Genomic DNA, 56066 nt, shown 5'->3' on the forward strand with positions numbered 1-56066 from the left:
GCGTACATCCTGCGGCGGGGCCGCCTCGTGCACGGCGGCCCGGCCGCGGACCTGCTGAACGCCGAGCTGTTCGACTCCTACCTCGGCGGGCAGGCGGACTCCTGATGGTCTGCCGCGGCTTGTCGTGAGTGGTAATTAGGGTTCTAACCCTAATTACCACTCACGACGAGCTGCGGCAGACCGGGAAACCCTCCGTCCGGCGTCGCCGCCGTCGCCGCCCTGCTGAGCGCCCCCGCCGCGCAGGCCGCGACCTACCCCGACCCCGGCCACGTGGCCGTCGTCCACGACTCCGACGCCGACGTGCTCGTCTACCACTATTACTACTCGGACGCGACACCCCTGACCGGCAAGCTCGGCATCAACCTCATCGGCTACGACAGCGCCGGCTGGCCCTACGTGTACTGACTCCGTATAACGACCTATACGACGCGTCGAGAAAGTGGACCCCATGCGCCGGTTCCTGTCGTTCCTGCTCGCTCTGCTCGTCGCGACCGGGCTTTGTGCCGCACCGGCATCGGCCGCCCCGGTCGCGACGCCGAAGCACCAGGTCACGTTCGACAAGTACTCGCTCATGCTGGACGGCCGCCGCCAGGTCGTCTGGTCCGGCGAGTTCCACCCGTTCCGGCTGCCGAGTCCGGACCTGTGGCGGGACGTGCTGCAGAAGCTGAAGGCGACCGGCTACACGGCGGTCTCGATCTACTTCGACTGGAACTACCACTCGCCCGCGCCCGGGGTGTACGACTTCACCGGCGTCCGCGACATGGACCGCGTGCTCGACCTCGCCGCCGAAGCCGGGCTGTACGTCATCGCCCGGCCCGGGCCGTACATCAACGCCGAGGTCACCGGCGGCGGCTTCCCGGCGTGGCTGAGCACCCAGGCCGGCCGGGCCCGCAGCGACGCGCCGGACTACCTCGCCGCGGCGGACGAGTGGCTGACCGCGATCGACCGGATCATCGGCCGCCACCAGTACACCGAGGGCCGCGGCCTGGTGATCCTATACCAGATCGAGAACGAGGTGGCCGCCACCGGGACCGCGCAGCGCAACTACATCGCGCATCTCTACGACAAGGTGCGGGCCGACGGGATCACCGTCCCGGTCTTCCACAACGACAAGGGCCGCAACGGCATCTGGGTGCCGCCGGACTCCGGCGTGCCCGGCACCGTCCCGGGCAAGGTCGACCTCTACGCCTTCGACGGCTACCCGGGCGGAACCTGCCGGACGGACGCGACGCCGGGCAACCCGAACGCCGCCCCGGACTGGGGGACCTACGGGCCGGGCGGGGCGAAGGGCGGCGCGAGCGCGTCACCGAACACACCCGGTTTCGTCGCCGAGTTCGGCGGCGGCTGGTTCGACTACTGGGGCAGCAACGGCACCTACCCGTGCACCGCGGTGCGGCAGGGGCCGGGCTACGAGCGCGTCTTCTACGGCACCAACCTGGCGAACGGCCTGACCATCCAGAACTTCTACATGACCTTCGGCGGCACGTCGTGGGGCGGGCTCCCGGCGCCGGTGGTCTACAGCTCCTACGACTACGGCTCGGCGATCGACGAAGGACGTCAGCTGCGGCCGAAGGCCTTGACGATGAAGGAGATCGGTTCGTTCCTGGCCACCGTCCCGGATCTGGCCAAAATGGACCGGGGCGCGCCCGTGACGCCGTCGTCGGCCGCGGTGAAGGTCTACCACAACGTCAACCCGGACACCGGGGTGCACTTCTACCTGCCGGTGCACTCCCCGTCGAACGCGACGACCGACGACAGCTTCACCTTCCCGCTGTCCACATCGGACGGTGACTACACCGTGCCGGTCCGGCTGACCGGCCAGGACGCGAAGTACCTCGTGGCGAACTTCGACGTCGCCGGCCAGCACCTGGTGTACTCGACGTCGGAGCTGATGGCCCAGGCCGCCGGAACCGTGCTGCTGCACGGCCGGCCGGGGCAGAACGGCGAAACGGTGCTGCGGTACGCGACGCGCCCGCGCGTGGACGTCCTCGCCGGCGACGTCACGACGACCTGGTCCGGCAACGACCTGCGCCTGAACTACCGTCACGACGGGCTCGCGCGGGTCCGGATCAGCGGCGGCGGCCGCCCGGCCGTCACGCTGCTGCTCGCCGACGACGCCACCGCGGACACGTTCTGGCCGGTCGGCGGGATGCTCGTGCGCGGGCCGGACCTGGTGCGGACCGCCCACGCGGGGTTCGTGCTGACCGGCGACACGAAGGCGCCGAGGGACCTCGAGGTGTGGGGCGCCCGCGGTCCGCTGCTGTGGTGGAACGGCGCCCCGGTGCCGGTCCGGCCCACCGCGTCCGGCAGCGTGCTGGCGCTGCGGCCGCTACCCGGACCGGCCGACCCGCGCCTGCCCGAGCTCACCGGCTGGCGTTCGGCGCCCGGTTCCCCGGAAACCGAACCGGCGTACGACGACTCGGCGTGGCCCGCCGCGGACCGGACCACGACGAACAGCACCACCCCGCCGCCGGCCGGGCAGCCGGTGTTGACCGCGGACGACTACGGCTTCGGCGTCGGCGACGTCTGGTACCGCGGCCGGTTCACCGGGACGCCGGGGGAGCAGGTCAGCCTTCGCTACGGTGGCGGGGGTGCTGGGCTGCTGCAGGCGTGGCTGGACGGGCAGTACCTGGGCCAGCACGTCGTGCCGTCCGCGCTGGCCGCCCCGCCGACGACCGGCACCGCGGCGTTCACGGTGCCCGAAGGCCTGCGCGGCGACGGCCCGCACGTGCTGTCGGTGATGGTCCGCAACAACGGCCACAACGAGGACGGCGGCGTCAACGACGCGCACAAGGAAGGCCGGGGGCTGATCTCGGCGTCCCTGACCGGGGTGGCGTGGAAACTCCAGGGCGGGACGGCGGATCCGGTGCGCGGCCCGTTGAACAGCGGCGGTCTCGCGGGCGAACGCGCCGGCTGGCACCTGCCCGGCTTCCCGGACCGCGCCTGGGCGCCGGCGGCGGTGCCCGCTCCGGCGGCCGACGCGGGGACGACGTGGTACCGCACGACGTTCTCGCTGCGGGTCCCGCGGGATCAGGACACGTCGGTGGGCCTGACGATCGGCGACCCGGCCAGGCCCCGCTCCGGCGGCCGGTACCGGGTGCTGGTGTTCCTCAACGGCTGGAACCTCGGCCAGTACATCGGGGACGTCGGCCCGCAGCACACGTTCGTGCTGCCGACCGGGATCCTCGACCCGCACGGCCGCAACACCCTGGCCCTCGCGGTGACCAGCGACGGCGGCCCGGGCAACGGCCTCGAGAAGGTGGTCCTGACGGACCTGGGCACGGCCCGCGGCGGAGTCCCCGTGCGCCCGGTCTCGTCCCCACCCTGGCACCCCCACCGGTAACTTCGTGAAGGCCACCTTGAGGAACTTGTACTTCCTGGAGGTGGCCTTCACGAACTACCGCAGGGCCCCGCTCCGGGCGACGATGTGGCCCGCCTTGACGACCAGGTCCCGCGGCGGCCGCGTCACGACGGCGTGGGCCGGGGTCTCCGCGTCGAGGACCACCAGGTCCGCGGACGCGCCCTCGGTGAGGCCGTAGCCGCCGAGGCCGAGGGCGCGGGCGCCGCCGTAGGTGACGGCCTCCAGGGCCAGTTCGATGTCCTCGTCGCGGCGGAAGGTGCTGCGGTAGGCGAGGTGCATCGCCCGGTCGAGGAGGTCGCCGCTGCCGTACGGGCTCCACAGGTCGCGGATGTCGTCGTGCCCGCACGCCACGTTCACCCCGGCGGCGCGCAGCTTCTTCACCGGCGGGACCGGGAAGTCGAAGACCGCCGCCGTGGTGATCGTGATGCCCGCTTCCGCCAGGTCGGCGGCCAGCCGGTCCTGCGTCGCCGCGTCAGCCTGGCCGAGCGCGTAGGCGTGGCTGACCGTCACCCGCCCGGCGAGGCCCGCCGCCCGGGTCCGCTCGATGATCAGCTCCAGCTCGAACACCCCGAGCGAGCCGGGGTCGTGCAGGTGCAGGTCGATCCGCACGCCGTGCCGTTCCGCGAGGCCGAAGACGACGTCGAGGTGCCGGACCGGGTCGCGGTCCAGCCCGGCCGGGTCGATGCCGCCGACCGCGTGCACGCCGAGCTTGATGGCCTCTTCCAGCAGCGCGGCCGTGCCCGGGTTGGTGAGGATGCCGCTCTGCGGGAAGGCGACCTGCTCGACGGTGATCCGCCCGGCCAGCCGCGCGGCGGCGTCGCGGACCACCTCGACGCCAGTGAGCCCAGTGCCGGCGTAGACGTCGGTGTGCGTGCGGACGTGCGTGGTCCCGGCGGCGACCATGGTCTCCAGCAGCGCGCTGATCCGGGCCGGGTCGGGCAGCCCGAGTTCGGCGCGGCGGAGGCGTTCGTCGGCGATTCGGTCGGCCAGCGCGGGCCCGGCCGAGTGCGGCCGCCACGGCCCGCCGTAGAGCGTCTTGTCCAGGTGGCAGTGGGCTTCGACGAGGCCGGGCAGGACGAGCCGGCCGCCGAGCTCGACCACTTCGGCGTCCGCGGCGTCCAGCCCGGGGCCGATCGCGGCGATGACGCCGCCGGAGACGAGCAGGTCGGCCGGGCCGCCGGTTCCCCAGGGACGGCCGTCGCGCAGCAGGAGTCCGGGCATCGTCGCTCCTCACGGTTCGTTCCGAGCTTTGCACACTTCGGTCCGGGCCTCCGGGGGTTTGGTGCCGTCGGCGCTGGGGTAGCAGGTGAGCACTCACGCTGATTCCCGTGGAAGGAAGACCTCGATGAGCGCCCTCGACCTGTCCGCGCTGCTGCTGACCGCCACGACCGCGGAAACCCGCCCGGGAACGCTGCGGGTGACGGTCACGGGCGAAATCGACATGGTGACGCGGCCGCGCCTGGACGAGGAACTCGACCGCGCGGTCGAGGCGGCACCCCGGCGGCTGGTGGTCGACCTGCTGGGCGTGGGTTTCTGCGGCGTGACGGGCGTGGCGTCGCTGGGCCGCCTGCGGGCTCGCTGTGCCGACGCGGGGATCGACCTGGCGTTGAAGCCCTCCGGCGTGGTGCGGCGGGCACTGGACCTCGCCGCGGTCGCCCCGCTGTTCCGGCTGGAGGGCCGGTCGGAGCGGCTCATCGCCCGGTGAACGGCGGCCCGCCGAACGTCCGGGCCTCTTCCTCCGCCGCGGCCAGCTCGCGGTCCGCGGCCGCCGCGTCTCCCGGTCCTCCGCGGCGGACCAGGGCCTCGGCGTGCCGGCGGCGCGAAAACACCACCGCCGGCCAGTGCGCCAGCGCCAGGTTGTGCCGCACCGCGGCCCGCAGGTGCGGCACCGCCCGGTCCAGGTCGCCGGCGGTGAGAGCCGTCGTGCCGAGCGGGTGGTGGACCGAGCCGAAGCAGGCGATGCCCAAGCTGGCCATCGTCGGCAGCTGCCCGAACGGCGTCAGCAGCTCGTGGACCCGGGCCGCCGTCGCACCGTCGTCGAGCAGGTAGGCCGTTTCCGCGGCACCGCACAACGACGTCAGCCAGGTGCTCGACCGCGGCAGCGCCCCCAGGTCTTCGCCGCACAGCCGCGCCAGCGCGCCCGCCGCCGTGCGGCGATCCCCGGCCGAGGCCGCCGCCACGGCCAGGGCCGCGTAGTAGGAGTTGTCGATCGGGCTGAGCGTCGGCGAGTGCATCAGGCCGTCCAGCACCGGCACCAGCTCCCCGAGCCGGCCCTGGAACCACCGGATCGCCACCAGTTGCGCGCCGTACCAGCCGAGTGCGTCGAAGTCGCCCGCCGCCCGGCCGACCTCGGCGCAGGCCTGGGCCCCGGCTTCGGCCTCGCGGAACCGGCCGGCGCGGATGGCCAGCATGACCTTGAGCGCGTCCGCCACGAACCCCGCCGCCAGGTGCTTGCGCTCGGCCAGCAGGTCGTCGAGCTCGCCCAGGCGGCGCTCGGCGTGCCGGTCCCCGGCCAGGAACAGGTCGACGGTGTCCCACAGCACGCTCATCACCAGGTCGGTCCGCCGCCCCGAGCGGCCGCTGACCCCGACCAGCTCCGTCGCGATGGCGTACCGCAGGGCCGTGTGGTCCGGGCCGAGCAGGCAGTGGTGGGCGAGGCTCAGCGCCTCGGCGTGCGCCACCGGGTCGCCCGCCGTCCGCGTCCGCGAAGCCACCGCGAGGACCCGGTCGTGCGTGCCTGCCTCGTAGTCCAGTTCGGCCGCGAGCCGCGCCTGAAGCCGGTGCTCCAGCGGGGAACCGGGAGCCACCCGCTCCAGTGCGTGTCGCAGCCGCGTCAGCAGCGACGCCGCCGCGACCGCCGTCCGGTGCTCGTGCACCCACACCCCGCCCAGGCCGAGGGCCGCCCGGGCGAGTGCCGTGGCGTCCCCGGCCTGCTCGGCCCGGACGTAGGCGGTCTCGAAGTACTCCCGGCTGGTCCGCAGGTCGCCGTCCTCGAGCAGTGCGTGCTCGCCCGCGGTGAGGGCGTCGTGGTCGGGGGCGGTCACCTCCGCGGTCGCCCGGGTGGCGAGCAGCGCCGGGTGGTGGGCGAGCACCTGGCGGTGCACCTGGGTCAGCACCGGTGAGGGCTCCACCCCGGACGCGGTGATCAGCCCGTGCCGGGCCCGGCGGAACGCCGCCAGCGCGTCGCTCTGCCGCCCGGCCCGGTAGAGCGCTGTCATCAGCTGCGCCCACAGTCGTTCGTGACCGGGGAACGCGGCGGTCAGCGCCTCCAGTTCGGCGATCAGCCCGGCGTCCTCGCCGGTCGCGAGATCGGCGTCGATCCGGTCCTGGACGGCGTTGTGGCGCAGCCGGTCGAGCCGCACCCCCTCGGCCGCCAGGGTTTCGATGTCGGCGAACTCCTCGTAGGCGGCGTGCCCGCGCCACAGGGCCAGTGCGGCGGCCAGCCGGTCGCGGGCGGCGGCCGGTTCCCCGGCGGCCAGCATCCGCCGCCCCTCGGCGGCGAGCCGCTCGAACCGCGCGGCGTCGAGGGCCTGCGGCGCGAGGTGCAGGACGTACCCCGGCGGCCGGGTCAGGATCGCTTCCGGGCCGACCGTGCCGCGCAGCCGCGACAGGTACGTCCGCACCGTGCGGTCCGCGTGCGCGGGCGCCTCCGCACCCCACAACGCCCGGCACAGCGCGGGGACGCTGACCACGTGGCCCGCCTCCGCCGTCAGCACCGCCAGCAGGGCCCGCAGGCGCGGGCCCCCGACGTCCCGCGGCTCGCCGTCCAGCCGCACTTCGAACGGTCCCAGCACCCCAAGGCCAACCCCGTCAACCCGGCCAACCCCGTCAACCCCCTCCACCCCGCCCATGCCCGCCCCTCCGCGACGCCGGTATCCAGCGCGCTTCGGCGTACAGGAGCGGGTCGGCCGCCGCGGGATACGTCCGACGCCCGGATAAACCTCCGTCGATGAACTGTCGACGGATTGTCGACGGCCGCTGCGAAGGTCGGCAGGCGCGGACCGGAGAGGTCCGCGGCCACCGGTTCTTCGGGAGGAAGTCCATGAAACGCACGATTCGGGGTCTCGCACCGGTTTTCGCCCTCGCGGCGACGGCGGCGGCAGTGCTGGCGGGTGCGCCGGCGGCAACGGCGGCGCCGGCGCACAGCGCGGCGGTGCTCGAGGTGAAGAGCGCGACGTGGGGCCAATTGCACGTCGGTGACTGCCAGCAGGACAACGGCACCATCGTGATCCGCTCGGACGGTACGGGCGACTGGAGCGCGACCACGCTGACCTACCAGACGCACTCCGGCGACGTCTGGCACTCCAGCTTCGACTTCAAGACCACGGCCGGGACGCAGCTGTTCCACGCCGGCACGTTCGACAGCCCGCGGATGGACGACGGCAACCCGCCGCCGCGCTACCCGTGGAGCAAGCACTTCACTTACGACGCGTCGCTCTTCGGTGCTGTCAACATCTTCAAGACCATTCAGCACTCGAGCTGCTGACACCGGGGTGAGAACCGCCCTGGGTCACGGTCCGCCGGGGCCCAGGGCGGTGCCCACGACCGCCCCGCCGGGGCGGGGTTCCTTCAGTTCGACGAACATCGCGTGCGACGGCGTGCTGCCGACGTTCTCGCCCGCGTGCTCCTGGGCCGCGACCCAGCGCACCGCACCGGCGGGCAGCTCCACGCCGACCTCGCGGCCGCCGGCGGAGATCCGCCTGCTGAACGCGCTCAGCGTGACCATCACCGTGTCGGGGTGCCGGTGCGGCGCGGTCCGGTCGCCGGGGGTGTCCTGGTACTCCAGGACCCGCACCCGCTCGTTCTCGAAGACCACCCGGTACAGCTCGGGATTCGTTTCGGCCGGGTCACCGGTCATGGCCGCCTCCTTCGTGGGACGTGAGTACCATGATGGCATGGAAGTCCCGTATGAGTCCACGGGCCGGAGCCGGCAGAAGGGCCGGACGCGCGCGGCCCTGGTCGCGGCGGCCCACGAACTGCTCGCGAACGGCGTCTCGCCGACGGTCGAGGACGCCGCCGAAGCGGCCGGGATCTCCCGCACCACGGCCTACCGCTACTTCCCGAACCAGCGCGCGCTGCTGCTGGCGGCATACCCGGAAATCTCCGGCGACGCGGGCCTGCTGCCCCCGGACGCGCCCGCCGACCCGGCCGCCCGCCTCGACCTGGTGATGGCGGCGTTCATCGGGTTCACCCTGCGCTGGGAGCCTCAGCTGCGCGCGCAGCTGAGGCTGTCACTGGAGCCCGGCGCGCCGCAGCCGGTGCTGCGGCGCGGCCGGGCGATCCGCTGGATCGAGGAGGCGCTGGCCCCGCTGGCGGACACGCTGGACGTCCACGCCCTGGCGGTGGCCATCCGTTCGGCGACGGGCATCGAGTCCTTGGTGTGGCTCACCGATATCGGCGGCCTCGACCGAGACCGGGCGGCCGAGGTCCTGGCCGGTTCGGCCCGCGCCATCCTGCGCGCGGCCCTCGACGCCTAGTACTACAGGGACACTTGTGGGCGTGACCTGGGGGAACAAGGTCACCGTTTGCCGTGGCTGGTGGTCGTGAGTGGTAATTCGGGTTCTAACCCGAATTACCACTCACGACGAGCTGCGGCAGATCGGCAGGCCGGCGTCCAGGGTTGTCCTGCAGTACTAGCTGATCGGCACCGTCGCGGTGCAGGACGCGGTGCCGTTGTCGAACGTCGCCGCCGCCGAGCCGGCGGACGTGGTCGGCACGGTGGTGGTCGTCGGCATGCTGAAGGTGGTGTTCCCGGTGGTCGCCGCCGACTGCGAGTACACCGTGTGCGTCGTCGATCCGGTGCGGTAGGAAATCCGCAGGGTGACCTTGCCCGCGACGTCGCCGATGTACGGCCCCGACGTGGTGTACCCGCCGAGCATGCGGTAGTCGAACCCGGCGGTCTCGTACCGGAGGGTGAGCGTGCCGCTGAAGCCGGCCGCCTTGCAGAGGGCCGTCCGCTGGATGATCGTCGCCGCCTGCGCCGGGGCCACCAGCACCGTCGCGCCGGCCAGCACTGCCAGCAGACCGGCCTGAACCGCAGTCTTCATCTTGTTCCTCCCACTCGCTTCGCCCGTCATCCTGCCCGGTGTCGCTTCCGTAGCGCTTCCCCTTTATGCGGTGGTGCGGACCAGGTGGACGGGGCAGGCGGCGTGGTGCAGGAGGGCCTGGCCGGTCGAGCCGAGCAGCAGGCCGGGGAAGCCGCCGCGGCCGCGGTCGCCGAGGACGACCAGCTGGGCGGCACCGCTGCGCTCGAGCAGTTCCTTCCGCGGGTGCGCGTGGACGACGATCTGCTCGACCGCGACGTCACCGGTGTCGTGGGCCAGCACCCGCTCGCCGAGCAGCCGGCGGCCCGCCTCGGTGACGCACCGCGGATCCCGGTGCGGCGGCGGGCTGTCCGCCCAGGCGTGCAGCACGACCAGCGGCGCGCAGCGGGCCCGGGCTTCGGCGACGGCGGTCGCCAGGACACGGGTGCCGGCTTCGCTGCCGTCGATGCCGGTGACGACGGGCCGCATGGCCGCGCCGGGTTCGTCCCAGCTGTCCCCGCGGACGACGACGGTGTCGCAGCGGGCATGGGTCCCGACGGCTGCGGCGACCGACCCCGCGAGCAGGCTGGTGAGCCTGCCGTGCCCGGCCGACCCGACGACGAGCAGCGCGGCGGACCGCGAAGCCTCGATCAGCGCCTGGGCGGCCCGGTCGGGATCGAGCCGAGTGGCGGCCTCGGGAACCCCCTGTGCGGCGGCGAGCTCCCGCGCGGTCCGCAGCGCGCGCCGCCCCCGGGCGCGCAGGGCGTCGACCATCTCTTCGGGCGGCGGCACGACCCCGCCGGCGAGTAGGGCCGGGACGTCGAGGGCGTGCACGATCTCCAGCGGCGCCTCCCGCAGGCGGGCGGTCCGCGCGGCCCAGCGGACGGCGTCGAGCGACTCGGCCGACCCGTCCACCCCGGCGACGATCGGCAATCCGGCGGCGGCGGTCATCTCCAAGACTGTAGGCCCGCACGCCCGCCCCCGTGACGCAATTTCCCCAACCCCCACCCGTACCTGGACGGACGACATGCGTACCGGGACGGACGACACGGCGGGACCCGGGCCCGCCGGCGTGTCGTCCGGCTGAGTACGCGTGTCGTCCATCGGCGTGCGCGTGTCGTCCGGTCGCGGGCGCGAGCCGGGTCGGGCAAGATCTGCGGCGTTCCCGAGTCCGGAGGAGCCGATGGCGGTGCTGGTCGTGGCGGCGGTGCTCGGCCTGCTCGTCGGGTCGTTCCTCAACGTCGTGATCCACCGGGTGCCGCGCGGTGAGCCGGTGGTCCGCCCGCCGTCGCACTGCCCGGGCTGTGGGCAGACGATCAACGCCCGGCACCACGTCCCCGTCTTCGGCTGGCTCGTCCTGCGCGGCCGGTGCGCCGGCTGCGGCACCCGGATCAGCGTCCGGTACCCCCTGGTCGAGCTGGGCACCGCCGTCCTGTTCGTGCTGCTGGCCCTGCGGCTCGACCCGCCGGACCTGCCCGCGTTCCTGTACTTCGGCGCGATCGGGATCGCACTGGCCCTGATCGACCTCGACTGCCGCCGCCTGCCGAACGCGATCGTGCTGCCGTCGTACCCGGTCCTGGTGGTCCTGCTGACGGCGTCGGCCTGGTGGCGCGGCGACTGGTGGTCGCTCGCCCGGGCCGGCATCGGCGGCGCCGCGCTGTTCGGCTGCTACCTCCTCCTCGCGCTGGCGTACCCGGCGGGCATGGGCTTCGGCGACGTCCGGCTCGCGGGCCTCCTCGGCGGGATCCTCGCCTACCTGTCCTGGCCGGCGCTGCTGATCGGGGCGTTCGGCGGGTTCCTGCTCGGTGCGGTCGCCGGCGTCGTCGTGCTGGCGACCGGCACGGGCGGTCGCAAGACCGCGCTGCCGTTCGGGCCGTTCATGATCGCCGCGGCCCTGGTGGCGGTCTTCGCGGCCGGCCCGCTCGGCCGGGCCTACCAGCGGCTGACCGGCCTGGCCTGAGCGGTCACCGTTCCCCGGCCGCGCGGCCCGGATCATATTTGAACGTGTTCAACTCTTGCGGTACCGTAAGAACCGGCGGAGCACGAAGGGGGTTGCATGAAGATCGTGATTCCGGGCGGCACCGGGCACCTGGGACGGGTGCTGAGCCGCGAGCTGATCGGACAGGGGCACGAGGTCGTGGTGGTGACCCGGCGGGCGGCGCGCCCGGAGCCGGGAGTGCGTCACGTCCACTGGGACGGCCGCAGCGCGGGCCCGTGGACGGCGGAGATCGACGGCAGCGACGTCGTGCTCAACCTGGCCGGCCGGTCGGTGAACTGCCGGTACACCCAGGCGAACCTGCGCGAGATGCTGAACTCCCGCGTCGACTCGGCCAGGGTGGTCGGCGGCGCGATCGCCCACGCGGCCCGGCCGCCGCGGCTGTGGCTGCAGATGAGCACGGCGACGATCTACGCGCACCGGTTCGACGCACCGAACGACGAAACCACGGGCATCCTGGGCGGCGACGAGCCCGACGTCCCGGCGTACTGGTCCTACAGCGTCGACATCGCCAAGGCGTGGGAGCGCGAGCAGCGCCTGGCGGCAACGCCGGACACCCGCAAGGTGGCGCTGCGCACGGCGATGGTGATGAGCCCGGAGCCCGGCGGAGCACTGGCGATGCTCCTGCGCCTGGCCCGCCTGGGCCTGGCCGGCCCGGTGGCGGGCGGCGGCCAGTACATGTCGTGGATCCACGAAGCCGACCTGGTCCGTGCGATCGGCTTCCTGATCGAGCACGCGGAGCTGAGCGGCCCGGTCAACCTGGCGGCCCCGGAGCCGGTGCCGTACCGCGACTTCCTGCGCACCCTGCGCGCGGCGGCGGGGATACCGGTGGGCCTTCCCGCGACGAAGTGGATGGCGGAGATCGGCGCGTTCGTGCTCCGCAGCGACACCGAGCTGCTGTTGAAGAGCCGCCGTGTGATCCCGGGCCGGTTGCGGGAGGCGGGCTTCGAGTTCGACTACCCCCGCTGGCCCACCGCAGCCGAGGACCTGGTGCGGCGATCGCGCCGGCCGCTGAAGACGGCCGGCTGAGCCCATCCGCCGAGTCCACTCAGGACGGTCAGCCGAGGTCGGCGTTGTCCCGCAGCCGCCGCAGCACCAGGGCCAAGCGGAGGCGGAAGCGGCCGGCCGGCGAGTCGACCTCGAACCCCAGCACCGACTCCGCGCGGGCCAGCCGGGCCGGCATCGTGCTGTGGTGGCGGTGCAACGCCGCGGCCGCCTTGCGGGCGGAGCCCGTTGCGCACAGCGCGTCCAACGCCGCGAGCGTGTCCCCGCCATGCGGTTCGGCAGCGAGGTGGTCGAGGGCCCGGACGTCGGGCAGCTCCGCGAGTTCCGCCGGCGCCAGCTTGTCCGCGAACGCGGCCAGACTGCCCAGCCGTTCCCACCACACGACCGGCTCGGCCGCCGAGGTGAACCGCAGGGCCGTCCGGGCCGCCATCCACGAACGGGCCACTTCGATGGCCGGACCGTCCGGGCCGATGCCCGCGCGGGCGCCGACCGGCAGGGAAGCCACCTCGCCCGGCAACAGGACCGCCCGCACCCCGCCGAGCCGCGCCGAACGGCCCGCGAGCGCGTCGACGCCCATCCCCGCGAGGACGCGCAGCCGGGTCGCCGGGCCGAAGCCGAGCAAGTGCAGGGCCCGCGACCGCTCGGGGGTGCCGGTGTCCTCGGACAGCACCAGCTCGACCAGCGCCGGATCCCCGAGCTCTGGCCGCGGCACGCCGGAGTGCTCCAGCAGGATCGCGGCGGCGATCGCGAACCGTTCGAGCAGCATGTCGTCGAGCGGGACGGGCTCACCCGCCCGGGCCACCCACACGATCACGCCGCCTTCGAGCGTCCGCGTGGCCGCTCCGACGGGCGCGGCGGCCGGGGTGACGACCCCGCCGCCCGGCGAAGCCCGCAGCGACAGGCCCTGGCCGGGTGCGTGCACGCCGACGGGACAGCCGGCCAGCTCCGCGGTGCTGCGCACCAGGGCATCCAGCCCGGCGCGGCCGGCGATCAGGCGGTCGAAGAACCCGATCACCCGCACGGCGTTCTCGGCGTCGGCATCGAGCCCGGACAGCCGCAGCAGCAGGCCTTTCATCCCGCCACGATAGGCGCGCCCGCCACCCGATGGCGAGCATCGCCCGCTGCCCGGGGTGGGCGGCGGTCCGCTCGCAACGTCGCAGCGGCACCAGTGGCGAGGACGCCCGGCAGCGCGCACCGCTGTACCGCGGGGCCTGCCACCGGGCGCCGACGGTCGGCCGCCGCCGGGTGGCGAGATTCCGGCCGCCAACGCCCGCCGCGTGGCGGTGGCCCGGGTCACTTCCGCGGCCGATGATCGGACCATGACCTACGCGATCGATCCCGAGCTGCTGCCGTGGCTGGACATGCTCCCGGCCGTGACCCTCACCGACCACGAGTCCCTGCTGGCCGCGCGGTCCTCGATGGCGCAGCTCAGCCAGGTACTGCCCGCCTACGAACCCGCGACCCCCGTCGACGTCCGGGACATCGCCGTCCCCGGGCCGTCCGACGCCCCCGACGTCCCGGTGCGGGTCTACGCCCCGGCGAACCGCGCCGCCGCGGTGCCCGGCCTGCTCTACATCCACGGCGGCGGGTTCGTCATGGGCGACCTCGACACCTTCGACGCGCACGTGCTGCGCCTGGTCGACGAGCTCGGCATCGTGGTCGTCTCGGTCGACTACCGGCTCGCCCCCGAACACCCGTTCCCGGCGCCCGTCGAAGACTGCTACGCGGCCCTGACCTGGGCCGCGGCCAAGGCGGACGAGCTCGGCATCGACCCCGCCCGCCTCGGCGTCGGCGGCGAAAGCGCCGGCGGTGGCCTCGCGGCCGCGGTGGCGCTGCTGGCCCGCGACCGCGGCGGCCCGCAGCTGTGCTTCCAGTACCTCGGCATCCCGGAACTCGACGACCGCCTGGACACCCCGTCGATGCTCGCCTACACCGACACGCCGATCTGGAACCGGCCGAACGCGGTGCACAGCTGGACGAGCTACCTCGGCACCGAACCCGGCGGCCCGGACGTCTCGCCCTACGCCGCCCCCGCGCGCGCCACCGACCTGGCCGGGCTGCCGCCGGCGTTCGTGACGACCTGCCAGTTCGACCCGCTCCGCGACGAGGGCATCGCCTACGCGCAGCGGCTCGCGCACGCGGGCGTGCCCGTCGATCTGCGGCACTACCCGGGCACCTTCCACGGTTCCAGCCTGGTCGAGACGGCCGCGATCTCCCGCCGCATGTTCGCCGACGAGCTGGACGCGCTGCGGCGCGGACTCGGCGTCGGCTGAGCGGGGCGCCAGGGCCGCTTCCGCTCAGTCCGCCGGACCGACGTCGATCAGCACCTTTCCGGTCACGCCGTCCTCCGACGCCGCGTGCGCCTTCGCCGTGTCCGCCAGCGAGAACCGGTGGATCGGCACCCCGCGCTCCTCACCGACCCCCAGCGCGCCGTCCGCCAAGGCCGCAGTGATGTCCTCGGCGCCGGCGCGGAGCTTGTCCTCGCCCACCGTGTACAGCACCAGGAACTGGTAGCGCGCGTTCAGCAACAGGTTCGGCCCGAAGTCCAGGCTGATCGTCCCGGTACCCCGGTCGTCGCCGTACGTCGCGACCGTGCCGCGGGTGCGCAGCACCTCCGTGTGCAGCTTCGCGTTGACGCCCATCGCGACCTCGACCACCAGGTCCACCCCGTCGGGTGCGACCGCGCGGATCCGGGCGCCGAGCTCCGGGTCGGGGTAGCGCAGCACGTGCTGGGCGCCGGCGGCCCGGGCCAGCGCCTCCTTCTCCGCGCTGCTGACCGTCGCGATCACCGTCGCCCCGGCCCAGCGGCCGAGCTGGATGGCCGCGTTGCCGACCGCGCCCGCCCCGCCGCTGACGAGCACCGTGCGACCGGCCAGTGCGCCGGGGGAGAGCCGGGCCGGGCCGTCCTCGGCGACGGTGAGCGCCCGGTGCGCGGTCAGCGCCGGGATGCCGAGTCCGGCGCCCTCGTCGAACCCGGCGCCGTCGGGCAGCCGGACCAGCTTCGAGGCCGGCAGCACCGTGTACTCCTGGGCGGTGCCGGACGCGGGCCCGTAGGCGCCGGCTGATGATCAGCCACACGCGGTCGCCGGGCGCGAACCCGGTGACGCCCGCGCCGACCGCGTCGACCACGCCCGCGCCGTCCTGGTCGGGCACCGTTTCGGGGATTTCCGTCCCGGGCTCGGCGCGCAGTCCGCTGCGGGCCTTCCAGTCCGTGGGATTGACCGCGGAGACCACGACCCGGACGCGCACCTCGCCCGGTCCCGGGTCCGTGACGGCCCGCTCCGACAGCTCCAGCACCTCGGGTCCGCCGTGGCGGCGGTAGACGACTGCCTTCATGCCGGGTGCAATCCGCGGACGACCCGGGATATTCCCGGGATCTGCGGAAAAGCGCGCCGGGAAATCGTTTTTCGACACCGGGAAAGCGCGAAAACAAGATCCCCCGGGTGGGCGATTTTCGGTGTTCGCGTCAGCGAAATCGGCGGCCGTCGCAGAAACTGGGCGCGTGGGAGAGGAAAAGAGTACGCCGGGGGACGAACGGCCGAAGCGCGACGACGGTGAGCCGACGCCGATCTTCGACGCCGTGTTCAGTGCGACGCGCGCGCAGGCGAAAAATCCGCCGCGGGAGCCGGACAAAGCCGGGCGGTGAGCGGACCACCGACGTACCGCACCTTGATCAACGTCCGCGACGAACATGTAGCATCCCGGGTGCCCGAGCACCCGTGGCCGAGGAGTGAGCCGTGGCCGGCGTCGTCAACAGCATGATCGCCGCCGAGTACGCGGCGGGAGCGTCGATCTCCGAGCTCGCCGAGCGCTGGGGGATCGACCCCCGGCAGGTCGTCGAGCGGATCTCGGCGGCCAGCCGATCCTGACACCGGGCTCAGATCGCGCGTTCCCCCTTGCCCAGCACGACGATGCCGCCCTCGCTGACGTGGTAGTGCCCGCGGTCGCGGGCCAGGTCGACACCGATGTGCGCACCCGGCGGGACCACGACGTTCTTGTCCAGGATCGCCCGCCGCACCACCGCGCCGCGGCCGACCCGGGCGCCGTCGAGCAGGACCGAGCCCTGCACCACCGCGCCCTGCTCGACCAGGACGTCGGGGGAAAGCACCGAGTCGACGACCTGGGCTCCGGAGATGATGCAGCCGTTGCTGACGATCGACTGGTTCGCCGAGCCGCCCTCGACGAACTTCGCCGCCGCCCGCTGGCCGGGGTGGGCGAGGATCGGCCACTTCCGGTTGTAGAGGTTGAAGATCGGGTGGGTCGAAATCAGGTCGGTGTGCGCGTCGTAGTAGCTGTCGATGGTCCCGACGTCGCGCCAGTAACCGTGGTCGCGTTCGGTTTCGCCGGGCACCACATTGGTGTTGAAGTCGTAGACGGCGGCTTCACCCGATTTGACCAGGGCCGGGATGATGTCGCGGCCCATGTCGTGGTGCGACGCGGCGTTTTCGGCGTCGGCGTGCAGTGCCTCGAGCATCACCTTCGTCGTGAAGAGGTAGTTGCCCATCGACACGAACGACTCCTCGGGGGAGTCCGGCAGGCCCGGCGGGTCGGCCGGCTTCTCCATGAACGCGTCGATCATCAGCCCGTCGGTGGTCCGGATGACACCGAACGAACTCGCCTCCGCCCGCGGGACGCGGATCCCGGCAACCGTGACGCCCGCCCCGGACGCGATGTGGGCCTCCAGCATCTGCCGGGGGTCCATCCGGTAGATGTTGTCCGCGCCGAACACCGCGATGTACTCGGGGTTCTCGTCGTAGACCAGGTTGAGGCTCTGGTGGATGGCGTCGGCGCTGCCCTGGTACCAGCGCGGCCCCAGCCGCTGCTGCGCCGGCACCGGCGTGACGTACTCGCCGGTCAGCGCCGAAAGGCGCCACGTCGTCGAGATGTGCCGGTCGAGGGAGTGCGACTTGTACTGCGTCAGCACGCACAGCCGCCGGAACCCGCCGTGCACCAGGTTCGACAGCACGAAGTCGACCAGCCGGTGCACGCCGCCGAACGGCACGGCGGGTTTCGCGCGGTCGGCCGTGAGCGGCATCAGGCGTTTCCCCTCGCCGCCCGCGAGGACGATGCCCAGCACATCGGCTCCAGTGTTCACAGCGACCTCCCGCACGCTTCGTAGAGGGCGACCGTCCGCTCGGCGATCGCCTTCCAGCCGAACTCGCCGACCGCGCGCTCGCGGCCGGCGGTGCCCATCGCGGCGGCCCGGTCTCTCGCGCCGACCACCTCGTTCAGCGCGGCGGCCAGGCCCGCCTCGAACCCCTGCGGGTCCTGTTCGTCGTAGTGCACCAGCAGCCCGGTGCGGCCGTGGTCGACGACCTCGGGGATACCGCCGACGTCGCTGGCCACCACCGGCGTGCCGCACGCCATCGCCTCGAGGTTCACGATGCCGAGCGGCTCGTAGACCGACGGGCAGGCGAACACCGCGGCGTGGGTGAGCAGCTGCACGACCTCGTCGCGCGGCAGCATCTCCGGGATCCAGCGGACGCCGGTGCGGGTCTTCTCCAGCTCGGCGACCAGCCCGCGGAACTCGGCGTCGAGCTCGGGGGTGTCGGCGCCGCCCGCGCACAGCACCAGCTGGACGCCGGGGTCCAGTGCCGCGCCGGCCCGGACGAGGTGCGGGACGCCCTTCTGCCGGGTGATCCGGCCGACGAACAGCACGTACGGCCGGTCCGGGTCGATGCCGTGCTTGACCAGCGCGTCGGTGCGCGGGTCCGGGCGGTAGAGCGTGGTGTCGATGCCGTTGTGGATCACGTGCACGCGCTCGGGCGGCACCGCGGGGTAGGCGGCGAGGACGTCCCGGCGCATGCCACCGCTGACGGCGACGATCGCGTCGGCGGCTTCGTAGGCCTCGCGCTCGATCCACGACGAGACGCGGTAGCCGCCGCCGAGCTGCTCGGCCTTCCACGGCCGCAGCGGCTCCAGCGAGTGCGCGGTGACCACGTGCGGGATCCCGTGCGTCATCTTCGCCAGGTGCCCGGCCAGGTTCGCGTACCAGGTGTGGCTGTGCGCGAGGTCGTGGCCTTCGAGGGCGTTCGCCATCGAGACGGCGATGTCCATGGTCGTGAACGCGGGCTGCCGGTAGCCGTGCGGATCGGTGTGCCCGGTGGCATCGGGACGGTCCGCGCCCCAGCAGTGCACGTCGAGGTCGACCAGCGGTCGCAACTCCCGGGCGAGGAACTCCACGTGGACCCCGGCGCCGCCGTAGACCTCCGGCGGGTATTCGCGGGTGAGCAGACCGACCTTCATGATGCGAACCCTAGGGCCTGACGGGCCCGCGGTGCAGTCTGGCGGACCGGGGAATTCGGCGAGTTTTCCGTCACTGCCCGGGTGATCGGAACGGGGCCCTCGCCGCCGCGGACCGGACCAGCGGGCCGTCCGGTCCGCTCAGCTGCGGGTTCGCCGGCCGGCCCGCTCCACTGTGGACGACCCGTGGCCCGGCGCGCGGCCGGGCCACGGAGCGAGGTCAGCGCTGGTACCGCAGGGCCCAGTCGTCCCCGCAGTACCAGCAGGTGCCGACGGTGACGGATCCGCCGTCCCCGCCGACCGGGCGCCAGCCGTCGACGCGCACGCTGTACGGGCCGGCCGGGACGGTCCCGAACGCCACGTGCCCCTGGGCGTCCGACACAGCGGTCGCGGTCACCGAGCCGTCGACCTGGTCCACCAGCTCGGCCGCCGTGGCGGTGATCGCCTCACCCGCGTCGACCGTGTAGTTGGCGTTGTCGTCGTGGTAGAGCACGCCACCCGTGGTGCCAGGCGGGGCCGGCACGTGGGCGAACAGGTCGACCTCGGGCCGCCCGTCCAGCGGGCCGGGGTCGATCCCGAAGTCGCAGGCCGCGTAGAAGCCGCCGTAGGTGGGGGCGGCCGACGGCACCGTGCCGGTTTCGGTGAACGTCCGCGTCTCGCCGGCGGCGAGGCCGAACGAGCCGGGGGCGGTGAGGTCGTTCCAGCCGTCCCACCCGAGCAGGTGGTCGGGGCCCCCGAAGCGATCGCACCCGAGGGTGATCCCGTGCAGTTCGCCGCCGCTGACGTTGGTCACCGTGAAGGTGACCTGGACGGAGTCGCCCACCTGGTAGGAGCCGCGGTCGAACGAGCCGGTCGCGTGCAGCTTTTCGGAGAACGGCCGGACCGCGCGCAGCTGCACCACCGGCCCGGGGTCGCTGCCGTCGACGTCGACGCGCTGCTCGGCGGCGGCCTCGTAGACCCAGCCGTCCGGCAGGTTCCGGCTGGAGATCCCGTAGCGCTGGGCGGGCAGGCCGGTGAAGGCGAACCGGCCGTCGGCGTCCGTGGTGACCTCGATCGGGTTGCCGGAGCTCGTGCCGTACAGGTAGGCGATGGCGCCGGGCAGGCCTTCGCCCGCGTCGAAGGCGCCGTTCTCGTTCCGGTCGCCGTAGAGGACACCGGACGCCGGGCCCTGGGTCGTCGTCGGGTCGACCATCGGGACGGACAGGTCGCCGCCCACGGCGTCGGGGCCGCGGAACCGGTCGTGCGGCGCGCCGTTCCAGCTCCAGACGGCGGCGGTGATCGTGAACGTCCGGGTGGCGCCCGGGTCGATCGTCACGCCGGCCTGCGGGCTGCCGCCGAGGCCCGCCCAGTCCTGGATCGACAGCCAGGAGCCGGCGAGGTGCTCGTCCCAGAGCGTGACCTTCGTCAGCGGCCGGTCGGTCGTGTTGGTGAGCGTCAGCGCGATCGGGAACGGCTTGGCGAGCAGCTGCGGCGTGTCGCCTGCCGACGCGGTGATGAGCAGGGACGGCCCGTCGGCATGGGCGGCCGGCGTGACGAAGGCGCCGGTGGTGAGCACGGCGGTGAGCACGGCGAAGAGCCGTCTCACCCCGCGCAGGGGTGTTCTGGACACGGTGGATCCCCCTGGAAACGGCCGGGCCTGCGGCTCCCCGCGGCGCCGCCCGGCGATGGCGCAGAAAACTGCGATCACCGTCAAGCTAGTGAACGCGGAGGCGCCGGACCAGGGCCGACGGAGTGATCGGCGCCCGGTCCCGGATTGCCCTCAGTGGCTACAGAGGACGGAAGGTCACGACGCCGGCGTCGGTCGTGCCGGCGGTGTGGCGCCCGGCTGTGCCCGGGCGGTTGCGACATCCGGGGCAAGGCGATGCACAAGCGTTGCGTCGCGGTATAGCGTGGTTCGGGGACGGTTCCCCGGCACGTCACCGGCCGCGGCGGTTGCCACGCCGCGCGGCCGGCCGGATCCGGTCGACGCGGGCCGGATCACCGGCGCCGGGCGGCGCCGGAGGGGACGCGGCAGGCCATCGCCCCGCCGCCGCGTCCCCACCGCGGCCGGGGTGTCTCCGCCGTTCGGCCGACGTGGTCGTCGCTAAACTTCGGCCGTTCGCGGTACGCGAGGCGAAGGGACACGGTGGAACCCGACAACGACGCGCTGCCCGCCGCCGGCGCCTGGGCGCCCGGCAAGGTGGCCGAGCTGCTCGGGGTGTCGCCGGTGACGCTGCGCAGCTGGAGCGCGCGGTACGGGATCGGCCCGCCCGCCGGCACCGGACGTCACCGCCGCTATTCGGATGCGGACGTTCGCCGCCTGCAGCACATGCAGCGCCTGGTCGCGCGCGGGATGCCGGTGCGGGAGGCCGCGGACGCGGCGTTCGGCCGCGCGCCGGTCGGGCTCGAGGTGCCGGCGTCGCGGCGCGCGCTCGAACTCGCGGACGCCGCCGACGAGCTCCGCTACGCTTCGGTGGCGGGGCTGCTCGACGAAACGCTGGACAGCCTGGGCCCGGCGGCGGCCTGGACCGAGGTGCTGGCCCCGGTCCTGCGCGGCCTGGGCGACCGCTGGCAGCGCGGCGATGTCTGTTTCGCGGCGGAGTGGGCGCTGACGTCGGAGATCTCGCTGGCGTTCGAGCGCTTCAGCCGCCACTTCCCGGCGGCGGTGCCGGGCCGCCCGGTGCTGCTGGCGTGCTGCCCGGCGGAGCGGCACTCGCTGCCGATCGAGGCGCTGCGGGCCGCCCTGGCCGAGGCGGCGGTCCCGGTGGCGTACCTGGGACAGCTGGTCCCGGCGGAAACGGTCGCGGATCTGGCGGCCCGCCTGGACCCGGTGCTGGTGGTGCTGTGGTCGATGGCCCCGGCCACGGCCGACGACCTCCTGGCGGCGCGGATCCGGACGCTGGGGTGCGAAGTGGGCACGGCCGGGCCGGGCTGGGCGCACCTCGGCGATCGCGGTTTCCGGTGGGCGAACGATCTGGCCTCGGCGGTGGAGCTGGCGGTGGAGCACGCGGGCACCTGAAGGCGCGATCAGCTCGAATCGCCCCGCACCCGCCTCCGGAAACCGCTGCACGTCCGTCGCAACCCTGCGGTGCCCCGCTCAGCGGAGCCACCACTCCGGCCGAGTTCGTCGTCGACGGCCTCGCCCAGACCGGCGTCCGCGGCTCCGGCTGGAGCGACGGCCAGTGGATCGTCGTCGACCTGCAGGCTTCCTGCGCCATCGAGTCCGTCGTGCTCACCTTCGACGCCCGGCCCGGCCCGGCGACCCGGCCTTCGACGCCTGCGACAACTACTTCTGGCTGCTGCCGGGGGAGAGCCGCCCGGTCCGCGTCGAGCCGCGGCGGCGGGTGCCGAACGCGAAACTGCTGGTGGAGGCGTACAACGTGGCGGCGAACCTGAGCTAGCCGCGTTTTTGTCGGACCTCGTCGCTACGCTCGCGGGGCCCGCGAGCGAGGAGTTCCGGTGCGTGGCTGTGGGTCGCGATCCGGAGCGAGTGGAGGGGTGCCGCAAGCTGCCCCTCACCGTCCGCCGACGACCAGCCCGGAGCCGATCCGGGTCTCGGTGCTCCTCGCTCGCGGGCCCGGCGCAGGGGGAGGGGCGGTCATCGAGGAGCTGTACCGGACGGTGCTGGCCAGGGCGGCGTACCAGGACGCGTTCTTCGCGTGGCCACGCCGGGACCGGGAGCGCTACGTCTCGCTGCTGCGCGCGGCGGATCCGTCGTGGGCGCCGGGTTTCCTGCGCTGGCTGCGCGCCGGGACGCCGATGCGTTACCCGGCACTGGTCGGGGCGGCGGCGTTCGTGGCGGGGCGGCTGGAGCGGGGCGAGCACGGGTTGTCCCGGCAGGTGATCGCGTCGGTGCTGTGCCGCGCGGACGACCCGGGGCACCTGCTGGCGTACTGGGCCGCGGCGTACGGGGCGCTGCCGAAGCCGGTGAAGCGCGGGGTGTCCGACGCGGTGACGCGCCTGTACGACGAGCCGGCAACGCTGGCGTACGACGACGGCGGCCACCACTTCGAGGTGGGCTTCGTCCACGGCGACCTGCCGCGGCACGGAGGGATCGGAACGCCGCGGCCCCTGCGGTTCGGCGAGGTGATCAGGCTGGTTCATCCACGGGCCCGCGACCGGGCGCAGGGCGATCTGTTCCGGTATGCGCTGGCCCGGCGGCACGGGAAGGTGCGGACGGTGCCGGAGACGCTGCCGCTGGTGCGGACCTGGGCCGGAGTGGCGGCGCCCTCGGCGGGGGCCTCGGGCGGGAACTCGGGCAGGAACTCGGACGAGCGAGGTGCTGGCGCGGGGCGGCCATCGGTCGCCGGGCCAGGTGGTGCGGCGCCGGGCGGGCCGCGGTGGGGCGGGGTGGAGGTGCTGCCGGGGGATGCGTTGGCGGCTGAGCGTGAGCGGCTTGTTGGGTCGGGGCAGCGGCGTGGGGTGGTGCTGCCGGGAGATCCGGCAGTGGCGGCCGAGCACCAGCCGTTCACCGGAGCGCTGCACCTCGTCGCCGGCCTCCGACCAGGCGTCGACCGGCTGCCGCCCGCGCAGTGGCTTGCCCAGCTCCGGCGCGCCGGCACCTCGGCACACGCCGAAACCGTCCTCGCGGCCCTGCCGCTGGCCGACCTCCTGGCCCAGCCGGACGGCCTTGCCCGCCTGGAACCGCTGATCCCGCACCTGCCCCTCTCCGCGCTGCTCGCCCACCTGCGCCGGCTCGACGCCGCCGGGATCGGGTTCGAGACCGCGATGGCCGTCGCCGCGCGGATCGGCGATCCCGCCGAGGTCCGTGCCTCCGGGCTGGGGCCACTGCGGTTCGCCGCGGCCTGGCTCGGGGTGGACAGCCGGCGGTGGGAACCCGCCCTCGCCGCCGGCGCGCGGCACAGCCTCGGTGCCGTCCCGCGGCTGGGCGGGCGCACCCTCGTCGTGCTCGAACCGGGCAGCGACACCCGGATCGTCTTCGGGCTCGCCCTGGCGCAGCAGTGCGACGACGCCGACGTCATCCGCCTCGGCGGCGGGCGGTTCCCGCTCCAGCCCGGGGACTCGCCACTGCACGCCCTGATCCGCTGGCACTCCACGGAGTTCCGCCCCGCCGTCGCCGCCGGGCACGACCGCGTCGTCCTGGTCACCGAGGAATTCACCGACGAGCAGCAGCCGGACGTGCCCGCCCGAGTCCCGCTCTACGTCTGGGAGACCCGGCGGCACAGCTCGCACGAACACGAGCCGGAGTTCCCGCCCGGTTCGCGGCGCATCTTCTTCCGCGGGCTCGGCGACCCCTCCTTCCGGCTCATCCCCTGGTGGGAGGAGTTCGTCGATCCGCCGGCCGGCGGGTAGCCCGCGGAAATTGCGTTGGCCGCCGGGCCGGTCGTCGCTACTCTTCGCCAGAACCTGTCCGCCGCGTCGAACGAAGGGAGCCGGCCGTGCGTCACCGCGTTGCTGTCGTTCCCCGGTCGCGGTCCGAGGTGATCCTGGTGTCTTCGCGTTCCCGGTGCCTGCCGCGCGGCTCGCACCGGACTCCGTGACGCGTTCCTGAAGACCCGTCGCGGGGAATCGCGCCGTCCCGATCACTTCGTCCACAAAGGACCGTGTCGTGCGCAACCAACCCCTGGCCACCGTCCGCAACCTGGGCATCCTCGCCCACGTCGACGCGGGCAAGACCACCGTCACCGAACGGATCCTCCACCGCACCGGTGCCACCCACAAGACCGGCGAAGTCCACGACGGCACCACCGTCACCGACTTCGACCCGCAGGAACGCGATCGCGGCATCACCATCTTCGCCGCGGCCGTCAGCTGCACGTGGGACGGCCATCGGCTCACCCTCATCGACACGCCCGGCCACGTCGACTTCACCGCCGAGGTCGAGCGGTCGCTGCGGGTGCTCGACGGCGCCGTCGCCGTGTTCGACGCCGTCGCCGGGGTCGAGCCGCAGAGCGAAACCGTGTGGCGGCAGGCCGACCGGCACGGCGTGCCGCGGATCGCGTTCGTCAACAAGCTCGACCGCGCGGGCGCCGACCTCGACACCGCCGTCGCCTCGATCCGGGCGCGGCTGCACCCGGCGCCGCTGGTCGTGCAGCTGCCGATCGGGCGCGAGGACGGCTTCACCGGCGTCCTCGACCTGCTGCGCCCGCGGGACGTGCCGGCGGGCCTCGTCGCCGAGGCCCGGCGCCGGCGCCGCGAGCTGGAGGAGGCCGTCGCCGAGCTGCACCCGGTGGCCCTCGACGAGTTCTGCGCCACCGGCAGCATCTCGGCGGAGACCCTGGAGAAGGCGCTGCGGGAGCTGACCCTCAGCGGCGACGGGCTCGTCGTGCTGTGCGGGGCCGCCTACCGCGACCGCGGGATCGAGCAGCTGCTCGACGCCGTCGTCGCGTACCTGCCGTCGCCGGCCGACGTCCCGCCGGTGCGGCCCGACCGGCCCGCCGACCCGGCGGCGCCGCTGGCCGCGCTGGTGTTCAAGGTCGTCTCGACGGCCACGGGACGGCTGACGTACCTGCGGGTGTACTCGGGCACGCTGCGGAAGGGAGATCAGGTTTCGGACGCAGGACGCACCGAACGGATCGCGCGCGTGCTGCGCGTGCAGGCGGCCCGGCATTCCGAAGTGGACAGCGCGGTGGCCGGCGACATCGTCGCGGTGGCCGGGCCGAAGGCGGCGCGTGTCGGCGCCACCCTCGGCGCGCCCGGCGACCCGGTGCTGCTGGAGCCGCCGGCGACGGCGGACCCGGTGGTCTCGGTGGCGGTCGAACCCCGGCGGGCGGGCGACGGCGAGCGCCTGACATCGGCCTTGGCGCGGCTGGCGGAGGAGGATCCGTCGCTGGTCGTGCGGGTCGATCCGGAGACCGGCCAGACGGTGCTGTCCGGGCTGGGCGAGCTGCACCTGGAGGTGGCGGTGGAGAAGCTGCGGCTCGACCGCGGCCTCGAGGTCGCGGTGGGCCGTCCTTCGGTGGCGCACCGCGAAACCGTGGTCAGCGGTGTGACGGGGCTGGTCTACCGCCACGTCAAGCAGGACGGCGGGGCCGGCCAGTTCGCCCACGTGGTCCTGGACGTCGCACCGGCCGCCGAGGGCTTCGAGTTCGCCTCGGCGGTCGTCGGCGGCCGGGTGCCGCGGGAGTACGTCCGCGCGGTCGAGGCCGGCTGCCGGGACGCGCTGGCCGAGGGGCCGCTGGGCGGGCACCCGGTGACGGGCTTGCGCGTGACGCTGACCGACGGGGCCACGCACCCGAAGGACTCGTCGGACCTGGCGTTCCGCACGGCGGGCCGGCTCGGGCTGCGCGAGGCGCTGCGCTCGTCGGTCCTGTGCCTGCTCGAGCCGGTGGCCGAGGTGGCCGTGACGGTCCCGCCCGACGCGGTCGGCGCCGTGCTCGGCGACCTCGCGGCCCGACGCGGCCGGGTGGCCGGGTCGGCGGTCCGGCTGGGCACGGCGGTGGTGACGGCGACGGTGCCGGTGGCCGAGCTGTTCGGTTACGCGAACCGGCTGCGGAGCCGCACGCAGGGCCGCGGCACGTTCACCGCCCACCCGGCGGGGTTCGCGCCGGTGCCGTAACTGCGGACGCTCGGCGTGCGGGAACGTCGCGAATGGAATTCGGGTTCGTGCCGGCTGGAGCGGCCAACTCAGCGGCCGCAACGGCCAACACGCTCGAGAACCCGGGCGTGTTGGCCGTTCCGGGTGCCGTGTTGGCCGTTCCGCGCGACACTGGCCGCGGGTGCGCCGGTCAGTCGCGCAGAAGCGACTTCACCCCGGCCAGCAGCCGGTCCACGTCGTCCTCCGTCGTGTACGGCGCGATGCCCGCCCGCACCGCCCCGGCGTCGCCCAGTCCCAGCCGCCGCGAGCACTCCAGCGCATAGAAACTCCCCGCCGGAGCGTTCACCCCCAGGGCCCCGAGGTGCTCGTGCACCGCCTGCGACACGACCCCGTCCACCGAGAACAGCACCGTCGGAGTCCGGTACCGCTCCGGCGCCCCGTACCGCGTGACTCCCGGAAGGGCAGCCAGACCACCGTCGAGCCGAGCCAGCAGGGCGTTCTCGTGCGCCTCCAACTCGGCCAGCGACCTCAGCAACCGCGACCGGCGCGACCCCGTCCCCGGTACCAGCCCGGCGAGGAACCCGATTGCCGCGGTGGTGCCCGCCAGCAGCTCGTACGGCAGGGTGCCCAGCTCGAACCGCTCCGGGACCGCGTTCGTCGACGGCAGCAGCTTGTCCGGGTGCAGCGTCTCGAGCAACGCCGGCGCCGCCGCGACCACTCCCAGGTGCGGCCCGAGGAACTTGTACGGCGAGCACGCGTAGAAATCGGCCCCGAGCCCGGCGAGGTCCACCGGAGCGTGCGGGGTCAGGTGGACGCCGTCGACGTAGAGCAGCGCGCCCGCGGCGTGCACCTGCGCCGCGATCGCCGGGATGTCCGGGCGGGTGCCGAGCAGGTTCGACGCCGCCGTCACCGCGACCAGCCGGGTCCGCTCCGACAGCAGCCCGCCGATCGGGGCGAGTTCGCCCGTGGCCGGGTCGAAGTCGGCCCAGCGCACGGTCGCGCCGGCCGCCGCCGCGGCCTGGACCCACGGGCGGATGTTGGCGTCGTGGTCGAGGCGGGTCACGACGACCTCGTCGCCGGGACCCCATTTCTGGGCCAGCGTCCGGGAGAAGTCGTAGGTCAGCTGCGTCATGCTGCGGCCGAAGACGACGCCCGCCGGGTCGGCGGCGAGCAGGTCGGCGACGGCGAGCCGGGCTTCGGTGACGACCTCGCTCGCCCGGCGCTCGGCCGCGGTGACGACGCCGCGGTTGGCGATCGCCGCGCACAGCGTGCCGGCCACCGCTTCCCCGACGACGCGGGGGACCTGCGAGCCGCCCGGTCCGTCGAAGTGGGCGGCTCGCAGGTCCCCCGCGTCGAGGGCGGGGAAGTGCGCTCGGATCGTCTGAACGTCGTAGGTCACACCGCCAGCATGCCCAACCCCGGCCACCGGCCTCAAGATCTGCCCGGCCGGAAGTCAGCGCCCGCGGTTGCGGGGGTGTTCCCGCGCCCGGCGTTCGTTGCCGTGCTTGTAGTTGCCCGTCACCCGGGCCATCAGCAGCTGCTGGTCGTCGCCCCGCGCCACCGCGGCCAGGAATCGGGCGGCGGCGCTCCCGCGCAGCGTCCCCGCGGGACGGCCGTGGTGCGTGATCGTCACGGTGCCGTGCTCGTCGCGGTAGGTGAAGCCCTCCGGTGTCCCCATGCGCCCAGGGTGGCACGGGCGGCAACCGGTTTTCCCCGGGTCGCTTCGGGGGTTTCCCGGATGGTGCCCGGGCCGGGACCCGACAGAATGCGAGGATGACCGGAGGGGGAGCAGCGGTGCGGGCCAAGCTGGGAAGCAACTATGTGCTGCTCGGCGCGCAGCTGCTCGTGCTGGTGGCGGTGCTCGTGTCGTACAACGGCGGCCGGTGGCGCTTCCCGGCCTACCGCGTCGACCTCGACGTCTACCGGCTCGGCTCGACGGCGTTGCTGCACGGCCAGGCGCTGTACGGCACGCTGCCGCCCACCGGCGACGGCCAGTTCCTGCTCTTCACCTACCCGCCGTTCGCGGCGATCGTGCTGGCCCCGCTGGCGCTCCTGCCGTATTGGGCCGCGTGTCTCGCGCTCACCCTGCTCACGCTCGGCGTGCTGACGGTCGTTCTCGTGACGGTGCTGCGCGCGCTCGGCGCACGCTGCGACTGGCGGCGGGTGGCGACCCTGCTGCTGGCCGCCGAGGTGCTGGAGCCGGTGCTGCGCACGCTGTACGCCGGCCAGCTCGACCTCCTGCTGCTCGCGCTGGTCGTGCTGGACGTCCTGGTGGACACCCCGCACTGGCCCCGCGGTCTCCTGATCGGCCTCGCCGCCGCCGTGAAGCTGACGCCGGCGGTGTTCCTGCTGTATTTCCTGCTCCGCCGGGACACCCGCGCCGCGGTGACCGCCGCGGTGACGTTCCTGGCCGCGACGGCGCTGGGGTTCCTGCTCGCCGGCGCCGACTCGGTGCGGTACTGGACGGGCGCGCTGTGGGACACCGGCCGCGTCGGCGAGCCGACCTACGCCGGTGACCAGTCGCTGCTGGGGCTGCTGGCCAGGGCCGGCGTGCCGCCGGAGGCGCGGACGGCGTGGTGGCTGCCGCTGGTGGCGGTGGTGCTCGTGCTGACGGCGTGGGGTGTGCGGCGCGCGCTGGCCGCGGGGGAGAGGACGATCGCGCTCGGCCTGAACGCGATCGGCGGGCTGCTGGTCTCGCCGATCTCCTGGACCCACCACTGGGTGTGGGCCGTCGTCGTCCTGCTGGGCTGGGCGGAGCTCGCCCGCCGGACGCGACGGCGGGGGTTCGCGGCACTGGCCGGGACCGGCGCGGTGCTCTTCGTCGCGGGGCCGCAGTGGTGGTGGCCGCGCGGCGGCGAGGTGGAACGGCAGTGGAACTTCCTCCAGCAGCTCACCGGGAACGGCTATGTCCTGTTCGGACTCGCGGTGCTGCTCACGGCGGTGCTGGTGCGGTTCCCGCGGCGGGACGACCTCGTCAGCGACTTCGTGCCGGCCCACGCCGGAGCCAGCCCGCTCCCAGGATGAGCATCGCCGTGCCGAGTGCCAGGTCGAGGCAGACACCGGCGGTGTTCAGCGGCAGCGGGTCGGTGATCGCGCGCGGCAGGGGGAGCAGCCCGGCGAGACCGACCACGGCGTAGCAGGCGCCGGCGACGACCAGGAACCGGGCGGCCCAGCGCGAGGAGCGGGTGCAGAACACCGCGGCGGCGCCGGTCATCAGGTGCACCAGCGTCCACACCCCGGACACGGCGAGCACGCCGAACAGCACCCGTGGGCCGCCGTCCGCCGGGACCCCGGCCATCAGCTCCAGCGCGGCGAGGACCAGGAACAACAGGCCGATGAGCATGCCCATGCCCTGCACGGGGGCGGGACCCCGCCGGGGCGCCCGGGTCTCGGGTTCGGTGGCCGACATGCCTTCTGGGTTCCCCGCCCGAACTCTTTTAATGCATTGCATCAGGGGTATCCGGGGGCAAATCGGACCGCCGACGAGGAGTGCCACGATGACCGAGTACCGCCACCGCGCGACCGCCGACATCCCCGCCGACGAGCTGTTCGCGTTCCTGAGCCACCCGGAGAACCTCCCCCGGTACTTCCCGGAGATGAAGGTCGCCGAGCCGAAGGGCGGCGACAGCGTCCACGTCGAGGCCGAGGTGCACGGCAAGCGCGTCGCCGGCGAGGCGTGGCTGCACACCGACCCGGTGACCCGGTCCCTGAAGTGGGGCGCCGAGGGCCCCGACGACTACCACGGTGAACTGCGCATCCGCGACGAAGGACCGGCGTCCTCGGAGATCACCGTGACACTGCACAGCGTCCGCGAAGCCGACGGCGGCGAGGTCCAGCAGGGTCTCGAGCGCACGGTCGCCGCGCTGACGCACGCCGCGTCCGCCGACGCCGACGTCGAGGCCGCCGAAGGCCAGGGCGGCTGGACTTCCTACGACGACAAGAAGGACTCGTCGAGCTGAGGCGGGAACGGCCCGTAGGCGTTGGCGCGGGCACCGCGGGTGCGCACGGCCGGCACGGCGAACAGGTACTTGAGCAGCTTCGGCGGTGCGGTGCCGCGGCCGCGGGCCCGGGCGGCGGCCGACCGCCGCTCGACCCGCACCTGGCCGGCCTGCACCCGTTCGATCGCGCGGATCCGGTCGGCTTGGACGCCCGCCAGGTCCGCGGGGGTGACGCCGCCGCGGCGGAAGGCGGGGATCAGCCGGTTCGCCGCGGCGACGGCGTCCTGGATCGCCATCAGGATGCCGTTGCCGCCGACCGGCGAGATGACGTGCGCGGCGTCGCCGAGCAGCAGCAGGCCCGGCCGGTGCCAGCGGTCGACCCGCGAGATGTCCACGGACAGCAGCGTGGTCTGCGAGAAGCCGGTGAGCAGGTGGGCCCGGTCGGCCAACCACGGCACGCGTTCGCGCACGAACGCGCGGATCGGCTCGACCCCGCGTTCCCGCAGCGCCGGGTAGGCGCCCTTCCCGATGCTGTAGCCGACCTGCCAGTCGCGGACACCGCCGAGGACGCCGATGTAGGCCTCGCGCCCGAAGTAGAGGTCGAGGTCCGCGTCGGGCGGGTCGCCGGGGGAGCGGGGCAGCCGGAACCAGAGCAGGTCGGTGGTCGCGCCGAGCGGCCGGGCGGCCAGTCCGGCCAGGCGGCGCACGGTGGAGAACCGGCCGTCGGCGCCGACGACGACGGACGCGGCGAGCTCGCCGCCGCGGTGGCGCACGCCGGTCACCGTGCCGTCGTCGTCTTCGAGCAGCCCGGTGACCTTGGCGCCGGTCCGCAGGGTGAACGACGGCAGCGCGCTCGCCCGCTCGGCCAGGAAGTCGAGGAACCGTACTTGAGGCATCAGTGCGACGTAGCCGAACGGCGTCCGGAGGCGGTCGTAGCCGGCGGCGCGGTAGACCCCGTCCGGGGTGTGGAAGCGGAACGAGCGTGCCTTGAAGTGGTCGAGTTCCAGCAGGTCGCCGGCCAGGCCCAGGCGGTCGAGCAGTTCGAGGGTGTAGGGGTGCAGCGAGTCGCCGCGGAAGTCCCGGTCGAAGTCCGGCCGCGACTCGAGCACGGTGACCTCGATGCCGGCGCGAGCGAGGAGGTAGCCGAGCAGCAATCCGCCGGGGCCGCCGCCGGCGATCGCGACGCTCACTGACCGTCCACTGTGGACAGGCGGAACACCGCCATGCCCGGCAGGTGCTCCAGGATCTGCGCGGGTGTCGCGTCCCGGGGGACCGGGAACGCCCGGATCGCCCACGGCACCGACATCGCGGCGAGGTAGGCGGCGACCACCGAGGCCGCCTCCGCGCCGCCGACCGGGTCGGCCCGGCGGTCCTCGCGGTGGTCACCGGACAGCAGCGCGCACTCCGGCGCGGCCAGGAGGTTCTCGACCCAGTCGCGGTCGCGCACCGGGGAGACGAGGTAGCGCCCGCCGTCGAGCGCGACCACGGCCAAGGGCACGCGCCGCGGCTCGCCGGTGCGGCGGCCGCGCGTCTCGACGACGCGCAGCGCGTACCCGCCTTCCGGAGGCGGCCCGGCGGGGGCGTCGATCAGTTTCGCGGTCATTTCGGCGTTCATCGCTCGGACGTCCACGGGCTCCACGGTAGCAAAACTAGCTAGTTTGTCTAGCTAACCTAGAATGAGCGGGTGGAAGACAGTCCCGTCGCGCTCCGGGTGAACCTCGCCCTGCGCGAGCTCCTCGCGCTCGCCCACGACGTCCAGATCGCGCTGGCCCGGCGCCTCGGCCTCGGCGCGACCGACGTACAGGCGCTGCAGCACCTGGCGGCCGGCACGCCGATGGGCACCGTCGACCTCGCGCACGCACTCAAGATCCGGTCCGCGTCGGCCACCGTGCTGGTCGACCGCCTGGAGGCCGCCGGCCACGTCCGCCGCGGCCCGCACCCGCGCGACGGGCGGCGGGTCACCCTCGTCGTCAACGAGGCGGCCCGCACCGAGGTCCGGGCCGCACTGGCCCCGCTGGTCGACGCCATCACCCGGCTGACGGACGGCCTGCCGCCGGGGCAGGCGGAGGTGGTGGCGCGGTTCCTCGGCGACACCACGGAGATCCTCCGTTCTTACGCTGCGGAGCCGCCGGAAGCGGGTTAGCGTTCCGCGCATGCGAGACGAGCCCGCGTTGTGGCTGTTCGCCGACCAGCTCGGGCCCCACTTCCACGGCACACCCGAGCACCGCGGGCGCGATGTGCTGCTGATTTCCTCGGCCGCGGCCTTCGCCGCGAAACCGTTCCACCGGCAGAAGCTCCACCTGGTCCGGGCGGCGCTGTACCGGCTGGCCGCCGACCTCGGCGACCGCGCCACGCTGATCGACGCGCCCGACTACCGCACCGGCCTGCGCCGCTTCGGGCGGCCGGTCGTGGTGCACGAGCCGACGTCGCACGCGGCCGACGCCTTCGTCCGGCGGCTGCGCGACGAGGGTGTCGTCACGGAAATCCTGCCCACGCCCGGTTTCGTGCTGTCCAAAGAGGACTTCGCGACCTGGGCGGCCGGGCGCACGCGGTTCGTCATGGAGGACTTCTACCGCGACCAGCGCCGGAAGTTCGGCGTGCTGCTCGAAGCCGACGGCGCACCCGAAGGCGGGCACTGGAACTACGACCACGACAACCGGCAGCCACCGCCGAAGACCACCCGGCTCGCCGTCCCGGCACCGTGGCACCCGCGGGAGAACGAGATCGACGATCGGGTCCGCGCCGAACTCGACGCGGCCGAGCGCGCCGGGAAGATCCGCCCGGTCGGCGTCGACGGGCCACGGCAGTTCGCCGTCGGGCACGACGAAGCGCACCGGGCGCTGCGCCGGTTCCTGGACCACCGGCTGCCCTCCTTCGGCCCGCACCAGGACGCGATGCTCACCCACGACTGGGCGATGGCGCACGCGCTCCTTTCGGTACCCCTGAACCTCGGGCTGCTCGACCCGCGGGACGTCGTGCGGCGGGCCGAGCAGCGGTACCGGGCCGGCGAGGCGCCGCTGAGCAGCGTCGAGGGATTCGTCCGGCAGGTGCTGGGCTGGCGCGAATGGGTGTGGCACCTGTACTGGCACCACGGGCCGGACTACCTGCGCCGCAACGCTTTGCAGGCCCACCGCGAGCTGCCGGAGTGGTGGCGTTCGCTGGACGCCGACGCGGTCGAGGCGGCGTGCCTGCGCACCGCGCTGGCCGGGGTCCGCGACCGCGGCTACGCCCACCACATCGAACGCCTCATGGTGCTCGGCAACCACGCGCTGCAACGCGGCTACGACCCGGCCGCGCTGACCCGCTGGTTCGCGACCGCCTTCGTCGACGGGTTCCCCTGGGTGATGCCGGCGAACGTGATCGGCATGAGCCAGTACGCCGACGGCGGGATCGTCGCGACCAAGCCGTACGCCGCCGGAGGCGCCTACCTCAACCGGATGAGCGACCACTGCGGCGGCTGCGTCTTCGACCCGAAGAAACGGACGGGGCCGCAGGCGTGCCCGTTCACCGCGGGGTACTGGGCGTTCCTGGACCGCAACGCCGGGCGGCTGCGCGGAAACCACCGGATGCGGCAGCCCCTCAGCGGCCTCGAACGGCTCGCGGACCGCGCCGAGGTCGTCGCCCGGGAAGCGGAGCGCGACCACTTCTGATCGTATAACGACCTATACGGCGGGGCAGGGGTGTCTCAGGCGAAGATCGCCAGAAGGAAGCCGGTACCGACGATCAGCACGCACGCCGCGATCGTCGTCCGGCGGTAGTGCAGGATCAGCGCCGCGAACTCGCGCAGCAGGGCGCTCGGCAGGAAGTACCGGGCCGTCGGCGCGCCCGTGGCGTGGAACGGCAGGCCGAGCCGGCGGCACTCGACCGCGGCCCGGAACACGTGGTAGTTGCTGGTCACGGCGACCACGCGGCGCGCGTCGGCGGGGAGCAGCCGGGCCGCGAACCGGAGGTTCTCCTCGGTCGTGCGGGCCTGGTCCTCGCGCCGGATGTGGTCGTCCGGGACGCCGCGGTCGCGCAGGTACGCCTGCATCGCTTCGGCTTCGGTGACCGTCTCGCCGGGACCCCGCCCGCCGGAGACGACGAGCAGTGGCGGCGTCGTCTCCCGGGCGTGGAGCCGGATCGCGCGCTCCAGCCGCTCGGCGAGCAGCGGTGTGACGCGCTCGCCGTCGAGGCCGCAGCCGAGCACGATGATCGCGTCGAACCCGCTGCGGCGGCCGATCCGGCTGTAAACCACGGAATAGACCAGCAGGGACAGGAACAGGAACCCGAAGTAGCCGGCCAGTACGGCCGCGACGGCCACCAGTGCCGAACCCCACCGGCCGAGCGGCGCGAACGCCAGCGCCTCCAGCGTGACCAGCCCGGCGCCCAGGCCGAGGGACAGCAGGTTCCCGGCGCTGCGCCCTTCCCGCCGCCACATCCGCACGCCGTTGACGATCAGCGCGGCCGGCAGCACCAGCGCGACGAGCACCGCCACGACGCCGAGCAACCCCAGCAGCACCGGCGTCAGCCCCTCCAGGTGCAGCGCCGCGCGCAGCAGCCACAACGCGGTCAGTAGCATTGCCAGGCCGAGCCACACGGCATTGCCCAGCCGTCGCGGCTCGCGCGCCAGCCGCACAGCGAACACGACGAGGGCCACCCCGGCGGCGACCGGCAGCACCGCACCGGCGACGTTCACTTCGCCTCCCCTTGGAATCCCTGTGGGAGCCAACCTAGTGAGGCCCGCCCGAGGTCCTTGACCGCGGCTCGTCAAGCGCCCCAAGGCGGCCTTGGTTGCGTCTGACGCACCCAAGGCGGCCTTCGGTGCGTCTGACGCACCGAAGGCCGCCTTGGGGCGCTCGGGTTGGTGAGCGTCGACCCTTCTGCGACACTAGCCGGGCCGGGTGATCTGGCATGGTGGACGCCGTGACCGATCGGCGTCCGGCGTTCGTCCTGCACGAGCACTTCCGCCCGCAGCACCACTTCGACCTGCGGCTCGAGGAGAACGGCGTGCTGCGCTCATGGGCGGTCCCACGCGGCCTCCCGCCGGACCCGGCCACCGACCGGCTCGCGGTCGCCGTGCCCGACCACGCCTTCGATCACCTCGCCTACGAGGACGAGACGAAGAAGATCGCGGACACGGGCTGGTGGGAGGAGCACGACCGGACGGCCAAGCGCATCCTGTTCACCCTGCACGGCCGGGCCGGCGCGGTGCGGTACGCACTGATCCACACCGCCCGCGACTGGCTCCTGCACCGCACCCGCGATCAGCCGGGAGACGCGGTGTAGCGAACGGCCCCGCGCCAGCGTCTTCCCTCGCGTGCTGACTTCTCTGCTGCCCGGCGTCCGCGAGGTGCGTACCCCCGTGGCGAGCGGGTTCGCGTGGCTGCTCGTGGGTTGGCTCGCGATCGCGGACCACCTGCCGAGGTCCCGGCCCGCGCAGCACGTCTTCGCCACCCTGTGGGAGCTCGGTTCCTACGTGGGAAAAGGCGGCCTGCTGGTCGTGGTGTCGTTCGCCGCCTACCTGCTCGGGGCCTTCCTGGAGGTCGACCCGATGCACCTCTGGGAACACGGAGGCCGGCCGCAGTGGATCAACCGTCTGCGGGATCTCGCGCGGCGGGGTCGCTTCGACCGCACCGGGGTCTACCCGCTGTCCGGCCAGACCCAGCGTGACCTGCACGAATTCGCCGCCGAGGGGAACGAGCCCGACGCGGCCGAGCACCCGGTGTCGTACCTGGCGTCCGGCATCATGCGGGAAGAGCGGCAGTTGGCGACGAGGCTGCAAGCGGCCAACGTCGACCTGTACAACCGCTACGACCGCGCGCTCGCCGAGGCCACCTTCCGGATCAACGTGACGCCGCCGTTGGTGGTGCTCGCGGTCGTTCTCGTGTGGGGCTCCGGGGCCGGGCCGTGGCTCGCCGGGGCGATCACCGCGGCCGCCGGCCTCGCCGGCGTGCTGTTCTTCCGGCAAGGACTCCGGTGCGCGATCCGGTCGCGGGACATCATCGTGCAGGCGGTCGTCGCGGAAGTCGTGCAGTCCCGGTTCCTGGGGAGCCTCGGTCAGGCGGGCGAGACCTGAGCACGAGGCCGGAACAGGACTGCGGCCGGCATCGCCCGGTGGGCCCAGTGGCCCAGGACACCCAGCAACGCGATCTCCAGGACCATCATCAACCGCTCGACCAGGCCGGTCGCCACGGTCGGCAGGTGGCCGCCGAGGATGACGTTCACCGCGAACGGGACGATGAACGGCAGGTAGAACGGGATCGCCGCCAGGGCCAGCCGCCGGGACCACGTCGCGAACCGCCGCCAGCGCGGGTCGTCGCGGTGGCGGCGGCCCATCGCCCAGCCGACGACCGGCAGGCTCAGGCACGTCACCGCCGAGGCGTACAGGTGGATCTTGCCCGTCGCGGTGATCGCTCCGCCCTGCGGATCCTTCGCGAACACCGCCACCGCCAGGAGACTCACGCACCACAGCGCCTTCGCCACCACGAGCGCCGGGTTGGCCAGCAGGCCGCGGCGGTAGAGGGCGACGAGCAGCAGGGCCGAGCCGGTGCTGGTCAGCAGCAGCGCGCCGTCCCACATCCAGCGGCCCCGGCTCAGCGCGTAGTCGCTGAGCATCGTGGTGACCGGGTCGAGGGGCGCGAGCCGGCGGTCGACGTGCAGCACGGTGAGCAGGACGACGGCGCCGGCGAAGGCGGCGAGCGCCCCGGGGACGAGCAAGCGGGCGCGCAGGCGGGGACGGACGGGTGCGGGACACAGCATGTGGGGAAACACTCCGGGACGGTTCGGCTGGTTCAGGCGCAGGCGCGGACGCTACCCGTGACCTTTCCGTGACCATTGCCGACGCACCCGTGCTGTGACGCAGGACACCGTCAGTGGTCGCCGTCCTGGGGGATTTCGGCCGAGTCCGTGAGCCGCAGCTTGCGCCGGGCCCGCTGGTAGAACGTCGTCATCCCGAGCCGGACCACCCGCGCCGCGCTCGGCCGGGCGCGCAGGTCGAGCCGTTCGCCCGCGGAGATGTACCCCTCGACCTGGCCGTCCACCTCCACCGCGAGCCGGCCGCTGGTGGGCAGCAGCTCCAGGGTGACCTCGTCGTGCACCGAGAGCACCACGCCCCGGCTGTACGCCGAGTGCGGCGCCGCCGGTGTCACCAGCAGAGCCTCCACCGCCGGGCTCGTGATCGGGCCGCCCGCCGAGAAGCTGTACGCCGTCGAGCCGGTCGGGGTCGCCACGATCACCGCGTCGGCCGAGTAGCTCACGAACGGCTGGCCCCCGACGCGGACGGCGACCACCGCGCTGCCCTCGCCGGGCACGCGCACCACCGCGATGTCGTTGAACGCCGTGATCCGGCGCCCCTGCAGCACCGCGTCCACGGCCAGCCGCGGCTCCACCGTGAACTCGTGGTCGTCGATGGCCGAGAGCGCGCCGGGCAGGTCGGGGACGTCGACCTCGGCCAGGAAGCCGAGCTTGCCGAGGTTCACCCCGAGCACCGGCGCCCGCTGCCCGTCGGCCAGCCGCATGGCCCGCAGCATCGTGCCGTCGCCGCCCAGGCTGACCAGCAGGTCGGACCGGCGCCCGAGCTCCTCGGCCGTCACCCCCTTCGCGGCGCAGTTCAGCCGGACGATCTCGTCGGCGATGCCGAGGACCTCGATGTTCCGGTTGTCTGCCCAGCCGAGCACGGCTTCGACGGCGGCCGCGGAGTCGCGGCGGGGGTGCAGCACAAGTCCCGCGGAGTGCATGTCAGCGGACCCGGGCGGGCGAGGTACCGAGCGTCATGCGCTCAGTCTGCCCGCTCCCGCCCCGGGCCGCCGCGAGAACTTCAGCGCGCCGTCGTCGATCCGCCCGTGCCGCAGCTTGACGACGTCGTGCGCGTAGCTCATGCCCAGCTGCCACGGGGCCCGCGAACCCGCTTTCGGGAACTCGTCGATCGAGCGCAGGACGTACCCGGCGTCGAAGTCCAGCAACGGCCGCTCGGTGACCGCCGGGTCGTCGTTGACCGGGACGCACTGGTCGTGGCCGTGCCGGTCGAGGTGGCGCAGCAGCCGGACGACGTACTCGCCGACCAGGTCGGCCTTGAGCGTCCACGACGCGTTCGTGTAGCCGATCGTGAAGGCGAAGTTCGGCACGCCGCTGAGCATCATGCCCTTGTAGGCCATGGTTTCCGGCAGCTTCACCGGGTTGCCGTCCACCGACAGCTCGATGCCGCCGAAGGCCAGCAGCCGCAGCCCGGTGGCGGTGACGACGACGTCCGCCTCGAGCTCGTCGCCCGATTCGAGCCGGATGCCGGTTTTCGTGAAGGAAGCGATCCGGTCGGTGACGATCGAGGCGTCGCCGCGCTTGATGGACCGGAACAGATCGCCGTCCGGGACCAGGCACAGCCGCTGGTCCCAGGGCTGGTACCGCGGCTTGAAGTGGGTGTCGACGGCGAACCCGGGCGGCAGCTGCTTGGCCGTGGCCTTGCGGATCAGCGCCTTCACCACGCCCGGGCGGCGCCGGCTGAGCTGGTAGATCAGCGTGCTCACCGCGACGTTCTTCCAGCGCGCGATCGGGTAGGCCAGCTTCGGGCCGAGCACCTTGCGCAGCCGGTTGGCCAGCGCGTCCTCCGACGGCAGCGACAGGATGTAGCTGGGGGAGCGCTGCAGCATCGTCACGTGCGCGGCGCGGTCGGTCATCGCCGGGACGAGCGTGACCGCGGTGGCGCCGCTGCCGATGACGACGACCTTCTTGCCGGTGTAGTCCAGGTCCTCGGGCCAGTGCTGCGGGTGGACGACGGTGCCGCCGAAGTGCTCGAGACCGGGGAACTCCGGGGTATGGCCGGCCGCGTAGTCGTAGTAGCCGCTGCACAGGTACAGGAACTTCGCGGTGAACTCGACCGGTTTCCCGTCGTGCTCGGCTTCGACCGTCCACCGGGCGTCCTCGGTGGACCAGGCGGCGCGGACCACCTGGTGGCCGAAGCGGATGTGGCGGTCGATCCCGGCGTCGGCGGCGGTGTCCCGGACGTACCGCAGGATCGACGGCCCGTCCGCGATGGCCTTCGCGTCGGTCCACGGCCGGAACCGGTAGCCGAGGGTCTGCATGTCCGAATCGGACCGGACACCCGGGTAGCGGAACAGGTCCCACGTGCCGCCGATCGCGTCGCGGGCTTCGAGGATCGTGTAGCTCTTGCGCGGGAACGCCGTCCGCAGGTGATGGGCGGCGCCGACGCCGGACAGCCCGGCGCCGACGATCAGCACGTCGAGGTGTTCGGTCATGGCAGCGGAGCCTCCGTCCGGCGGGCGCGCTGCAGCACACGCGTCAGCACGGCGTTGTAGTGGGTGGGGGTGATGCGGGCGAGCGCGTCGAACAGGTAGGCGTCCGGGCCGACCAGGATGCGTGCCTTCCCGCGGTCGACGCCGGCGTGGATGATCGCCGCGGCCTTGTCCGGCGACGTCATCGTCATCGCCTCGAACTGCGCGGCCATCTGCTCGTGGGTGCGGCCCCGGCCCTCGGGGTCGCGGCGCACCCGGGCGTTGCGCGCGATGTTCGTCGTGATGCCGCCCGGGTGGACGGTCACCGCGCGGACGTCGGTGCCGCGCAGTTCCTGCCGCAGCGACTCGGTGAAGCCGCGGACGGCGAACTTCGCCGCGCAGTACGCGCTCTGGTACGGCATCCCGAGCAGTCCGTACACGCTGGAGGTGTTCACGATCGCGCCTTCACCCTGCTCGACGAGGATCGGCAGGAACGCCCGCGTCCCGTGCACGACCCCGCGGAAGTTGATGTCGTGCAGCCAGTCGTCGTCCTCGGGCACCGCGTCGAGCACGCTCGAGGTCACCGCGACGCCGGCGTTGTTGAACACCGCGGCCAGCGGTGCCGGGAGCCACTCGCGGACCTCCGCGGCGAACCGCAGCTGGTCTTCGGCGTCGCGGACGTCGAGGACGCGGGTCAGCACCTTCCCGGACAACGCGGCCGCGGTGACCTTGAGGCCGTCTTCGTCGACGTCGGCGAGGGCGACCGGCGAGCCGAGCCGGGACAGGCGGGTGGCCAGCGCGCGGCCGATGCCGGACGCCGCGCCGGTGATCACGACCGGGCGGCCGGTGATGCTGTGCCGTTTACGTGCCAATCCGACGGCAGTCACGGCGGAAACCGTTGCCTCGCGCGGATCGGCTGCGGACCGTCTCCACCTACTTTCGGTCGGATTGGCACTACGGGGCCGGGACATCGCTGCTCCTCGCGTGTTCATCGAGCAGGTCGAGGATCGTCGGCCACGCGCGTTCGGGCAGGTCGTGGCCCATCCCGCGGACGGTTTCGAGCCGGGCGCCGCGGATGGCCCGGGCGGTGGCGGCGCCGCCGGTGGGGTGCACCATCCGGTCGCGGTCACCGTGGATCACCAGCGTCGGCGCGGTGATCTTGCGCAGCAGCGGCGTCCGGTTGCCGGACTTCATGATCGCGGCGAGCTGACGGCCCACGCCGCCGGCGGTCGGGTCGCGGTCCCAGCCCGTGCCGGCCGACTCGCGGACGCGGGCCTCGTCGAACGGGAAGCCGTGCGAGCCGATGTGGCGAAACATCCGCACGGCGCTTTCCACCGCCTCCTCACGGGACTTCGGCGGCTTCGCACCCATCATCCGCAACGTCGAGAGCGCGGGGCGGCCGAGCAGGCGCGACCCGGTCGTCGACATGACCGACGTCAGGGTGCGGATCCGGTCCGGGTACAGCGCCGCCGTGGTCTGGGAGATCATGCCGCCCATGGAGACCCCGGCGATGTGGGCGGTTTCGAGATCCAGGGCGTCGAACAGGCCGGCGGTGTCGGCGGCCATGTCCGTCAGGTCGTACTGCTGCGCGGGGAACCGGCCCGCGAGCATGCCGAGGAGGCTCGGCGGCCGGAAGCGCGGGTGCGTCGAGCGCCCGGCGTCGCGGTTGTCGAACCGGATGACCTCGTAGCCGCGTCCGGCGAGCTCCGCGCAGAAGGCGTCCGGCCAGCTGTGCAGCTGCTGGCCGAGCCCGGCGACGAGAACCAGCGGCTCGGCGCCGGCATCCCCGATCCGTTCGTAGGCCAGGGAAATGCCCCGGCCGGCGTCGGCGATCTGTTCGGTCACGAATCTCCTCCGGTGTTCCGGCGGCGCACGACCGCGCGGCCGCCCTTGGCCGGGGCGTAGGCCACGCCCCGCGAGTGCCAGCGTTCGCCGGGCGCTGACGTCGGTACCAGCGTGAAGTCCCGCAGCAGGGTCCGCAGCACGACGGTCATCTCCATCGTCGCGAAAGCGGCGCCGAGGCAGCGGCGGGTGCCGCCGCCGAACGGGATCCACTGGTAGAGGTCCGGGCGCGCCCCCGCGAAGCGGTGCGGGTCGAACGTGGCCGCGTGCGGGAAGACGGCGTCGTCGTCGTGGATCAGCGCGATGCTGACGAGCACCGCGTACCCCTTCGGCAGCGTCCACCGGCCGAGCCGGAAGCCGTCCTGCTTGACCTGCCGGGCGGTGAGGTCGATGACCGGGCGGCTGCGCTGGACCTCGAGGATGGTGGCGTCGAGGAGCTTTCCGTCGTCGTCCTTCAGTTCCGCCAGCAGCGCCGGGTGACGGCGGAGGCGCTCGACCGCCCAGGCCAGGGTGGTCGCCGTGGTCTCGTGCCCGGCGGTGAGCAGGGTGAGGAGCTGGTCGGAGATGTCTTCGCGGCTCAGCCCGGACCCGTCGTCGTAGCGGGTCTGCAGCATCATCGAGAGGACGTCGTCCCTGTCTTCGGCGCGGGCCTTGGCGATGAGCCGGTCGACGATGGCGTCGTACTCCCGGCGCATCCGTTCGAAGCGACGCCACGGGTTGAGGCGGCCCTTCTTGGGGATGGGCAGCACGGCCAGCCGCGAGCCGAGGGTGACGAACGGCGGGAGCAGCTCGCGCAGTTCGTCGAACTCGGCCCCTTCGGCGCCGAAGACGGCGCGGAGGATGGCGTTGAGGGTGATCCGCATCATCGACGGCAGCGTGGCGAAGGCTTCGTCTTCGGGCCAGGTCGCCAGTTCGCGCTCGGTTTCCTCCTCGACGATCTTCTCGTACGCGGCGAGGCGGCGCCCGTGGAACGGCGGGACGAGCAGCTTGCGCTGCCGTTTGTGCTCGGCGCCGGACAGCGCGAACATCGACCGGGAGCCGAGCACGCGCCCGAGGTTGACCTCGAGGTTGTCGACGAGTTCCGGCCCGGAGGTGAACAGCTGCTTGATCTCGGCGGGGTCGCTGATCACCACGGCGTTGCCGAAGATCGGCACGTTCACCGTGAAGGCGTCCCCGTAGCGTTCTTTGAGCCGCCGCATGCCGCGCAGTGGCTGGGTCAGCGCGTAGGCGCCCTGGACGGCACGTGATGCGGTGGGCCCCGGCGGCAGCGTCGCGGGGCGTGTCATGGTCGTCATCGACCCTCCCGGAGGTGGTACGCGAACGTACCGTCGGTACGGTACGCCGGTGTACCATCCGGTTTCAAGGGGAGGGTATAACGTGACTTCCGTGGACGTCGACACTCGCCGGCACCGGCAACGGCTGCTGGACGGGCTGGCCGCGTCGATCACCGATGCCGGTTTCCGCGACACGACGGTGGCCGAGATCGTCCGCCGCGCCCGCACGTCCCGCCGGACGTTCTACGAGCACTTCTCCAGTCGTGAAGAGTGCTTGATCGCACTGCTGGCGGAGGCGAACCGGTCGATGATCCGGCAGATCTCGGAGGCGGTGGATCCGCGCGCACCGTGGGCGGTCCAGGTCCGCCAGGCGATCGAGGCGTGGATCGCCTGCGCGGAATCCGAGCCGGCGATCACGCTGAGCTGGATCCGGGACGTACCCGCGTTGGGTGCTTCGGCCCGCGAACTGCAGCGCGACGCGATGGAGGGGTTCATCGCGATGACGCAGCGGCTGACGGACACGGCCGAGATGCGCGCGGCGGGGATCAGCCCCCCGTCCCGCCAGCTGTCGATCATGCTTCTGGGCGGCTTGCGGGAGCTGATCGCAACCACCGTCGAGGACGGCGGCCGGGCGGGGGATGTCACCGAGCTCGCGGTGCGCGCGTCGATCGCGCTGCTCGGCCCCGCCTGACCCGAGCGCCCCAAGGCGGCCTTGGGTGCGTGTGACGCACCCAAGGCGGCCTTCGGTGCGTCAGACGCACCGAAGGCCGCCTTGGGGCGCTGGCCGGTTGCCAACAGCGGGAGTCTGGTCAGGCGTCGAGGTCCTGGGCGATCAGTTCCGCCAAGGCGTCGACCGACGTCTGCGCCTGGTCACCCTCGGCCGTCAGCTCCACCTCGTCCCCGAAACCCGCGCCCAGCGTCATCAACCCGAGGACGCTGGCGGCGTCGACCGGGTCACCCGCGACCCCGTCGCTGACCTTGGCGATCTGCACCTTCGCGGGCTGACCGGCGGCCGACTTCGCGACCAGGCCCGCGGGCCGGGCGTGGAGCCCGACGCTGCTGGCGACGAGCGTGCGGCGTTGGTACACAGTGGACTCCTTCACGCGTTGACGGGCCGGCTGGAAACGGCGGCGGAACGCTCGACCGCACGGAAGCGCACCTGCTTGAGCGCGATCACCGACCCGGCCGCGACCAGCGTCCCGGCGATCAGTGCTACCAGGAACATCAGCGGGTTGCCGATCAGCGGGAGCACGAAGATGCCGCCGTGCGGGGCGCGCAGCGTGGCACCGAACGCCATCGACAGCGAGCCGGTGACCGCCGAGCCGAGCATGATCGACGGGATCACGCGGAACGGGTCCGCGGCCGCGAACGGGATCGCGCCTTCGGTGATGAACGACGCGCCGAGCAGCCAGGCCGCGCGGCCGTTCTCGCGCTCGGCCTCGGTGAACAGCTTCTTGCGGACCGTCGACGCCAGCGCGAGCGCCAGCGGCGGCACCATGCCGGCCGCCATCACCGCGGCCATGATCTGCAGCGACGCCGTCGCGCCGGTGGTCAGGCCACCGACCGCGAAGGCGTACGCCGCCTTGTTGACCGGGCCGCCCATGTCGAAGGCCATCATCAGGCCGAGCAGCGCGCCCAGCAGCAGGGCGCTGGCGCCGCTGAGGCTGTTGAGCCAGCTCGTCAGGCCCGACGTGGCCGCCGCCATCGGCTTGCCGACCACGACGTACATCAGCACACCGACCACAATGGACCCGAGCAGCGGGTAGACGACCACCGGCATGATGCCACGCATCGCCTTCGGCACCTGGATCTTCTTCAGCGCCAGCACCACTCCACCGGCCAGGAGCCCGGCGACCAGGCCGCCGAGGAAGCCGGCGCCGACGGTGACGGCGATCGCGCCACCCACGAAACCGGGGGCGATCGCCGGGCGGTCGGCCATCGCGAAGGCGATGAACCCGGCCAGCACCGGCACCAGGAAGTCGAAGGCGGCGCTGCCGATCTGGAACATCAGCGCGGCCCAGCCGGTCACCGACCCCGCGTCGAAGTGCTCGGTGACCTTCGGCGCGTCGACGATCTGGTAGCCGCCGAGTGCGAAACTCAGCGCGATCAGCAGCCCGCCCGCGGCGACGAACGGGATGAGGTAGCTGACGCCGGTCATCAGCCACTGGCGGATCTTGGTGCCGGTCCGGTCGTTCGCGCCGACCTTCGAGGTGAGTTCCGGGGCGGTCGCCGCGGCGGGGGCGGGTTCCCGGGCCGCCGCCTTGGCGCGTTCGAACAACCCGGCCGCGTCGTTGATCGCGGCCTTGACCGGCGCCTCGACGATCGGCTTCCCGGCGAAGCGGTCCCGGCCCTGCACCGTGAGGTCCGCGGCGAAGATGACGACGTCCGCGCTCGCGATGTCCTCGGCGGACAGCGGCTCGGACCCGGCCGATCCCTGGGTCTCGACGACGATCTCGTCGCCGTTGGCCTTGGCGGTCTGCTCCAGCGACTCGGCCGCCATGTAGGTGTGGGCGATCCCGGTGGGGCAGGCGGTGATGGCGACGAACTTCATGATCAGGCCACCTCCTGGCGGATGTACTCGGCGACGGCGGCGGGGTCGGCGGCGTCCAGGAGGTGCTGCTTGAACTCCGCCCGGACCAGCCGCCGGGCGAGGGCGGCCAGCACCTTCAGGTGCTCGCTGCCGCCGCCTTCCGGTGCGGCGATGAGGAAGATCAGCTTCGCCGGACCGTCCGGCGCGCCGAAGTCGATGCCCGCGTCGCTGCGGCCGAACGCCAGCGTCGGCGTCGTGACCGCGGCCGAGCGGCAGTGGGGGATGCCGATGCCGCCTTCGAGCCCGGTGGCCATCTGCTCCTCGCGGGCGGCCACGTCCTTCAAGAACAGGTCGAGGTCGGTCACCCGCCCGGCGGAGACGAGCCGCTCGGCGAGCGCGCGCACGGCGCTCTGCTTGTCGGTCGCGGCCAGGCCGAGGTCGACCAGGTCGGCGGTGATCAGGTCTGGGGTGGTCATGCGGCGGCTCCGCTGAGGGTGAAGGTGGGGTCGGCGTCGAGCACGCGCACCTGGTCGGGGTGCACGTCCTGCGGGGTGGGCATGCGGCTGCCCTCCTGCGTGACCGCGGCGGTGCCGTAGGCGACCGCGGTCCGCAGGGCTCGGGGGCCGGTTCCTCCCGCGTGGAGGAACCCGGCGAGTGCGGCGTCTCCGGCGCCGACGGTGCTGCGCACGGCCACGAGCGGGCCGAGCGCGTGGCAGGTTTCGGTCTCCTCGACGAGCACCGCGCCGCGCGCGCCCAGGCTGACCAGCACGCGGCCGACGCCGCCGGAGATCAGCTCCCGGCAGAACGCGACGACGTCGCCGAGCAGCGGCAGCGGGCGGCCGGCGAGCTCGATGAGCTCGTCGAGGTTCGGCTTGAGCAGGTCCGGGCCGCTCGCGCAGGCGGCGGCGAGGGGGGCGCCGGAGGCGTCGACAGCGACCTTCGCCCCGGCTTCGTGGGCGAGTTTCGTCAGCCGCGCGTAGAAGTCGTCGGGCACGCCGGCCGGGAGACTGCCGCAGCACACCAGCCATTCGCCGCGCGCGGCCAGCTCGACGGCGCGGCGTTCGAGGGTGGCGAGTTCGGCGGGGGAGATCTCCGGGCCCGGCTCGTTGATCTTCGTCGTGGTGCCGTCGGCTTCGACGAGCGTGATGTTGCTGCGGGTCGACCCGGCGATCGGCACCGCGACGACCGGGACGCCTTCGGGTGCGAGCAGGTCGGCCAGCCGCTCGCCGACCGGGCCGCCGGCGGGCAGCAGCGCGACGGTCGGGGTGCCCGCGGCGGTGAGCGCGCGGGCGACGTTCACGCCCTTCCCGCCGGGATCGAGCCGGACGGCCGACGCCCGCAGCACCTCGCCGCGGCGCAGCTCGGCCAGCTGCAAGGTCCGGTCGAGGCTGGGGTTGGGGGTCACGGTGACGATCACGCCAGCACCACCTCCGGGCCCGCCTCTTCGAGTTCGGCCACCGCGCCGGCATCGATCCCGCTGTCGGTGACCAGGACGTCGATCTCCGTCAGCCGCGCGAAGCGGCTCAGCTGGTCGGTGCCGTACTTGCTGTGGTCGGCCAGCAGCACCCGCTTGCGCGCCGCGGCGACCACGGCGGCCTTCACGGCGGACTCGGCCATGTCCGGCGTCGTGCAGCCGTGCTCGGCCGAAAAGCCGTTGGCACCGAGGAAAGCGACGTCGACGAGCAGGCCTTCGAGCGCGCGCAGCGTCCACGCCTCGACCGCGGCGAGCGTCGTCCCGCGGACGCGGCCGCCCAGGATGTGCAGCGTGATGCCCGGGCGGGTGGCCAGGATCGAGGCGATCGGGATCGAGTTGGTGATCACCGTCAGCTCGCGGTCGGCCGGCAGCAGCGTCGCGAGCCTGCTGGTCGTGGTGCCCGCGTCGAGCAGGATCGAGCCGCGGTCGGGCACGAGGTCCAGGGCAGCCCGGGCGATCGCGTCCTTCTCGGCGGCGTTGGTCCGGTCCCGCTGCGCGACCTCGGGTTCGAAGTCGAGCCGCTCGACGGCGACCGCGCCGCCGTAGACGCGGCGGACCACGCCCTGGCGTTCGAGGACGCCGAGGTCGCGGCGGATGGTCTCGGGGGCGACACCGAGTTCGGCGGCGACGTCACCGACGTCGACACGGCCGTCGCGTCGTGCGCGTTGCGCCAGGAGCTGATGCCGTTCGGCGGCGTACATGCCCGTTCCTCTCCGATGTTTGCCCGTTGCCGTTTGATTGTGCCCGTTGTTACCGTACTGTCAATCCCCAGTTACGAGATCCTTTGTTCCGGAGGTCCCGAAATGCAGTTGTCCGGAGTCGGTGTCAGCCCCGGGCGGGTCGACGGTCCCCGCGTCCTCGTGGCCGCTGACCTGCCCGAACCCGCTTCCTCGCCCGCTCCCGCGGACCCCGAGGCCGAAGCGGGCAAGATCGGGCAGGCGGCGGCCTCGGTGGCAGCTGCGTTGTCCGATCGTGCCCGTTCCGTGTCCGGAGATGCCCGATCGGTACTGGAGACGACGGCGGCGATGGCGGCAGATCCGGCGTTGACGGCGTCCGCGGAGAAGCTCGTCCACACGCGTTCGCTCCCGGCACCACGGGCGGTGTGGGAGGCGGCCGCGGAGTTCATCGCGGCGCTGCAGGCCGCGGGCGGCTACATGGCCGAGCGTGCCCGGGACGTCGCCGACGTCCGCGACCGGATCGTCGCGGCCCTGCTGGGCGTGGCTCCGCCGGGCGTGCCGGACCTGACGTCGCCGAGCGTGCTGGTGGCCCGCGACCTCGCCCCGGCCGACACCGCCGGGCTCGACCCGGACCTGGTCCTGGCTCTGGTGACAGCGGAAGGCGGCCCGACGAGCCACACCGCGATCCTGGCGCGGGCGCTGGGCATTCCCGCGGTGGTGGCGTGCGCCGGGGTGCTGGCGCTGGACAGCCCCGGCCTCGCGGTCGACGGTTCCGCGGGCACGGTGACGCCGTCGGACGGCACGGTCCGCGCGCCGGCCCGGACATCCCGCCCGACGTGGGACGGCATCGGCCGCCTCGCCGACGGCCACCGCGTGAAGCTGCTGGCCAACGTCGGATCGCCGGCGGACGCCGCGGCCGCGGCGGCGGCCGGTGCGGAGGGAGTCGGCCTGTTCCGCACCGAATTCTGTTACCTGTCAGCGGTTTCGGAGCCGACGGAGGCCGAGCAGCGGGCGGCGTACGCGGCGGTGCTGGCCCCGTTCGCGGGCAAGCCGGTCGTCGTCCGGACCCTGGACGCGGGTTCCGACAAGCCCCTCGCGTTCCTGCCGATGGGCGAGGAACCCAACCCGGCCTTGGGGGTTCGCGGCCTCCGGGTGGCGTTCGACCGCCCGGAGCTGCTGGACCACCAGCTGTCGGCGATCGCGGCGGCGGCCGGGGACACGGGAGTGGACCTGTCGGTGATGGCCCCGATGGTGGCGACGGCTGGGGAAGCGGCCTGGTTCGCGGCGCACGCCCGCGCGGCGGGCATCGCGCGAGTGGGCGTGATGATCGAGATCCCGGCGGCGGCGTTGTGCGCCGATGCGATTCTCGCGGAGGTCGACTTCGTGTCGCTGGGAACGAACGACCTGGCCCAGTACGTGTTCGCGGCGGACCGCCAGCTGGGCGCGGTGGCGGCGTTGAACGCCCCGGACCAGCCGGCGCTGCTGCGCCTGGTGGGAATGGTCGCGGAAGCGGGCGTGGCGGCGGGAAAGCCGGTGGGCGTGTGCGGCGAGGCGGCGGCGGACCCGGCCCTGGCACCGGTGCTGATAGGGCTGGGTGTGACGTCGTTGTCGATGAACGCGGTCGCCTTGGCGGGCGTCGGCGCGGCTCTCCGCGAGGTGGACCTGGCCGGCTGCCGCGAAGCGGCCGCGCGTTAGGTCATCGTCGGGTCGCCGAGCCCGAGTTCGGGCGGCCGGCCACCCCGCCTCGTCACGACGACCGCCGCGGACCGCACCGGCGACGCCGGCGCGGGCGGCCGGGACAGCTCCAGGCGCAACAGGCGCGCACCGGTCACGTCGAGATCGATGGCGGCCGGTTTCCCGGCCGAGACGTCGTGTTCGGATCGCGGGGTGCCGTCGAGCACCACCCGGACCCGGCCGACCTGGAACGGGTCCGCGGCGTCGTCGAGGACTCCGGCCACGGTGGTGAACCGCCGGTAGTTGCCGCCGAGGTCGAGTTCGACGAACCCCGGCCCGGTGGCCGGCGGTGCGGCCGGTCGCAGGACGATGCTCTGCTCGTAGTGGACGCCGTCGATGTCCGCGGCGCCGCGTTTCACCCCCTTGCTGGCGCACAGCCACGGCAATTCGCTCGCGGGAACGTGCTGCTTCTCGTGGGCGCCGCCGTTCCAGGTGCCGCGCCGGGGCATCGGATACTGGCCCTGCCCGGTGATCGCGGCGACGAGGTCGGCGACGCCGGCTTCGGTGAACTCGTCGATGTGGTACCTCGTCGTCGAGTGTGCGTTGAGGAAGACGGGGATCTCGTCGACGGAGCGGCCGGGCAGGACGACCGGCAACACCCGTTCGGTTTCGCGGCGCAGGTCTCGGGTGAGGTTGTTCCGAAGGATCGCCGCTTCGAACTGGGCACCCCGCCCCTCGTGGGGCATCGCGGTGCCGTCGGCACGGCGTTTGTAGTCGGGCGAGGCGATGACCAGGATGAAGTCCGCCTTCTCCAGGTTTTCGGTGGCCCACAACGACCAGTCCCGGCGCGTGTTGTCGTACCAGGCGTCGAGGTGCACGTCCAAGCCGATCCCGGCGCGCAGGAACGACGCGAAGCTGTGCACGAGTTTCTTGTGTTCCGGGGTGTCGTGCGAGTAGGTCACGAACACCCGGGGCGCGGCACGGTCGGGCATCGGTGCCCCTCCCCGTCGAGTCGGTGATTCACCGATCGGCTGATCGGTGTGCGGAAAAAGAATATGCGCGCCGGGCGCGCTGCCCTGTCATCTATCCGCCGATTCCGCGTTTGTCAAGCTTTTCGAGCCGGGTGGCAAGATAATCTCCCGGTGGCCAGATATTGGCATCATTCTGTCCAGTTTCCCGCCTTCTCCCAGCGCGCGGGCGCGGCCTAGGATGGGCCGTTGCCTGGTGGGAGCGGTGAAGGAGCGAAGGCACGCGTGTACGAGTACGACGTGTTCATCAGCTACCAACGTGCCGGCCGGGACATTTCGGCGTGGGTGAAGAATCATTTCCGCCCCCGGCTGGCCGAGGTGCTCGACAACAACTTCTACCGGGACGTCCGGATTTTCTGCGACGACCAGGTCCGCACCGGCGCGAGCTGGGCGGGGGAGGTGCGCACCGCCCTGCTGCGCACCCGGGTGCTGGTGCCGGTGTGCTCGCCGAAGTACTTCCGGGACGAATGGTGCCTGGCGGAGTGGCATTCGATGGCCAAGCGGGAGGCGTTGACCACGCGCACGCGACCGTTGATCTACCCGGTGATCTTCTGCGACTCCCGGAACTTCCCGGACTGGGCCCACGAGCGGCGCTTGCGGGACCTGCAGCAGTGGAACCACCCGTTCGAGCACTTCCAGGCCGCGCCGGCGTATCTCGACTTCAACCTGCAGATGCAGCAGATCGCCGGTGAGCTCGAAGAACTCATCGAACGAGCGCCGGACTGGCGGTCGGACTGGCCGGTGCACACGCCGGATCCCGAGCCGCCGAAGCCGGCGCGGATGCCGAGGTTCTGACGGATGCCGGGGTCGGTGTTCACCTTCTACTCCTACAAGGGCGGCGTCGGCCGCAGCTTCACGCTGGCCAACATCGCCGTGCTGCTCGCCCGCTGGGGCCACCGGGTGCTCTGCCTGGACTGGGACCTCGAGGCTCCCGGCCTCGGCGACTACTTCCGGCCGCGGCTGCCGGGGCGGCCCAGCGGCGGTGTGGTCGACCTCGTCAGCGACTTCCGGGCCGGCCGGTTCGCCCCGGAGGCCCACGTGCTGCGGCTGCGGCGGGCCGGCGCGCTCGACTTCCTGCCGGCCGGGCGCGAGGACGACGACTACGTCGGACAGGTCCAGGCGATCGACTGGGAAGCGCTGTACGACGAGGGGTTCGGCGAGTACCTGGAGAAGTGCCGTGAGCAGTGGACGAACGACTACGACTTCGTGCTCATCGACAGCCGCACCGGGATTTCCGACATCGGCGGCATCTGCACCGCGCACCTCCCGGACCACCTCGTGCTGCTGTTCACGGCGAACCAGCAGAGCATCCGCGGGGCGATGGACGCCGCCCGGCGCGCCGACGCGGCGCGCAACCTCCTGCCGTTCGACCGGTCCCGGCTGACCGTCCTGCCGGTGCTGTCGCGGTTCGACAATCGGGAGGAGTACGGCCGGTCGGAGGAGTGGCGCAAGATCGTCGTCGCGGAGACGGCCGAGCTGTACCGCGCGTGGCTCGACCAGGGCGTCGCCCCGGAGACGATGGCCCGCCACCTGACGCTGCCATACGTGTCCTACTGGAGTTTTGGCGAGCAACTGCCGGTGTTGTCGGAGAAGACGCCGAGCGCGGACCAGATCGCCTTCGCCCTCGAGACGGTCGCGGCGGTGATCGCCTACCGCTTCGACCGCACGGACCTGCTGGCGGAGAACCGCGACGCCTACGTGGCGGCGGTGCGGGCGAGCCACCGGAAGTTCAAGCACGAACTGCGGGTCAGCATCCCGCGGCCGTTCGTCCAGCGCGGCGGCGAGCTGATCGCGGAACTGGGGAAGCTGGGAGTCCGAGCCGTGAAGTCGTTGTCGGGCGACCAGTCGCTGCTGGAGCGGGCCGAGGACGACGCCCGGCACCTGTGCCTGATCGTCGACGGCAAGGTGAACCGTTGGCAGCAGGCCGAGGTCGAGCTGTTCCTGCAGCGGTCGCTCGGCCAGGACCGCCGGGTGATCCCGGTCCTGACGCCGGGCACCGAGGCGGCCGGGCTCACGGGGTACGTCGGCAACCTCCGCTACCTGCGGCTCGGCGCCCGCGGGCCGGCCGGCGTGGCCCAGGACCTGGTCGCCCAGCTGAAGGGCGTCGCTCCACCGGCCGGCGACGACTCCGACCTGCCCGCGCTGCTCGCCCAGGTCCGCGGATCCCGGCTGCGCCCGTCCCGCTGGGACCTGGTCGGCGAGCTGGTGACGGACCTGCAGGCGGCGGTGGAAGCGGGCGACGACCTCCGCGGACGCGAGCTGGCGGCGGACCTGGCGGTGGCGGTCAAACCCCGGTCCCCGAACGGCGACGGCCACCACGCGGCCCTCCCGGAGATCCGCCGGTCGATCGACCGGCTCCTGCGCACCCTCGCCCCGACCACGACGAAGCCGAACCACCGGAAGGATCTCGGATGACCGACCGCTTGGGACACAAACAGACCGCGGCGATGTTCACGCTGATGGTGCTGGGCCGTGAAGTGCCCAACCAGGAGCTGGCGGAGCTGGTCGGCTTCACTCTGACCGGCACCGAACGCACCGGGCTGAACAAGCTCGGCTACGTGGACAGCGACCGGACCGGGCCGAGGCGGAGCTACGTGCACCAGCTGAGCGACAGCGGCTGGGCGTGGTGCGAGCAGGAGCTCGGGGAAGGCGAACCACCTCCGCAACGAGGCCAGAGCCCGCTGGCGACGGCGCTGTACGTGCTGCTCGGCGGACTGGACGGCTACCTCCGGCGCGAGAACAAACGGCTGTTCGACATCTTCGGCCCGGCGCAGAGCGCGAACGGAAGCCCGCCGGCCGACCTGGCGGACCGCATCCGGGTCGCCTACCGCGAACTGGTGAAGGAGCCGCGCGGCTGGGTCGGGCTGGTCGACCTGCGGCCGAAGCTCGGCGCGCCGGCCGCGGAAGTCGATGTGGTGCTCAAGGAACTGAGCCGCGCCGGGACGGTGCACCTGGTGCCGGAGGACAACCGCAAGGCCCTCACCGCCGCCGATCACGAGGCGGCGATCCGCATCGGCGGCGAAGACAACCACTTCGTCTCGTTCGAGGCGTGATGATGGACGAGCTCACAGCACTGGCGACGTTGAGCTTCGACTGGGCGGACACCCCGGACCACGTCTGGCGGGACTCTCCCTTTCACGTGGACGGTCTGCATGCCGACGCGCTCGCCTCGCTCGACACCGGGATCCGCGACGCCGTGGCCAGCGACGGGCCCAGCCCGATCGGGCTCGTCATGCGCGGGCAGAAAGGGGTCGGCAAGACCCATCTGCTCGGGCTCGTCCGGCGCCGGGTCCACCGCGCACGGGGGTACTTCTTCCTCGACGACGTGACCGCGGCCGAGGCGTTCTGGGAGAACACCGCCGAGGCGCTGCGCCGTGGCCTGGCCCGTGCGGACGACTCGGGTGAGTCGCAGCTGAAGAGGTTCCTGCTGCGCGTCTGCCTGCGGGCCCACGTCGACGCCGATGTCGAGGCGAGGATCCGGCGCGGGCGCGGGCTGACTCCCGCCGACGTGGAAGCTTTCGTCGACGGGATCGGGTCGCTCAGCGAGGTGGTCGCCGACGAGTGCGGGGACACCGCGCGGGCGCTCGTGCTCATCGCGAGCCGGGACCGCGCTACCAAGTACATCGGCGAGGACTACCTGGACGGTGACACCGAGCTGACCTCCGAAGCCCGCGAGTGGAACATCTACTCGCGGCCGAAACCGTCGCGGGTCCTCGTGCAGGAGATCACCCGGCTGCTCGCGCTCACCGGGCCGGTCGTGATCGCCGTCGATCAGCTCGACACCCTCGTCGCGCGGTCCAAGCAGGGCATGGGTAAAGACATCGGGGAGGATCTGCTCGTGGCGCAGATCGCCGACGGGCTGATGGGCTTGCGCGAAGTCACCCACAAGACCCTCACCGTGCTGGCCTGCCTGCCGTCCACGTGGGTGCAGATCAAGTCGAAGGCGTCGGGCACCGTACCCGATCGCTTCCGGGAAACGGGGACGCTGGGCCGGATCACCGACGCCGCGCTGGGACAGGCGCTGGTGGAGAAGCGGCTCGGGGTGGCCTACGAATCGATGGGCTTCACCCCGCCACACCCGACCTGGCCCGTGGCGCCCGAGGCGTTCGAGGGCCCTTGGGAACAATGGACTCCGCGCGAACTGCTCAAGCGCATCGGTGCCCACATCGACGGGTGCCTGCGGGCCGGCGAGGCCAGGGAACTCGCCTCCTTCGACGAGAAGGCTCCGGTGCCGGTCGCCCCCGTGCGGACCGAGGTCGAGAACGACCGGTTCGCCGAACTCGACGCCGAGTTCGAGAAGCTGCAGGCGGAGGTCGATCCCGGGAAGCTGCTCGCCGAGTCGATCGTGGACCGGGTGATGCCGGGGCTGCTCTCCGCCGGGCTGCGGTGCTGGGTCACCGAGGTCGGCGACGACGACATGGAGTGGTCGTGCGAGCGCCAGGCCGGGCTGAGCGAGGTGCACGCCTGGCTGACCCGCACGCTCGACGAAACCGCGGACCTGCAGGAGCACTGGGTCTTCCGGGCGATCGCGGCCCGCGATCCGCGGGCGGCGCTGAGCCGGTTCCGCAAGGCGCGGTCCGAGGCGGGACAGCGCCAAGGCGTGGACAACCGGCACCTGGTCATCCTCCGGGACGCCTGGGGGCGCGGGGCCAAGACGCGCGAAGAGGTCGAGAAGTTCGCGGCCGCGGGCGGGCGGACGATCCGGCTTTCGGATGCCGATGTGCGGACCTTCTGGGCGTTGCAGAAGATGCTCGGCAACGGCGGCCGCGAGCTGCACGAGTGGCTGATCGACCGGCGCCCGGCCAGCCGGTCGGACCTACTGGCCGCCGTTCTGCCCGAGAAGCCGTCGGAAACGGCATCCGGGAAGCCGCCGGGGCAGCCCACCGAAGGGACGCACCCGCCGCCGGGCGCCGGGGAAATCACCCTGGGCGCCGTCGTCGGTTCCGGGGAGCCGGTGCGGATCGAACTCTCCGCCCTGCGCAAGCACGCCGCCGTCTTCGCCGGTTCCGGGTCCGGGAAAACCGTGCTGCTCCGGCGGATCATCGAGGAATGTGCCCTGCTCGGCGTCTCGGCGATCGTCCTGGACCCCAACAACGACCTCGCGCGCCTCGGGGACGCCTGGCCCGAGCCGCCGGGCGGCTGGCAGAACGGTGACGCCGAGCTGGCCGAGCAGTACCTCGCCGACACCGATGTCGTCGTCTGGACGCCCGGGCGGGCCACCGGGCGGCCGCTGGCCTTCCGGCCGCTGCCCGACTTCGCCGGCGTTCTCGACGACACCGACGAATTCACCGCCGCCGTCGAGGTGGCCGTGGCGACGCTCGCCCCGCAGGCCCGGCTCACCGGGACCACCGCCAAGGCCAACATCGGGCTCGCCGTGCTCCGGCAGGCCGTCGTCCACCACGCGCGGACCGGGTCGCGCAGCCTGCCGGAGCTGATCGAGCTCATGTCGGACCTGCCCGAGGACGTCAGCACCCTCAACGACGGCAAGCGCATCGCCGCCGACCTGGCCGAAGTCCTCAAGGCCGCGATGGTCAACGACCCGCTCTTCGCCGGCGGCGGCGAGCCCGTCGACCCCGGCGCGCTGCTGACGCCGGCCGGCGGCAAACGGGCCCGCGTCTCGGTGATCAGCTTCGTCGGGCTGCCCGCCGAAGAACAGCGGCAGAACTTCGTCAACCAGCTGCAGATGGAACTGTTCGCCTGGATCAAACGCCACCCGGCGGGCGACCGGCCGCTGGGTGCGCTGTTCGTCATGGACGAAGCCCAGACGCTGGCGTCCTCCGGGAGTCTCACGGCGAGCACGCGCAGCACGATCGTGCTCGCTTCGCAGGCCCGGAAGTACGGTCTGGGGCTGTTGTTCGCGACCCAGGCACCCAAGGGCCTGCACAACCAGGTGGTCGGCAACGCGATGACGCAGTTCTTCGGCCGCCTCAACAGCCCGGCCCAGATCGCGGCCGCCAACGAGCTGGCCCGGGCGAAGGGGAGCCCGGTCGCGGACATCTCGCGGCTCGAACGCGCGCAGTTCTACGTGGCGGGGGAGGCGTTCGGCTTCCGCCAGGTGGCGACGCCGCTGTGCCTGACCCACCACCCGGCCAGCCCGCTGCGGCTCGAAGAGGTCATCGCCCGGGCGAGAGCCGGGCAGTGACCGGGGACGGCCATCGTTCATAGTCCCCAGGCGGCGCGGAAACGCCCGGTGTACGCCAGCGAAAGGCCCGGGCTTTGCGCGAGCGTCCGCCTCGCCACGGCGAGGACGGCGAGGCTTCTCGCGCCGACGTCCGGCCGTTCGGCCTCGCGGATGCGGTCGGGATTGCTGTCCTGGTCGAA

The 56066-nt window shown here is 73.1% G+C and carries 54 protein-coding genes and 1 pseudogene (1 of these 55 running past the window's edge); 26 read left to right on the forward strand and 29 right to left on the reverse strand.

Features of this window, described 5'->3' with window-relative positions; translation table 11 throughout:
• The first annotated feature begins 270 nt into the window (after positions 1-270).
• Together ACLJQF_RS44805 and ACLJQF_RS44810 are read left to right on the forward strand one after the other, a co-directional pair.
• On the forward strand, positions 271-405 hold the full coding sequence (locus ACLJQF_RS44805) for a hypothetical protein (RefSeq protein WP_410616421.1): 135 nt from the start codon (positions 271-273) through the stop codon (positions 403-405).
• A gap of 43 nt (positions 406-448) precedes the next feature.
• Positions 449-3343: a beta-galactosidase gene (locus tag ACLJQF_RS44810; protein WP_410616423.1), complete on the forward strand. Its 2895-nt coding sequence runs from the start codon at positions 449-451 to the stop codon at positions 3341-3343.
• Between the two features lie 54 nt (positions 3344-3397).
• On the opposite strand, the gene ACLJQF_RS44815 is transcribed toward ACLJQF_RS44810, so the two are convergent.
• The gene (locus tag ACLJQF_RS44815) at positions 3398-4582 is read right to left on the reverse strand and encodes an amidohydrolase (protein ID WP_410616424.1); all 1185 of its coding nucleotides are present in this window, start codon (positions 4580-4582) and stop codon (positions 3398-3400) included.
• Between the two features lie 124 nt (positions 4583-4706).
• On the opposite strand from ACLJQF_RS44815, the gene ACLJQF_RS44820 reads away from it, so the two are divergent.
• Entirely contained in the window at positions 4707-5066 is a 360-nt protein-coding gene (locus ACLJQF_RS44820; protein ID WP_410616425.1) for an STAS domain-containing protein, read from the forward strand.
• On the opposite strand, the gene ACLJQF_RS44825 is transcribed toward ACLJQF_RS44820, so the two are convergent.
• Positions 5053-7155 carry a BTAD domain-containing putative transcriptional regulator gene (locus ACLJQF_RS44825; protein ID WP_410616426.1) on the reverse strand — a complete coding sequence of 701 codons (2103 nt, stop codon included), beginning with the start codon at positions 7153-7155 and terminating at the stop codon, positions 5053-5055. The genes ACLJQF_RS44820 and ACLJQF_RS44825 overlap by 14 nt on opposite strands.
• A 248-nt stretch (positions 7156-7403) precedes the next feature.
• Here ACLJQF_RS44825 and ACLJQF_RS44830 point away from each other — a divergent pair, with 248 nt between their 5' ends.
• Positions 7404-7847 carry a DUF6294 family protein gene (locus ACLJQF_RS44830; RefSeq protein ID WP_410616427.1) on the forward strand — a complete coding sequence of 148 codons (444 nt, stop codon included), beginning with the start codon at positions 7404-7406 and terminating at the stop codon, positions 7845-7847.
• Between the two features lie 24 nt (positions 7848-7871).
• Here the strand turns inward: ACLJQF_RS44830 and ACLJQF_RS44835 are convergent, their stop codons facing one another.
• Positions 7872-8219, reverse strand: a complete 348-nt coding sequence (locus ACLJQF_RS44835) for a cytoplasmic protein (protein ID WP_410616428.1) — start codon at positions 8217-8219, stop codon at positions 7872-7874.
• Positions 8220-8256: 37 nt separating this feature from the next.
• On the opposite strand from ACLJQF_RS44835, the gene ACLJQF_RS44840 reads away from it, so the two are divergent.
• Positions 8257-8838, forward strand: coding sequence for a TetR/AcrR family transcriptional regulator (locus ACLJQF_RS44840; protein WP_410616429.1), 582 nt, complete (start codon positions 8257-8259; stop codon positions 8836-8838).
• Positions 8839-8994: 156 nt separating this feature from the next.
• Here the strand turns inward: ACLJQF_RS44840 and ACLJQF_RS44845 are convergent, their stop codons facing one another.
• On the reverse strand, positions 8995-9408 hold the full coding sequence (locus ACLJQF_RS44845; RefSeq protein ID WP_410616430.1) for a hypothetical protein: 414 nt from the start codon (positions 9406-9408) through the stop codon (positions 8995-8997).
• A 63-nt stretch (positions 9409-9471) separates the two neighbouring features.
• Positions 9472-10335: a universal stress protein gene (locus ACLJQF_RS44850; RefSeq protein ID WP_410616432.1), complete on the reverse strand. Its 864-nt coding sequence runs from the start codon at positions 10333-10335 to the stop codon at positions 9472-9474.
• 232 nt (positions 10336-10567) lie between these two features.
• On the opposite strand from ACLJQF_RS44850, the gene ACLJQF_RS44855 reads away from it, so the two are divergent.
• Together ACLJQF_RS44855 and ACLJQF_RS44860 are read left to right on the forward strand one after the other, a co-directional pair.
• The gene (locus ACLJQF_RS44855; protein WP_410616434.1) at positions 10568-11344 is read left to right on the forward strand and encodes a prepilin peptidase; all 777 of its coding nucleotides are present in this window, start codon (positions 10568-10570) and stop codon (positions 11342-11344) included.
• A gap of 96 nt (positions 11345-11440) precedes the next feature.
• Positions 11441-12409, forward strand: a complete 969-nt coding sequence (locus ACLJQF_RS44860; protein ID WP_410616436.1) for a TIGR01777 family oxidoreductase — start codon at positions 11441-11443, stop codon at positions 12407-12409.
• A 28-nt stretch (positions 12410-12437) separates the two neighbouring features.
• On the opposite strand, the gene ACLJQF_RS44865 is transcribed toward ACLJQF_RS44860, so the two are convergent.
• Positions 12438-13460 (reverse strand): helix-turn-helix domain-containing protein, encoded by a 1023-nt coding sequence (locus ACLJQF_RS44865; RefSeq protein ID WP_410616437.1) that lies wholly within the window; start codon positions 13458-13460, stop codon positions 12438-12440.
• 244 nt (positions 13461-13704) lie between these two features.
• On the opposite strand from ACLJQF_RS44865, the gene ACLJQF_RS44870 reads away from it, so the two are divergent.
• Positions 13705-14658, forward strand: a complete 954-nt coding sequence (locus tag ACLJQF_RS44870) for an alpha/beta hydrolase (RefSeq protein WP_410616438.1) — start codon at positions 13705-13707, stop codon at positions 14656-14658.
• Between the two features lie 24 nt (positions 14659-14682).
• Here ACLJQF_RS44870 and ACLJQF_RS44875 read toward each other — a convergent pair.
• Positions 14683-15721, reverse strand: a pseudogene (locus tag ACLJQF_RS44875) (NADPH:quinone reductase).
• A gap of 166 nt (positions 15722-15887) precedes the next feature.
• Here ACLJQF_RS44875 and ACLJQF_RS44880 point away from each other — a divergent pair.
• Both ACLJQF_RS44880 and ACLJQF_RS44885 read left to right on the forward strand, forming a co-directional pair.
• Positions 15888-16031, forward strand: a complete 144-nt coding sequence (locus ACLJQF_RS44880) for a hypothetical protein (RefSeq protein ID WP_410616440.1) — start codon at positions 15888-15890, stop codon at positions 16029-16031.
• 91 nt (positions 16032-16122) lie between these two features.
• Positions 16123-16254, forward strand: coding sequence for a hypothetical protein (locus ACLJQF_RS44885; protein ID WP_410616441.1), 132 nt, complete (start codon positions 16123-16125; stop codon positions 16252-16254).
• Between the two features lie 8 nt (positions 16255-16262).
• Here the strand turns inward: ACLJQF_RS44885 and glgC are convergent, their stop codons facing one another.
• The 3 genes from glgC to ACLJQF_RS44900 all read right to left on the reverse strand — a co-directional run bounded on the left by glgC (position 16263) and on the right by ACLJQF_RS44900 (position 20237).
• A complete protein-coding gene (gene glgC / locus ACLJQF_RS44890) occupies positions 16263-17480 on the reverse strand; it encodes a glucose-1-phosphate adenylyltransferase (RefSeq protein ID WP_410616442.1) in 1218 nt (405 codons plus the stop codon).
• Positions 17477-18631: a glycogen synthase gene (gene glgA / locus ACLJQF_RS44895; RefSeq protein WP_410616443.1), complete on the reverse strand. Its 1155-nt coding sequence runs from the start codon at positions 18629-18631 to the stop codon at positions 17477-17479. Before glgA ends, glgC begins: the two co-directional genes overlap by 4 nt.
• Positions 18632-18848: 217 nt before the next feature.
• A complete protein-coding gene (locus ACLJQF_RS44900; RefSeq protein WP_410616444.1) occupies positions 18849-20237 on the reverse strand; it encodes a hypothetical protein in 1389 nt (462 codons plus the stop codon).
• 516 nt (positions 20238-20753) lie between these two features.
• Here ACLJQF_RS44900 and ACLJQF_RS44905 point away from each other — a divergent pair.
• The 4 genes from ACLJQF_RS44905 to fusA all read left to right on the forward strand — a co-directional run bounded on the left by ACLJQF_RS44905 (position 20754) and on the right by fusA (position 26126).
• Complete coding sequence (locus tag ACLJQF_RS44905) at positions 20754-21626, forward strand: MerR family transcriptional regulator (protein WP_410616446.1); 873 nt, start codon at positions 20754-20756, stop codon at positions 21624-21626.
• Between the two features lie 163 nt (positions 21627-21789).
• Positions 21790-22008, forward strand: a complete 219-nt coding sequence (locus ACLJQF_RS44910; protein ID WP_410616447.1) for a hypothetical protein — start codon at positions 21790-21792, stop codon at positions 22006-22008.
• A gap of 157 nt (positions 22009-22165) precedes the next feature.
• A complete protein-coding gene (locus ACLJQF_RS44915; protein ID WP_410616448.1) occupies positions 22166-23920 on the forward strand; it encodes a hypothetical protein in 1755 nt (584 codons plus the stop codon).
• Positions 23921-24176: 256 nt separating this feature from the next.
• The gene (fusA, locus tag ACLJQF_RS44920) at positions 24177-26126 is read left to right on the forward strand and encodes an elongation factor G (RefSeq protein ID WP_410616449.1); all 1950 of its coding nucleotides are present in this window, start codon (positions 24177-24179) and stop codon (positions 26124-26126) included.
• 169 nt (positions 26127-26295) lie between these two features.
• On the opposite strand, the gene ACLJQF_RS44925 is transcribed toward fusA, so the two are convergent.
• Positions 26296-27504, reverse strand: a complete 1209-nt coding sequence (locus ACLJQF_RS44925) for a cysteine desulfurase-like protein (protein ID WP_410616451.1) — start codon at positions 27502-27504, stop codon at positions 26296-26298.
• Positions 27505-27558: 54 nt separating this feature from the next.
• Positions 27559-27783, reverse strand: coding sequence for a hypothetical protein (locus ACLJQF_RS44930; protein WP_410616452.1), 225 nt, complete (start codon positions 27781-27783; stop codon positions 27559-27561).
• Positions 27784-27878: 95 nt separating this feature from the next.
• Here ACLJQF_RS44930 and ACLJQF_RS44935 point away from each other — a divergent pair, with 95 nt between their 5' ends.
• Positions 27879-29129, forward strand: coding sequence for a glycosyltransferase 87 family protein (locus ACLJQF_RS44935; protein ID WP_410616454.1), 1251 nt, complete (start codon positions 27879-27881; stop codon positions 29127-29129).
• Here the strand turns inward: ACLJQF_RS44935 and ACLJQF_RS44940 are convergent.
• Positions 29080-29514 (reverse strand): DUF4383 domain-containing protein, encoded by a 435-nt coding sequence (locus ACLJQF_RS44940; protein ID WP_410616455.1) that lies wholly within the window; start codon positions 29512-29514, stop codon positions 29080-29082. The genes ACLJQF_RS44935 and ACLJQF_RS44940 overlap by 50 nt on opposite strands.
• A gap of 88 nt (positions 29515-29602) precedes the next feature.
• Here ACLJQF_RS44940 and ACLJQF_RS44945 point away from each other — a divergent pair, with 88 nt between their 5' ends.
• On the forward strand, positions 29603-30064 hold the full coding sequence (locus ACLJQF_RS44945) for an SRPBCC family protein (protein ID WP_410616457.1): 462 nt from the start codon (positions 29603-29605) through the stop codon (positions 30062-30064).
• Here ACLJQF_RS44945 and ACLJQF_RS44950 read toward each other — a convergent pair.
• Both ACLJQF_RS44950 and ACLJQF_RS44955 read right to left on the reverse strand, forming a co-directional pair.
• The gene (locus ACLJQF_RS44950) at positions 30034-31233 is read right to left on the reverse strand and encodes an FAD-dependent oxidoreductase (RefSeq protein ID WP_410616459.1); all 1200 of its coding nucleotides are present in this window, start codon (positions 31231-31233) and stop codon (positions 30034-30036) included. The genes ACLJQF_RS44945 and ACLJQF_RS44950 overlap by 31 nt on opposite strands.
• Positions 31230-31673 (reverse strand): nitroreductase family deazaflavin-dependent oxidoreductase, encoded by a 444-nt coding sequence (locus ACLJQF_RS44955; RefSeq protein WP_410616461.1) that lies wholly within the window; start codon positions 31671-31673, stop codon positions 31230-31232. The genes ACLJQF_RS44950 and ACLJQF_RS44955 overlap by 4 nt, the downstream gene beginning before the upstream one ends.
• Before the next feature lie 54 nt (positions 31674-31727).
• On the opposite strand from ACLJQF_RS44955, the gene ACLJQF_RS44960 reads away from it, so the two are divergent.
• Both ACLJQF_RS44960 and ACLJQF_RS44965 read left to right on the forward strand, forming a co-directional pair.
• Positions 31728-32186: a MarR family winged helix-turn-helix transcriptional regulator gene (locus ACLJQF_RS44960; RefSeq protein ID WP_410616463.1), complete on the forward strand. Its 459-nt coding sequence runs from the start codon at positions 31728-31730 to the stop codon at positions 32184-32186.
• A 10-nt stretch (positions 32187-32196) separates the two neighbouring features.
• The gene (locus ACLJQF_RS44965) at positions 32197-33693 is read left to right on the forward strand and encodes a cryptochrome/photolyase family protein (RefSeq protein ID WP_410616465.1); all 1497 of its coding nucleotides are present in this window, start codon (positions 32197-32199) and stop codon (positions 33691-33693) included.
• Positions 33694-33728: 35 nt separating this feature from the next.
• Here the strand turns inward: ACLJQF_RS44965 and ACLJQF_RS44970 are convergent, their stop codons facing one another.
• Positions 33729-34718 (reverse strand): YdcF family protein, encoded by a 990-nt coding sequence (locus ACLJQF_RS44970; protein WP_410616467.1) that lies wholly within the window; start codon positions 34716-34718, stop codon positions 33729-33731.
• A 227-nt stretch (positions 34719-34945) separates the two neighbouring features.
• Between ACLJQF_RS44970 and ACLJQF_RS44975 the strand changes: the two genes are divergently transcribed.
• Both ACLJQF_RS44975 and ACLJQF_RS44980 read left to right on the forward strand, forming a co-directional pair.
• Complete coding sequence (locus ACLJQF_RS44975) at positions 34946-35308, forward strand: DNA polymerase ligase N-terminal domain-containing protein (protein ID WP_410616468.1); 363 nt, start codon at positions 34946-34948, stop codon at positions 35306-35308.
• Between the two features lie 31 nt (positions 35309-35339).
• Positions 35340-36098, forward strand: coding sequence for a hypothetical protein (locus ACLJQF_RS44980; protein WP_410616469.1), 759 nt, complete (start codon positions 35340-35342; stop codon positions 36096-36098).
• Here ACLJQF_RS44980 and ACLJQF_RS44985 read toward each other — a convergent pair.
• From ACLJQF_RS44985 to ACLJQF_RS45010, 6 genes are all read right to left on the reverse strand, one after another.
• Complete coding sequence (locus ACLJQF_RS44985) at positions 36080-36781, reverse strand: DUF998 domain-containing protein (protein ID WP_410616470.1); 702 nt, start codon at positions 36779-36781, stop codon at positions 36080-36082. The genes ACLJQF_RS44980 and ACLJQF_RS44985 overlap by 19 nt on opposite strands.
• Before the next feature lie 110 nt (positions 36782-36891).
• On the reverse strand, positions 36892-37758 hold the full coding sequence (locus ACLJQF_RS44990) for an NAD(+)/NADH kinase (protein WP_410616472.1): 867 nt from the start codon (positions 37756-37758) through the stop codon (positions 36892-36894).
• A 33-nt stretch (positions 37759-37791) separates the two neighbouring features.
• Entirely contained in the window at positions 37792-39270 is a 1479-nt protein-coding gene (locus ACLJQF_RS44995; RefSeq protein WP_410616474.1) for a flavin-containing monooxygenase, read from the reverse strand.
• On the reverse strand, positions 39267-40133 hold the full coding sequence (locus ACLJQF_RS45000) for an SDR family NAD(P)-dependent oxidoreductase (protein ID WP_410616475.1): 867 nt from the start codon (positions 40131-40133) through the stop codon (positions 39267-39269). Before ACLJQF_RS45000 ends, ACLJQF_RS44995 begins: the two co-directional genes overlap by 4 nt.
• 67 nt (positions 40134-40200) lie before the next feature.
• Positions 40201-41091 (reverse strand): alpha/beta fold hydrolase, encoded by an 891-nt coding sequence (locus tag ACLJQF_RS45005; protein WP_410616477.1) that lies wholly within the window; start codon positions 41089-41091, stop codon positions 40201-40203.
• On the reverse strand, positions 41088-42383 hold the full coding sequence (locus tag ACLJQF_RS45010; protein ID WP_410616479.1) for a cytochrome P450: 1296 nt from the start codon (positions 42381-42383) through the stop codon (positions 41088-41090). The genes ACLJQF_RS45005 and ACLJQF_RS45010 overlap by 4 nt, the downstream gene beginning before the upstream one ends.
• An 82-nt stretch (positions 42384-42465) precedes the next feature.
• Between ACLJQF_RS45010 and ACLJQF_RS45015 the strand changes: the two genes are divergently transcribed.
• Complete coding sequence (locus tag ACLJQF_RS45015; RefSeq protein ID WP_410616481.1) at positions 42466-43053, forward strand: TetR/AcrR family transcriptional regulator; 588 nt, start codon at positions 42466-42468, stop codon at positions 43051-43053.
• Positions 43054-43171: 118 nt separating this feature from the next.
• Here the strand turns inward: ACLJQF_RS45015 and ACLJQF_RS45020 are convergent, their stop codons facing one another.
• Genes ACLJQF_RS45020 through ACLJQF_RS45040 form a run of 5 tightly spaced genes read right to left on the reverse strand, consistent with a single transcriptional unit; the run spans position 43172 to position 47067 of the window.
• On the reverse strand, positions 43172-43450 hold the full coding sequence (locus ACLJQF_RS45020; protein WP_410616483.1) for an HPr family phosphocarrier protein: 279 nt from the start codon (positions 43448-43450) through the stop codon (positions 43172-43174).
• A gap of 11 nt (positions 43451-43461) precedes the next feature.
• Positions 43462-44913, reverse strand: a complete 1452-nt coding sequence (locus tag ACLJQF_RS45025) for a PTS fructose transporter subunit IIC (protein ID WP_410616485.1) — start codon at positions 44911-44913, stop codon at positions 43462-43464.
• A gap of 2 nt (positions 44914-44915) precedes the next feature.
• Entirely contained in the window at positions 44916-45368 is a 453-nt protein-coding gene (locus tag ACLJQF_RS45030; RefSeq protein WP_410616486.1) for a PTS sugar transporter subunit IIA, read from the reverse strand.
• On the reverse strand, positions 45365-46309 hold the full coding sequence (gene pfkB / locus ACLJQF_RS45035; RefSeq protein ID WP_410616487.1) for a 1-phosphofructokinase: 945 nt from the start codon (positions 46307-46309) through the stop codon (positions 45365-45367). The genes ACLJQF_RS45030 and pfkB overlap by 4 nt, the downstream gene beginning before the upstream one ends.
• On the reverse strand, positions 46306-47067 hold the full coding sequence (locus ACLJQF_RS45040; protein WP_410616488.1) for a DeoR/GlpR family DNA-binding transcription regulator: 762 nt from the start codon (positions 47065-47067) through the stop codon (positions 46306-46308). The genes pfkB and ACLJQF_RS45040 overlap by 4 nt, the downstream gene beginning before the upstream one ends.
• Positions 47068-47169: 102 nt before the next feature.
• Between ACLJQF_RS45040 and ptsP the strand changes: the two genes are divergently transcribed.
• Positions 47170-48738 (forward strand): phosphoenolpyruvate--protein phosphotransferase, encoded by a 1569-nt coding sequence (gene ptsP / locus ACLJQF_RS45045; protein ID WP_410616489.1) that lies wholly within the window; start codon positions 47170-47172, stop codon positions 48736-48738.
• On the opposite strand, the gene ACLJQF_RS45050 is transcribed toward ptsP, so the two are convergent.
• Complete coding sequence (locus ACLJQF_RS45050; RefSeq protein ID WP_410616490.1) at positions 48735-49709, reverse strand: SEFIR domain-containing protein; 975 nt, start codon at positions 49707-49709, stop codon at positions 48735-48737. The genes ptsP and ACLJQF_RS45050 overlap by 4 nt on opposite strands.
• A gap of 261 nt (positions 49710-49970) precedes the next feature.
• Between ACLJQF_RS45050 and ACLJQF_RS45055 the strand changes: the two genes are divergently transcribed.
• From ACLJQF_RS45055 to ACLJQF_RS45070, 4 genes are read left to right on the forward strand one after another with little or no spacing between them, the layout of a single operon-like run.
• Complete coding sequence (locus ACLJQF_RS45055) at positions 49971-50540, forward strand: TIR domain-containing protein (protein ID WP_410616492.1); 570 nt, start codon at positions 49971-49973, stop codon at positions 50538-50540.
• Positions 50541-50543: 3 nt separating this feature from the next.
• The gene (locus tag ACLJQF_RS45060) at positions 50544-52160 is read left to right on the forward strand and encodes a KGGVGR-motif variant AAA ATPase (protein WP_410616493.1); all 1617 of its coding nucleotides are present in this window, start codon (positions 50544-50546) and stop codon (positions 52158-52160) included.
• A complete protein-coding gene (locus ACLJQF_RS45065) occupies positions 52157-52798 on the forward strand; it encodes a hypothetical protein (protein ID WP_410616495.1) in 642 nt (213 codons plus the stop codon). The genes ACLJQF_RS45060 and ACLJQF_RS45065 overlap by 4 nt, the downstream gene beginning before the upstream one ends.
• The gene (locus ACLJQF_RS45070) at positions 52798-55887 is read left to right on the forward strand and encodes an ATP-binding protein (RefSeq protein ID WP_410616497.1); all 3090 of its coding nucleotides are present in this window, start codon (positions 52798-52800) and stop codon (positions 55885-55887) included. The genes ACLJQF_RS45065 and ACLJQF_RS45070 overlap by 1 nt, the downstream gene beginning before the upstream one ends.
• Before the next feature lie 17 nt (positions 55888-55904).
• Here ACLJQF_RS45070 and ACLJQF_RS45075 read toward each other — a convergent pair whose 3' ends face one another.
• On the reverse strand, positions 55905-56066 hold the 3' portion of the coding sequence (locus ACLJQF_RS45075; protein ID WP_410616499.1) for a hypothetical protein. Its footprint extends 2457 nt past the window's final position; the window shows 162 of its 2619 coding nt (coding positions 2458-2619); its start codon lies off the right edge, out of view; the stop codon is at positions 55905-55907.

The sequence above is a fragment of the Amycolatopsis sp. lyj-109 genome (assembly GCF_046548995.1).
Taxonomy (GTDB): domain Bacteria; phylum Actinomycetota; class Actinomycetes; order Mycobacteriales; family Pseudonocardiaceae; genus Amycolatopsis.

Coding starts and splice junctions, on each gene's coding strand:
- ACLJQF_RS44810 (WP_410616423.1), top strand. CDS start 449: ATGCGCCGGTTCCTGTCGTTCCTGCTCGCTCTGCTCGTCGCGACCGGG.
- ACLJQF_RS44815 (WP_410616424.1), bottom strand. CDS start 4,582: ATGCCCGGACTCCTGCTGCGCGACGGCCGTCCCTGGGGAACCGGCGGC.
- ACLJQF_RS44820 (WP_410616425.1), top strand. CDS start 4,707: ATGAGCGCCCTCGACCTGTCCGCGCTGCTGCTGACCGCCACGACCGCG.
- ACLJQF_RS44830 (WP_410616427.1), top strand. CDS start 7,404: ATGAAACGCACGATTCGGGGTCTCGCACCGGTTTTCGCCCTCGCGGCG.
- ACLJQF_RS44835 (WP_410616428.1), bottom strand. CDS start 8,219: ATGACCGGTGACCCGGCCGAAACGAATCCCGAGCTGTACCGGGTGGTC.
- ACLJQF_RS44840 (WP_410616429.1), top strand. CDS start 8,257: ATGGAAGTCCCGTATGAGTCCACGGGCCGGAGCCGGCAGAAGGGCCGG.
- ACLJQF_RS44845 (WP_410616430.1), bottom strand. CDS start 9,408: ATGAAGACTGCGGTTCAGGCCGGTCTGCTGGCAGTGCTGGCCGGCGCG.
- ACLJQF_RS44850 (WP_410616432.1), bottom strand. CDS start 10,335: ATGACCGCCGCCGCCGGATTGCCGATCGTCGCCGGGGTGGACGGGTCG.
- ACLJQF_RS44855 (WP_410616434.1), top strand. CDS start 10,568: ATGGCGGTGCTGGTCGTGGCGGCGGTGCTCGGCCTGCTCGTCGGGTCG.
- ACLJQF_RS44860 (WP_410616436.1), top strand. CDS start 11,441: ATGAAGATCGTGATTCCGGGCGGCACCGGGCACCTGGGACGGGTGCTG.
- ACLJQF_RS44865 (WP_410616437.1), bottom strand. CDS start 13,460: ATGAAAGGCCTGCTGCTGCGGCTGTCCGGGCTCGATGCCGACGCCGAG.
- ACLJQF_RS44870 (WP_410616438.1), top strand. CDS start 13,705: ATGACCTACGCGATCGATCCCGAGCTGCTGCCGTGGCTGGACATGCTC.
- glgA (WP_410616443.1), bottom strand. CDS start 18,631: ATGAAGGTCGGTCTGCTCACCCGCGAATACCCGCCGGAGGTCTACGGC.
- ACLJQF_RS44930 (WP_410616452.1), bottom strand. CDS start 27,783: ATGGGGACACCGGAGGGCTTCACCTACCGCGACGAGCACGGCACCGTG.
- ACLJQF_RS44935 (WP_410616454.1), top strand. CDS start 27,879: ATGACCGGAGGGGGAGCAGCGGTGCGGGCCAAGCTGGGAAGCAACTAT.
- ACLJQF_RS44940 (WP_410616455.1), bottom strand. CDS start 29,514: ATGTCGGCCACCGAACCCGAGACCCGGGCGCCCCGGCGGGGTCCCGCC.
- ACLJQF_RS44945 (WP_410616457.1), top strand. CDS start 29,603: ATGACCGAGTACCGCCACCGCGCGACCGCCGACATCCCCGCCGACGAG.
- ACLJQF_RS44965 (WP_410616465.1), top strand. CDS start 32,197: ATGCGAGACGAGCCCGCGTTGTGGCTGTTCGCCGACCAGCTCGGGCCC.
- ACLJQF_RS44985 (WP_410616470.1), bottom strand. CDS start 36,781: ATGCTGTGTCCCGCACCCGTCCGTCCCCGCCTGCGCGCCCGCTTGCTC.
- ACLJQF_RS44990 (WP_410616472.1), bottom strand. CDS start 37,758: ATGCACTCCGCGGGACTTGTGCTGCACCCCCGCCGCGACTCCGCGGCC.
- ACLJQF_RS44995 (WP_410616474.1), bottom strand. CDS start 39,270: ATGACCGAACACCTCGACGTGCTGATCGTCGGCGCCGGGCTGTCCGGC.
- ACLJQF_RS45010 (WP_410616479.1), bottom strand. CDS start 42,383: ATGACGACCATGACACGCCCCGCGACGCTGCCGCCGGGGCCCACCGCA.
- ACLJQF_RS45025 (WP_410616485.1), bottom strand. CDS start 44,913: ATGAAGTTCGTCGCCATCACCGCCTGCCCCACCGGGATCGCCCACACC.
- ACLJQF_RS45030 (WP_410616486.1), bottom strand. CDS start 45,368: ATGACCACCCCAGACCTGATCACCGCCGACCTGGTCGACCTCGGCCTG.
- ACLJQF_RS45040 (WP_410616488.1), bottom strand. CDS start 47,067: ATGTACGCCGCCGAACGGCATCAGCTCCTGGCGCAACGCGCACGACGC.
- ptsP (WP_410616489.1), top strand. CDS start 47,170: ATGCAGTTGTCCGGAGTCGGTGTCAGCCCCGGGCGGGTCGACGGTCCC.
- ACLJQF_RS45050 (WP_410616490.1), bottom strand. CDS start 49,709: ATGCCCGACCGTGCCGCGCCCCGGGTGTTCGTGACCTACTCGCACGAC.
- ACLJQF_RS45060 (WP_410616493.1), top strand. CDS start 50,544: ATGCCGGGGTCGGTGTTCACCTTCTACTCCTACAAGGGCGGCGTCGGC.
- ACLJQF_RS45065 (WP_410616495.1), top strand. CDS start 52,157: ATGACCGACCGCTTGGGACACAAACAGACCGCGGCGATGTTCACGCTG.
- ACLJQF_RS45070 (WP_410616497.1), top strand. CDS start 52,798: ATGATGGACGAGCTCACAGCACTGGCGACGTTGAGCTTCGACTGGGCG.